Source organism: Desemzia sp. FAM 23990 (assembly GCF_045528485.1).
Lineage (GTDB): Bacteria > Bacillota > Bacilli > Lactobacillales > Carnobacteriaceae > Desemzia.
Window position 1 is genome coordinate 1 of sequence record NZ_JBGQQW010000031.1, and the last position, 45522, is coordinate 45522.

At 37.8% G+C, this 45522-nt stretch carries 39 protein-coding genes and 1 tRNA gene; 25 read left to right on the plus strand and 15 right to left on the minus strand.

The window, feature by feature from the left end:
- Positions 1-612: 612 nt before the first annotated feature.
- The 6 genes from gyrA to dnaA form a co-directional block, all read right to left on the minus strand.
- Positions 613-3180: a DNA gyrase subunit A gene (gene gyrA, locus ACEN4I_RS11575; RefSeq protein WP_407097265.1), complete on the minus strand. Its 2568-nt coding sequence runs from the start codon at positions 3178-3180 to the stop codon at positions 613-615.
- Between the two features lie 16 nt (positions 3181-3196).
- The gene (gene gyrB, locus ACEN4I_RS11580) at positions 3197-5122 is read right to left on the minus strand and encodes a DNA topoisomerase (ATP-hydrolyzing) subunit B (protein WP_407097298.1); all 1926 of its coding nucleotides are present in this window, start codon (positions 5120-5122) and stop codon (positions 3197-3199) included.
- 14 nt (positions 5123-5136) lie between these two features.
- A complete protein-coding gene (gene recF, locus ACEN4I_RS11585) occupies positions 5137-6258 on the minus strand; it encodes a DNA replication/repair protein RecF (protein WP_407103055.1) in 1122 nt (373 codons plus the stop codon).
- The gene (yaaA, locus tag ACEN4I_RS11590) at positions 6258-6506 is read right to left on the minus strand and encodes a S4 domain-containing protein YaaA (protein WP_407097267.1); all 249 of its coding nucleotides are present in this window, start codon (positions 6504-6506) and stop codon (positions 6258-6260) included. Before yaaA ends, recF begins: the two co-directional genes overlap by 1 nt.
- A 343-nt stretch (positions 6507-6849) precedes the next feature.
- Positions 6850-7992, minus strand: a complete 1143-nt coding sequence (dnaN, locus tag ACEN4I_RS11595; RefSeq protein ID WP_407097268.1) for a DNA polymerase III subunit beta — start codon at positions 7990-7992, stop codon at positions 6850-6852.
- Between the two features lie 190 nt (positions 7993-8182).
- On the minus strand, positions 8183-9520 hold the full coding sequence (gene dnaA / locus ACEN4I_RS11600) for a chromosomal replication initiator protein DnaA (RefSeq protein WP_407097269.1): 1338 nt from the start codon (positions 9518-9520) through the stop codon (positions 8183-8185).
- A gap of 1058 nt (positions 9521-10578) precedes the next feature.
- Here dnaA and rpmH point away from each other — a divergent pair.
- The 6 genes from rpmH to treC all read left to right on the plus strand — a co-directional run bounded on the left by rpmH (position 10579) and on the right by treC (position 16534).
- Positions 10579-10713, plus strand: a complete 135-nt coding sequence (gene rpmH, locus ACEN4I_RS11605; RefSeq protein WP_007725519.1) for a 50S ribosomal protein L34 — start codon at positions 10579-10581, stop codon at positions 10711-10713.
- Between the two features lie 125 nt (positions 10714-10838).
- A complete protein-coding gene (gene rnpA, locus ACEN4I_RS11610; protein ID WP_407103056.1) occupies positions 10839-11180 on the plus strand; it encodes a ribonuclease P protein component in 342 nt (113 codons plus the stop codon).
- A gap of 22 nt (positions 11181-11202) precedes the next feature.
- Positions 11203-12048, plus strand: coding sequence for a membrane protein insertase YidC (yidC, locus tag ACEN4I_RS11615; protein ID WP_407103057.1), 846 nt, complete (start codon positions 11203-11205; stop codon positions 12046-12048).
- 56 nt (positions 12049-12104) lie between these two features.
- The gene (jag, locus tag ACEN4I_RS11620; RefSeq protein ID WP_407097271.1) at positions 12105-12917 is read left to right on the plus strand and encodes an RNA-binding cell elongation regulator Jag/EloR; all 813 of its coding nucleotides are present in this window, start codon (positions 12105-12107) and stop codon (positions 12915-12917) included.
- 421 nt (positions 12918-13338) lie between these two features.
- The gene (gene treP / locus ACEN4I_RS11625) at positions 13339-14841 is read left to right on the plus strand and encodes a PTS system trehalose-specific EIIBC component (RefSeq protein ID WP_407097272.1); all 1503 of its coding nucleotides are present in this window, start codon (positions 13339-13341) and stop codon (positions 14839-14841) included.
- Positions 14842-14878: 37 nt separating this feature from the next.
- Positions 14879-16534, plus strand: coding sequence for an alpha,alpha-phosphotrehalase (gene treC, locus ACEN4I_RS11630; RefSeq protein ID WP_407103058.1), 1656 nt, complete (start codon positions 14879-14881; stop codon positions 16532-16534).
- Positions 16535-17063: 529 nt separating this feature from the next.
- Here treC and treR read toward each other — a convergent pair.
- Positions 17064-17777, minus strand: a complete 714-nt coding sequence (treR, locus tag ACEN4I_RS11635) for a trehalose operon repressor (protein WP_407097274.1) — start codon at positions 17775-17777, stop codon at positions 17064-17066.
- A gap of 343 nt (positions 17778-18120) precedes the next feature.
- On the opposite strand from treR, the gene mnmE reads away from it, so the two are divergent.
- The 3 genes from mnmE (at position 18121) to ACEN4I_RS11650 (ending at position 23364) form a co-directional block, all read left to right on the plus strand.
- Positions 18121-19509, plus strand: a complete 1389-nt coding sequence (gene mnmE, locus ACEN4I_RS11640; protein WP_407097275.1) for a tRNA uridine-5-carboxymethylaminomethyl(34) synthesis GTPase MnmE — start codon at positions 18121-18123, stop codon at positions 19507-19509.
- 33 nt (positions 19510-19542) lie between these two features.
- On the plus strand, positions 19543-21432 hold the full coding sequence (gene mnmG, locus ACEN4I_RS11645; RefSeq protein ID WP_407103059.1) for a tRNA uridine-5-carboxymethylaminomethyl(34) synthesis enzyme MnmG: 1890 nt from the start codon (positions 19543-19545) through the stop codon (positions 21430-21432).
- A gap of 555 nt (positions 21433-21987) precedes the next feature.
- Positions 21988-23364 (plus strand): Xaa-Pro aminopeptidase, encoded by a 1377-nt coding sequence (locus ACEN4I_RS11650; RefSeq protein WP_407103060.1) that lies wholly within the window; start codon positions 21988-21990, stop codon positions 23362-23364.
- A gap of 126 nt (positions 23365-23490) precedes the next feature.
- Here the strand turns inward: ACEN4I_RS11650 and ACEN4I_RS11655 are convergent, their stop codons facing one another.
- The 6 genes from ACEN4I_RS11655 to ACEN4I_RS11680 all read right to left on the minus strand — a co-directional run bounded on the left by ACEN4I_RS11655 (position 23491) and on the right by ACEN4I_RS11680 (position 29124).
- Positions 23491-24312 carry a ZIP family metal transporter gene (locus tag ACEN4I_RS11655; protein WP_407103061.1) on the minus strand — a complete coding sequence of 274 codons (822 nt, stop codon included), beginning with the start codon at positions 24310-24312 and terminating at the stop codon, positions 23491-23493.
- A gap of 296 nt (positions 24313-24608) precedes the next feature.
- On the minus strand, positions 24609-25865 hold the full coding sequence (locus ACEN4I_RS11660) for a cytochrome P450 (protein ID WP_407103062.1): 1257 nt from the start codon (positions 25863-25865) through the stop codon (positions 24609-24611).
- A 114-nt stretch (positions 25866-25979) separates the two neighbouring features.
- On the minus strand, positions 25980-27509 hold the full coding sequence (locus tag ACEN4I_RS11665) for a chloride channel protein (protein ID WP_407103063.1): 1530 nt from the start codon (positions 27507-27509) through the stop codon (positions 25980-25982).
- 174 nt (positions 27510-27683) lie between these two features.
- Entirely contained in the window at positions 27684-28181 is a 498-nt protein-coding gene (locus tag ACEN4I_RS11670) for an AI-2E family transporter (protein ID WP_407103064.1), read from the minus strand.
- Positions 28182-28332: 151 nt separating this feature from the next.
- Positions 28333-28866 carry a hypothetical protein gene (locus ACEN4I_RS11675; RefSeq protein WP_407103065.1) on the minus strand — a complete coding sequence of 178 codons (534 nt, stop codon included), beginning with the start codon at positions 28864-28866 and terminating at the stop codon, positions 28333-28335.
- A gap of 93 nt (positions 28867-28959) precedes the next feature.
- Positions 28960-29124, minus strand: a complete 165-nt coding sequence (locus tag ACEN4I_RS11680; protein WP_407097283.1) for a hypothetical protein — start codon at positions 29122-29124, stop codon at positions 28960-28962.
- Between the two features lie 271 nt (positions 29125-29395).
- Here ACEN4I_RS11680 and ACEN4I_RS11685 point away from each other — a divergent pair, with 271 nt between their 5' ends.
- Positions 29396-29878: a DUF5626 family protein gene (locus tag ACEN4I_RS11685; protein WP_407103066.1), complete on the plus strand. Its 483-nt coding sequence runs from the start codon at positions 29396-29398 to the stop codon at positions 29876-29878.
- 3 nt (positions 29879-29881) lie between these two features.
- Here ACEN4I_RS11685 and ACEN4I_RS11690 read toward each other — a convergent pair whose 3' ends face one another.
- Positions 29882-30397, minus strand: coding sequence for a helix-turn-helix domain-containing protein (locus tag ACEN4I_RS11690; protein WP_407103067.1), 516 nt, complete (start codon positions 30395-30397; stop codon positions 29882-29884).
- Between the two features lie 208 nt (positions 30398-30605).
- Here ACEN4I_RS11690 and ACEN4I_RS11695 point away from each other — a divergent pair.
- The 4 genes from ACEN4I_RS11695 (at position 30606) to ACEN4I_RS11710 (ending at position 32186) form a co-directional block, all read left to right on the plus strand.
- Positions 30606-30678 (plus strand) — tRNA-Val (locus ACEN4I_RS11695).
- Between the two features lie 98 nt (positions 30679-30776).
- On the plus strand, positions 30777-31187 hold the full coding sequence (locus ACEN4I_RS11700; protein WP_407103068.1) for a hypothetical protein: 411 nt from the start codon (positions 30777-30779) through the stop codon (positions 31185-31187).
- Positions 31188-31341: 154 nt separating this feature from the next.
- Entirely contained in the window at positions 31342-31623 is a 282-nt protein-coding gene (locus ACEN4I_RS11705; RefSeq protein ID WP_407103069.1) for a hypothetical protein, read from the plus strand.
- Positions 31624-31973: 350 nt separating this feature from the next.
- Positions 31974-32186 carry a hypothetical protein gene (locus ACEN4I_RS11710; RefSeq protein ID WP_079651025.1) on the plus strand — a complete coding sequence of 71 codons (213 nt, stop codon included), beginning with the start codon at positions 31974-31976 and terminating at the stop codon, positions 32184-32186.
- Positions 32187-32276: 90 nt separating this feature from the next.
- Here the strand turns inward: ACEN4I_RS11710 and ACEN4I_RS11715 are convergent, their stop codons facing one another.
- Positions 32277-33293 (minus strand): PTS transporter subunit IIC, encoded by a 1017-nt coding sequence (locus ACEN4I_RS11715; RefSeq protein ID WP_407126574.1) that lies wholly within the window; start codon positions 33291-33293, stop codon positions 32277-32279.
- A gap of 515 nt (positions 33294-33808) precedes the next feature.
- Here ACEN4I_RS11715 and rsmG point away from each other — a divergent pair.
- The 11 genes from rsmG to ACEN4I_RS11770 all read left to right on the plus strand — a co-directional run bounded on the left by rsmG (position 33809) and on the right by ACEN4I_RS11770 (position 45507).
- Positions 33809-34525 carry a 16S rRNA (guanine(527)-N(7))-methyltransferase RsmG gene (gene rsmG / locus ACEN4I_RS11720; protein WP_407103071.1) on the plus strand — a complete coding sequence of 239 codons (717 nt, stop codon included), beginning with the start codon at positions 33809-33811 and terminating at the stop codon, positions 34523-34525.
- Positions 34526-34659: 134 nt separating this feature from the next.
- Positions 34660-35532: a nucleoid occlusion protein gene (gene noc / locus ACEN4I_RS11725; RefSeq protein ID WP_407103072.1), complete on the plus strand. Its 873-nt coding sequence runs from the start codon at positions 34660-34662 to the stop codon at positions 35530-35532.
- A gap of 132 nt (positions 35533-35664) precedes the next feature.
- A complete protein-coding gene (locus ACEN4I_RS11730; RefSeq protein WP_407097289.1) occupies positions 35665-36426 on the plus strand; it encodes a ParA family protein in 762 nt (253 codons plus the stop codon).
- Positions 36419-37306, plus strand: coding sequence for a ParB/RepB/Spo0J family partition protein (locus ACEN4I_RS11735; RefSeq protein WP_407103073.1), 888 nt, complete (start codon positions 36419-36421; stop codon positions 37304-37306). The genes ACEN4I_RS11730 and ACEN4I_RS11735 overlap by 8 nt, the downstream gene beginning before the upstream one ends.
- Before the next feature lie 34 nt (positions 37307-37340).
- Positions 37341-37550: a DUF951 domain-containing protein gene (locus ACEN4I_RS11740; RefSeq protein ID WP_079650637.1), complete on the plus strand. Its 210-nt coding sequence runs from the start codon at positions 37341-37343 to the stop codon at positions 37548-37550.
- A 22-nt stretch (positions 37551-37572) separates the two neighbouring features.
- Entirely contained in the window at positions 37573-38673 is a 1101-nt protein-coding gene (gene ychF / locus ACEN4I_RS11745) for a redox-regulated ATPase YchF (protein ID WP_407103075.1), read from the plus strand.
- A 23-nt stretch (positions 38674-38696) separates the two neighbouring features.
- Positions 38697-39413: a DUF1129 domain-containing protein gene (locus tag ACEN4I_RS11750; RefSeq protein ID WP_407097292.1), complete on the plus strand. Its 717-nt coding sequence runs from the start codon at positions 38697-38699 to the stop codon at positions 39411-39413.
- A gap of 329 nt (positions 39414-39742) precedes the next feature.
- Positions 39743-41224 (plus strand): IMP dehydrogenase, encoded by a 1482-nt coding sequence (gene guaB / locus ACEN4I_RS11755; protein ID WP_407097300.1) that lies wholly within the window; start codon positions 39743-39745, stop codon positions 41222-41224.
- A gap of 840 nt (positions 41225-42064) precedes the next feature.
- A complete protein-coding gene (locus tag ACEN4I_RS11760) occupies positions 42065-42751 on the plus strand; it encodes a response regulator transcription factor (RefSeq protein WP_407103076.1) in 687 nt (228 codons plus the stop codon).
- A 62-nt stretch (positions 42752-42813) separates the two neighbouring features.
- On the plus strand, positions 42814-43938 hold the full coding sequence (locus tag ACEN4I_RS11765) for a sensor histidine kinase (RefSeq protein WP_407097294.1): 1125 nt from the start codon (positions 42814-42816) through the stop codon (positions 43936-43938).
- Positions 43939-44151: 213 nt separating this feature from the next.
- Positions 44152-45507, plus strand: coding sequence for a serine hydrolase (locus ACEN4I_RS11770; protein ID WP_407103077.1), 1356 nt, complete (start codon positions 44152-44154; stop codon positions 45505-45507).
- Positions 45508-45522: the final 15 nt, after the last annotated feature.

A 45522-nucleotide genomic window follows, 5' to 3' on the forward strand; every position in this document is an offset into this window, starting at 1 on the left:
CTAAATGTCGTGATACACGTTATACGCATGAAAAGTACTTTCTCCCAAAAAAATTAAGGTCTTCTTTTTAAACCGCTCTCTTAATGAGTAGGGGCGTCTCTATGAGGTGAAATTTCCTCCGGGATGGACGGGTTTGCTTGCGGAAAGCCATGGGACCGTCTGGAGCCTGTAGTCTCCAGACTTTCAAGCTTCAAACGGAATCGTAAGCGCTGAAGCGCCAACGCTCCGTAATTCACATTTCATCTTTTACATGGCTACAAGCAACCCCTATTCCTCCAGAAATATCACGGGTCTCAAACGAGTCACAGCTTAAAAAGCGTGTCTAAATATTTCGGGAAGTTCAAAGAAAGCAGGTCTATCTCATAATGAAGACCGAAGTCTTTCACTTCACTCAACAGATGGAAAATCTCGTTCATGTCGCCCGCCTCCGCATTTTTCTTTTAGCAGAGCCGAGAGCATTCGTAATCTTATTTTTTATTTAAATTTTTTTATACGTATGATGTGGTCGTGATACTTCATTGATTTAGTCCAGAATAGTGTTCCAATATAAACGGTAAAAAAAGAGGACTGAATTTCGATATTCAGCCCTCTTTCTTTCTATACATGATTAATCTATTCTTCTGTATCTGCGTCTTCAGATTCAATCTCTTCAGCCATTTCTTCTTCTGAAAGAATTTCGATTTCACCATCTGAACCATTGATTACTTCGCTGGTATTTTTAGTATCTGCTGACAACTCTTCCTCTTCTTCCGGTTCTACTTTCGCCATAGAAGAAACTATCACGCCATCTGCTAGGCGCATCAAACGAACGCCTAATGTTGCACGTCCAGTTTGAGAAATAGTTCCTACGCCAATACGGATAATAATACCGGAGTTGGTGATCAGCATGACGTCTTCTTTTCCGTTAACTGTAGTTAAACCCACTAATTTACCATTTTTCTCAGTAATATTAGCTGTTTTGACCCCTTTACCTCCGCGTCCGCGAATAGCATATTCGCTTGCAGCAGTACGTTTACCGTATCCTTTTTCAGTAATGATCAATACTTCAGAGTCTTCTTTCAGTAGATCCATACCGACTACGTAATCATCTTCTGCTACGCGAATACCACGAACTCCTCGGGCAGTACGTCCCATATTACGAACTTTGCTTTCATGGAAGCTTACTGCTAGTCCTTCATGAGTTCCAATAATGATGTTTTGGTTTCCATCAGTTACAGAAACTGTCATCAGTTCATCATCTTCATTTAGCGAGATAGCTTTCAAACCATTGCTGCGAATATTTGCAAATTCTGTTACAGCTGTCCGTTTAACCGTCCCTTTTCGAGTAGTAAAGAAAAGATATAACCCTTCTTCTGCTTCTCCTCGTACGTTGATGATAGCTTGGATGCTCTCTCCAGAATCAATGCCAAGTAAATTGATTGCTGGTATCCCTTTGGCAGTACGACCATACTCTGGAATCTCATACCCTTTAGACCGGTATACTTTTCCATTATTGGTAAAGAACAGCAATGTATCGTGAGTTGAACAAGATACTAAGGTTTCGATGAAATCATCATCGTGTACTCCCATACCCTGAACTCCGCGTCCGCCACGATTTTGGATTTTAAACTCAGAACTAGGAAGACGTTTAATATAACCATTGTTAGTTAATGTAATAACACTATTTTCTTCTTCGATTAAATCTTCATCTTCAATGCTCAACAATTCGCCTACTAGTAATTCAGTACGACGTTCATCTCCAAATTTAGCTTGAACCTCAGCCAATTCATCTTCAATGATCTTATGAATTCGTTCAGGTCTGGCTAGTATGTCAGCTAAATCGGCAATTAATGAAGACAACTCTAAATATTCGCCTTCAATTTTTTCACGTTCTAATCCAGTTAAACGGACCATACGCATATCTAAAATAGCTTGAGATTGTTTATCCGATAAATCGAAACGACTGATCAATGTTTGTTTAGCTAAATCAGCTGTTTGTGAACTGCGGATAATAGAAATAATTTCATCTATATGATCCAAAGCAATTCTTAAACCTTCTAAAATATGTGCTCTAGCTTCAGCTTTTTTCTTGTCAAAAGCTGTTCTTCTGCGAATAACGATTTCTTGGTGTTTTAAATATTCTTCAAGGATACTCTTCAAGCCAAGAACTTTTGGTTCACCATTCACAATAGCCAGCATGTTAAATCCAAAAGAAGTTTGCATAGAGGTCATCTTATACAAGTTATTTAATACTACACTCGCACTCACATCTCTTCGTACATCAATAACAATACGCATTCCATCACGGTCAGATTCATCCGCTAAGTCCGTGATTCCTTCTAACCGTTTCTCACGAGCTAATTCAGCGATGCGAGATACTAAGCGAGCTTTGTTGACCATATAAGGGATCTCAGAAACAATGATGCGTTCTCGTCCATTTTTTAATATTTCAATGTCCACTTTAGCCCGTAATGTAATTGAGCCTCTTCCAGTTTCGTAAGCTTTTCTGATTCCTGATTTTCCTATGACTAGACCGCCTGTTGGAAAGTCAGGACCAGGAACAGCTTCCATCAAGTCGGCTGTAGTAGCTTCTGGATTCTCCATCAAAATTTGCAAACCTGAAATGATTTCAGTTAAGTTATGCGGCGGGATATTTGTTGCCATCCCAACAGCAATACCTGTTGCTCCATTTACCAGTAAGTTTGGAAAGCGTGCAGGTAAAATCTCAGGCTCTCGTTCAGTACCGTCGTAGTTATCTATGAAGTCAATCGTATCTTTGTTGATATCTCTCAACATTTCCGTAGCTAATTTTGCCATACGTGCTTCAGTATAACGCATCGCCGCAGCGCCGTCACCATCGACGGAACCAAAGTTTCCATGTCCATCTACTAAAGGATAACGGTAACTAAAATCTTGTGACATCCGTACCATAGATTCATAGATCGCACTATCTCCATGAGGATGGTATTTCCCCATAACATCTCCTACAATACGTGCGGATTTTTTGTGTGCTTTATCTGGAGTTACTCCCAGCTCATTCATTCCATATAAAATACGACGGTGCACTGGTTTTAGTCCATCACGAACATCTGGTAATGCTCTAGCAACAATAACACTCATAGCATAATCAAGGAATGACGTACGCATTTCTTTTGACAAATTAATATCTTCTATTTTTCTATCGTAATTATTTTCTGTCATTTTTTCCCCTCCTTGATTAAATGTCTAAGTTCTGAACATATTTAGCATTGGTCTCAATAAAATCACGTCTGGGTTCTACTCGGTCACCCATCAACATATCTAAAACTTTATCTGCATCCGCTGCATCTTCTACCGTTACCCGCAACATTCTTCGGTGCTCAGGATTCATTGTTGTATCCCATAATTGTTCAGCATCCATCTCTCCAAGTCCTTTATAACGTTGGATAGAAGGTCGTGGACTAGCAGGAATCTCTTTCAAATAATTCTCTAGTTCTTCATCACTATCTAAATAGACTTCTTTTTTCCCTTGTTTTACTTGATACAAAGGTGGTTGAGCAATATAAACATAGCCCGCTTCTACGACTGGACGCATAAAACGATAGAATAAAGTTAAGAGTAATGTACGAATATGAGCGCCATCAACATCGGCATCGGTCATAATCACTAATTTATGGTAACGCGCTTTAGACACATCAAATTCTTCTCCAAAACCAGTCCCCATAGCTGTAAATAATGAACGAATCTCTTCATTCGCTAAAATACGATCTAATGAGGCTTTTTCAACGTTCAATATTTTACCACGAATCGGTAAAATGGCTTGGAAGATACGTGAACGGCCTTGTTTAGCAGAACCGCCCGCTGAATCCCCCTCAACGATGAATAATTCGCTGATTTCTGGATTTTTACTTGAACAGTCTGCTAATTTACCAGGTAAATTGCTGATCTCCAGTCCACTCTTCTTACGCGTCACTTCTCTTGCTCGTTTAGCAGCTAAACGAGCTTTTGCCGCCAGTAAACCTTTCTCAACGATTTTTTTAGCCGTTTGCGGATTTTCCATCAAAAAGCGGTCAAAATGTGTAGAAAATAGGCGATCTGTTATAGTACGAGCTTCAGAATTTCCTAATTTTGTTTTTGTTTGTCCTTCAAATTGAGGATCCGGATGTTTGATAGAGACTACTACTGTTAATCCTTCACGTACATCGTCCCCGCTCAAATTGTCTTCGTTATCTTTCATCAATTTGTTTTTACGAGCGTAATCATTTACAACACGTGTCAAAGCTGTTTTGAACCCTGACTCATGTGTTCCACCTTCATAGGTATGGATATTGTTCGCAAAACTCATTAAATTAGAATGGTACCCGTCTGTATGCTGCATAGCAACTTCAACCGCGATACCTTCTTGTTCGCCTTCCAAGAAAATCGGTTCTGGATAAATAACCTCTTTATTTTCATTTAAAAACTCAACGTAACTTTTAATTCCGCCTTCATAAAAGTAATCGTATTTTTCTTGATCTGGATTGCGTTTGTCTTCGATTGATATAGACAAACCTCGATTTAAAAAGGCTAATTCACGAACGCGAATAGCTAATTTATCAAAATCAAATGTAGTTGTTTCTGTAAAAATCGTTGGATCCGGCATAAAATGAACGGTTGTTCCATGGCGATCAGTGTCTCCAATGATTTCTAAATCATTCATTACTGCTCCGCGCTCAAAAGCTTGGTGGTATATTTTTCCATCTTTATGAATATAAACATCTAAAGCAGAAGATAACGCATTAACAACAGAGGAACCTACCCCATGTAGACCACCTGAAACTTTGTATCCTCCACCGCCGAACTTTCCTCCAGCATGCAAAATGGTAAATACTGTTTCAACTGCTGGACGACCGGTTTTTTCTTGAATATCTACTGGAATCCCACGTCCATTATCCACAACAGTGATACTGTCATCCGCTTCAATAGTAATATCAATTTCATCCGCAAATCCTGCTAGAGCTTCATCGATCGAATTATCTACGATCTCCCATACTAAATGGTGTAAACCTTCTTTACTTGTTGAACCAATATACATACCAGGGCGTTTACGTACAGCTTCTAATCCTTCTAATACTTGGATTTGGCTTGCATTATAGTCCTTTGCAAGATCAGCTCTGCTTCTCATTTCCTCTGCCACGCTTATTCACTCTCCATTTCTACTTGTCCTTGATCGATATTAAAAACTCTTGGAGCTTCGATAAGGTTTTTCTCAATGCCATCTAAACTAGTGGTTGTTAAAAAAGTTTGTACTTTATTTTGAATCGCTTTTAATAAATGAGTTTGTCTGCTGTCATCTAATTCAGACAACACATCATCTAACAACAATACAGGATACTCACCGGTCATTTCCTGCATCAAATTGATCTCCGCCAGTTTTACACTCAGTGCAGTCGTTCGTTGTTGTCCTTGTGATCCATACGTCTGGACATTTTTTCCGTTGACATAAAACTTTAAATCATCTCGATGTGGACCAGTAAGCGTTGTACGTTGTTCTAATTCTCTTGTTTGGTTTGCTTTATACGTATCCATCAGATGGATATAATTAGCATCCTTATCAGTTGGATTCTCTAAAGGAACACTGGAATGATAGTGTATTTCCAGCACTTCTTTTTGTTTAGAGATCTCTTGATGGATAGTTTGAGCCCAATTTTGCAATTGTTCGACAAATAAAAAGCGCTCCGCCAAAATCGAAGCTCCGTGGGCAGCCATTTGTTCAGTTAACACTTCTAAAAAGGTTAAATCTGAAGCTTGTTTCATACTCAACTGTTTTAAATACAGATTCCGCGACTTTAACAAGTGCTGGTACTCTACTAAATGGTGCAAATAAACGGGATTCATTTGTCCCAGTTCCATATCCACAAATTTACGCCGCACAGAAGGAGAACCTTTCACTAGAGACAAATCTTCCGGGGCAAATAAAATCACATTCAAATTTCCGATATAAGAGCTCAACTTTTTCTGCTCTAAATGGTTGAATCTCGCTTGCTTGCCTTTTTTGGACAAAACGATTTCCAAGGGAAAAGAAGAATTCTTTTTCTGGACTCTGCCGCTGATTTTAGCAAAATCTTTTTCCCATTGAATCAGTTCTTTATCACTTGAAGTCCGATGGCTTCTAGCCATCGCAAGAACATAGATAGCTTCCATCAAATTGGTCTTTCCTTGAGCATTTTCTCCCAAAAAAACATTGATTCCATTTGAAAAAGTTACCTCAGCATCTGCATAATTTCGATAATTCGTCAGTTTCATTTCATTGATATACATTAGCGCGATTCCTCAGAAAGTTCTTCTGAAGATTCATGTTGAATAAAATACGTTCCTTCACCTGGAATTTCTACGATCGATCCAGGAAAAATCTTCTTGCCTCTGCGATTTTCCAACTCATTGTCTAAAAAGACACTGTTTTCTGCTAAAAAATGTTTAGCCATGCCGCCGCTTGAAATAATATCGACATGTTTCAGCAATTGTCCTAATGTAATATATTCGCTGTCTATTAAGACCGTTTCTTTCATCTTGTCACCTGCTTTTCAATAAAATAAGCGTGGAACGTAAAAATCCACGCAAATCTCTTTTATGTCTTGGTTTTATTATACTCCTTTTTCGGCTATTTTACAAATTTATCTTAAAATAAACGTGTTTCTTTCGTTTTTACCTAAAAAACGTCTAAACTACCTAAATGGACCGAAAATAGCTAGAAACGAAAAATTTGCCTATATAAATCTATGCACATAAAAAAACACAGTCTGAGATAAAAAGTCTCGAACTGTGTTTTTTTTAATTATTTGATTGATAAATATGCAACAAAATCGGTTTGCTTTAAGTTTTGTGTGTTTATAACCGTCTTACGCAAAGCCCTTAAAATGTGCGTACTGGCGTAATCAGTTGAACAAATTCTTTTCCGTCTTCCGATGGCACGATGACAAATGGGCGGATTGGAGATGTAAATTTAATCAAAATATCTGATTGTCCAAATGTTCTTAGTGCATCTTTCATATAATCCGGATTAAATGATAGTTCGATTGCTTCCCCTTCAAATGATTGAAAGTTGATTTCTTCTTGGACATTTCCAATTTCAGGAGAATTTCCAGAAATTTCCACTCTATCTTTTGATACAGCTAGCTTAACGACATTGTTTTTTCCTTCATGAGAAAGAAGCGAAGCACGTTCAATAGACCCAAGTAAAGAATTCGCATTAAAAACAACACTTGTAGAAGATGTATCAGGAATCAAACGTTGTGTTTCAGGATAAATCCCTTCTAACAATCGTGTATAAAAATATAAATTCTCTGTTTTAAACAATACCTGATTTTCGGTGATCATCATTTCAGCAGTTTCGGCATCTTCTTCTAGAATTTTAGAAAGTTCCGTTAAACTTTTTCCAGGAATAATGATTTTGTATTTCTGTTGTGCTTGTTCTTCACTCATTGTCAAAGGGATGATCCGTTGACTTAAACGGTGGCTGTCTGTTGCTACAGCAGATAATGTTTGGTTTTCGATAACGATATTGACCCCTGTCAAAATTGGGCGGCTTTCATGAGTAGACGTTGCAATAACCGTTTGTGAGATCACTTGTTTGAATAAATTAACATTCAAAATAAAAGATTCATTGCTGTCAATAACTGGTAAATGTGGGTAATTATTTGGATCCAGTCCATTGATCGTAAATGAAGCTGATGCTGAAGTGATTTGTGTTTGGAAATGATCCAATACTTCAATAGTCATTTTGTCATCTGGTAATTTTCGAACGATTTCGTTGAAGAAACGGGCTTGAAGAATAATACCCCCTGTTTTTTCAATGTTCAATTGATTTTTGTCATCTTCAACAGGGATAAAAGCTTCAATTGAAATATCTGAATCGCTACCTGTTAAGGTAAGTCCTTCTTGGGAAGCAATGATTTTAACACCTGTAAGAATAGGGATCGTTGTTTTTGACGAAATAGCTCTTTGTACGTCAGCTAAGTTGTTTAAAAAAGCACTTCGATGAATTGTAAATTTCATAAATTAACCTCCGACTGTTTAGTTTTAATAGAGTAATTACTTTAGTAATAGTAGTAGGGCTTGTTGATACTGTGGATAACGCACATGAACCCAAACGACAGAGACTTTTACACATGTTGATAACTTGTGTAAAAGCTCGGGAAAACTCAACGAGTTATCCACATGTTAAAAAAGAGATTTATTTCCTTTATCAACTAAATGTTTTTTTCAATTCGCTGATTTCTTTTTTTAACTGATCATTTGTCGTCAAAGCTTGCGCAATTTTTTCATACGCATGAATAACGGTCGTATGATCTTTTCCTCCAAATTCAGCCCCAATCTTAGGCAATGAGCTGGAAGTCAATTCTCTAGATAAGTACATTGCGATCTGACGTGGCAAAACAATGGATTTCACTCGCTTTTTACCTTTCAAATCAACCATCGAAATTTGATAATATTTGCTGACAACAGATTGGATATCTTTGATCGTAATGGTTGTGGGTTTAGAAGATGGAAGCATGCTTTTTAGTGCATCAGCTGCTAAACTTGTCGTAATTTCTTGACTCACGATCGCGGCATAAGCTTGAACGCGTACTAAAGCTCCTTCGAGTTCGCGAATGTTTGAATCGATTTGTCCTGCAATGTAGCTTAACGTATCATCCGGAATCTCTAATCTTTCAGCATTAGCTTTTTTACGCAAAATAGCGATACGTGTTTCTAAATCTGGCGGTGTGATATCAACAGATAACCCCCATGCAAAGCGAGATACAAGACGTTCTTGTAATTTTGGTATTTCATTAGGCAGCCGATCACTTGTTAAAACGATTTGTTTGCGATCATCGTATAAAGCATTGAACGTATGGAAGAATTCTTCCTGCGTTCCTTCTTTATCTGCAAAAAATTGAATATCATCTACCAATAATAAGTCTACATTCCGGTACTCTTGACGAAATTTTTCTTGTGTTTTGTTTTGAATTGAATTAATGAAATCATTGGCAAAAGTTTCACTACTTACATATTTAATTTTTGCATCTGGATTCAATAATAACATTTGATGACCAATAGCATGCATCAAATGGGTTTTTCCTAAACCAACTCCTCCATAAAAGAACAATGGATTGTAAATAGTACCAGGTTCCTCAGCTACAACTAAAGCTGCGGCATGGGCCATTTGATTTCCTTTACCAATAACAAAAGTATCAAATGTGTATTTGTCATTTAACAAGGCATTCTTTTTGAATGGATTTTTTTGTTCTATAGATGTTGCAGAAGATTCTTTTTGTGCAGCAATAGCCTCTTCCTCATTTTTGATCACGAAAATTGGGGATAACTCTTGTCCGGAAAATTCATAAATATTTTCTACGATTCTCGTAGTCAGGTTGTTTTCCCAATATTCTTTGTGCAGCGACGAAGGAACTTCAACGATCACATGTTTGTCCGTCAAACGGATTGGGTTGGCAGATTCTATCCAAGTATCATAACTTACTTTAGAGAGTGAATCTTTAAATTTTTCTTTTAAATAGTTCCATAGAGAATGCAAGTCATCCAACAGAAAACCTCCTTTTAAAAATAAGAGCCAGAAAAGCTCCAGTACTTCATTAGTATTTTTGCTATTTTGTTTGTAAATAGGTTGAGAAAGAAATTACTTCCTGTTTAAAGTTCTCATTTCAATAAGTATGGCTCTAATTCATTTAGATCTATTCCTTATTGTTCCATGTATTTAAATATCAAAGAGAGCTTTTCCACACATTTTAAGGAAATGGTAAAACCAGCCACACTCCTAGATAATATCTTTTTCTATTCTAGCACGATAAATAAAAGTTTTCCACAAGTACTTTCCACCTGTTGAAAATATATCCAGACGAGGTGTATAAAGTTATCCACAAGGCAAAAAGAACAGGTGGATAACTTGGATTTTCTTTTTTTATCCCAGAAAAATTGTGGATAAAAATTCAGATTAAAAGCTTTTGTATCAATGGTTACGAGAGTTTTCCACAAATTTAACAAAAGAAAAGCGACAGCCTAGTAACAAGTTGTTGGTATGTGCATAAGTGCGGGAAAACATGGTGGAGAAGTTTATTAAATAAAAATGGCAAAAACAGAGTATGGGGATAGAAAAATAGGTGTGTGGATAACTATAGAGCAAGAAAAAGCACAGAGAAGGCCTGAAAAAATGTTCATTGTTTAACAATCGCTTATTAATTCGTGAGCAATCTCCTTCGGAAAAACTGGAATCAAAAAAGAAAAAAATTGAAAAAGGTCAAAATAAAAATATTTTTAGGAATTGCTAAAAAGAAGCGCTATAAAATGCAAATGAACTATTCTTCTATATATAAATAAAAAATAGCTGCAGTGTGCCTAGGACTGATCGATACTCATCGCATAATGGATTTTTTTAGACAAAAGGATAAAAAAAAGTGACAAATATGAGAAAATGCTAAAAAGTTGTTTTATGTTTATTTCATTTATGATATGATATCTTAGTGAATGATTGAAATTGGGTAGATGTCCTTGACAAGTCTAATTTTTATCATTAGAATGTTCAAGACTGTCTTTAAAAATCCTAATAATTTTAAGAAAGATAGTTTTTCAGGAGGTGTAACACGCATGAAAAGAACTTACCAACCTAAAAAGCGTAAACGTCAAAAAGTACATGGTTTCCGTAAACGTATGAGTACTAAAAATGGACGTAATGTATTGCAAAGTAGACGCCGTAAAGGCAGAAAAGTATTGTCTGCATAAGATCACTGACCGTCTCAGTGGTCTTTTTTTTCTATTTTTTATGCAAAGGGGCAGACTGTATCAAAAATTTGAATGAGTCACTAGGTCTCTATAAAAAAGATTTGTAAGATGAGGGAATGAACGTTATGAGGAAAGCTTATCGTGTAAAAAAAGAAACCGAATTTCAAAAAGTCTTTCATCACGGAAAATCCACAGCAAATCGTCAGTTTGTTGTTTATGTATTAAAGAAAGAAAATCAGCCTCATTTTAGAGTTGGACTTTCTGTTGGGAAAAAAATAGGCAATGCAGTTGTAAGAAATGCAGTAAAACGCAAAGTTCGGCAAAGTCTAACTGAACTGAAGCCGGAACTAAAAGCAGATAAAGATTTTATTGTTATTGCCCGTAAGCCGACAGCGACTATGTCGACGAGTGAAATCAAAAAAAGTTTGATTCACGTTCTGAAGTTAGCTAAAATGTTGGATAAATGAAGAGAAGTGGAGGAAATACAGCGTGAAAAAGCGTAAGCGATTACTTCTTTTATTAGGAATGTTGGGACTGACTGTAGTCTTAGCAGCATGTGGTACAAGTCCGATTACAAGTGACAGTACTGGTTTTTTTGATCGATATGTTATCTATAACTTTTCACAAGTTATTATTTGGTTGTCTAATTTATTTGGAGGAAATTATGGGATCGGTATTATTGCCTTTACCTTGATTATTCGAATCATTCTTTTGCCTCTTACTTATTACCAAACAAAGAGTAGTCGTAAGATGACAGATGTACAACCGCAATTAAAAGCTTTGCAAGAAAAATATTCTTCTAAAGATGCTGAAACAAAAGAAAAATTACAAGCCGAAACATCTAAGTTATATGAAGAAGCAGGAGTGAATCCTGTAGCAGGTTGTTTACCTCTATTGATTCAAATGCCTGTGTTGATTGCATTGTACCAATCAATTAATCGTACGGAAGTATTAAGTACAGGTGATTTCTTATGGGCAAACTTAGGAACACCGGATCCATACTTCATTTTACCAGTCTTGGCAGCTCTATTAACTTTAGCTACATCTAAGTTATCTAGTATGAGTCAAGCAGGTTCTAACCCGACAACGGCTATTATGACATACATGATGCCGATCATGATTTTATTCATCAGTATTTCATTACCAAGTGCTGTTTCATTGTACTTTGTAGTAAGTAATGGATTCTCTGTGGCTCAAACACTGTTGTTCAACAATCCATTTAAAATAAAAAAAGAGCGACAAGAAAAAGAAGACGCAGAAAGACAACGAGAAAAAGATCGTCAACGAGCGTTGAAATTAGCACAAAAAACAAAACGTAATGTGAAGAAAAAATAGTAGTTTAGGTTATAAAATCTTTATGATTATCTAACAGTTTTGAATGGAGGATAGATATGGATAAGTATACCGCAAAAGCCCCTACTGCTGAGGAAGCTGTTGACAAAGCTTTACGCACTTTAGGAATTAGTAAAGAGGAAGCTTCTATTGAGGTTATTGAAGAAGGGAAAAAAGGGTTTCTTGGATTCGGTCAAAAAGATGCGATCGTTACAGTCAGAAATAAATCTGCTGTTAGAGTAGAAAAGGATATTTTTACTGACACAGACGAAGCCGTACCAGAAAAGACTGAAGATAGTGAAGCTGAACTTCCCCATGTTACAATAACTGCTGAAGCTGAGAAGGGTCCTAATGAAGTAAATGATATGGAAGAATCCACTGACTTCAATGAAGATATCAATACTAGAAACGATAGCCAAGCTATTGAGACGGTATCTGATTATTTAGTAGATGTCGTTGCAAAACTTGGTGCTCCAGCGACCATTAGTGTTGAGCAAAAAGAAAAACAAGTCATTTTTCATTTAGATTCTCAAAAAGCAGGGGTCATCATTGGAAAGCATGGAAAAGTTTTGAATGCACTTCAATCTCTGGCACAAGTATTGCTGCACCGTCAAGCAAAAACGAAGATGGTTGCTGTAGTCAATGTGGGAGATTATCGAGAACGTCGGGAAGCTATTCTAAAACGTTTAGCAGAACGTACGGCATCAAAAGTGGAACAAACGAACCAACCAGTGTTCCTAGAACCTATGCCGGCTTTCGAAAGAAAGGTCATACATTATTATCTCAGTCAAAACGAATGGGTAACCACTCATTCAGAAGGCAGAGAGCCACATCGTTATTTGGTAGTAGAACCTTCGGATAAACAAATATAATCATTCAATCTTTAAACGCAGAAGTCTTCATCAAAGAATTCACTTTGATGAAGGCTTTTTTTTGCATAAATAAGGGAAGCGAGCTACATTAAAACTAAAGAAACGAAAGGAGCGTGAAAGGTATCTGTGACTGTTTTACGGTACCGTCATTCTTTTAAAGTCCCCATAGTAAACATCTCTTCGCTAACCAGACAAGTTCATCGTCCGAGCACTTAAGCCACTCTCTCATTTCAACAAACCAAGGAAAATAACAATCTAAAAATAGTGAATCTATCCCTTTATTGTAGAGGAAAGCTGAACAAAATCGAAACTTGTTTTTAAAACGCTTGCAATAATAATAAAAAACGTTATAATAAACTTGTATATACAAGTTAAATAATTTTTTTCAGCACTTATTACATTTTTTTAAGGAGGAAACAAGATGGCAGATTTTAAGCAAGATGCAAAACAGTTGCTTGAGGATATTGGTGGATCAGATAACATTTCAGCTGTTACTCATTGTGCGACACGTATGCGGTTTGTATTGAACGATCCGAGCAAGGCAGACAACAAAAAGATCGAAAAAATTCCAGCAGTAAAGGGTACCTTTACACAAGCAGGACAATATCAGGTTATTATTGGAAATGATGTAGCTACTTTTTACAATGAATTTGAAAAGGTTTCCGGAAAATCCGGCGTTTCAAAAGATGATGTGAAAAAAGCCAGTAAGCAAAACCAAAACCTATTGCAACGTGCAATGTCGGTATTGGCAGAAGTTTTCTCACCTATTATTCCAGCAATCGTTGTTGGGGGTCTTATTTTAGGGTTCCGTAATATTTTGGAAGCCATTCCAATGGAAACACTTGGACAAGCAATAGTAGATGGTGTACCACAAGTTAATGCAGCTGGAGACCCTATTTACAATACGATCGTTCAAGTATCTCAATTCTGGAATGGGGTTAACTCTTTCTTATGGCTGATTGGTGAAGCGATCTTCCACTTCTTGCCAGTAGGAATCACGTGGAGTATTGCTAAGAAAATGGGAACAACACAAATTCTTGGTATTGTACTTGGTATTACATTAGTATCTCCACAATTATTAAATGCTTATGGAGTAGCTGAAGCAACAGAGATTCCATTTTGGGACTTTGGGTTCTTCCAAATCGATATGATCGGTTACCAAGCTCAAGTTATTCCGGCGATGTTGGCTGGTTTCGTATTGGCTTACTTGGAACTGGGTTTACGTAAAATCATCCCGCAAGCCATCTCGATGATTTTTGTTCCGTTATTTGCATTAGTACCGACAGTATTGATTGCTCACACGGTTTTAGGACCAATTGGCTGGCAAATTGGAGACTGGATCTCAAATGTTGTCTACTCTGGTTTGACAGGTTCATTCAGTTGGTTGTTTGGTCTATTATTTGGAACATTCTACTCGCCACTGGTTATTACTGGATTGCACCATATGACAAATGCAATCGACTTGCAGTTAGTAGCTGACTTTGGCGGAACAAACTTATGGCCGATGATCGCTTTATCTAATATTGCTCAAGGTTCAGCAGTATTGGCGATTATCTTCATCAACCGCGACAACAAAGAAGAACGCGATATTTCAATCCCAGCAGCTATTTCTTGTTACTTGGGAGTTACTGAACCGGCGATGTTCGGTATCAATATTAAATATGCGTACCCGTTCTTTGCAGCGATGATTGGTTCAGGAATTGCCGGGTTGGTCGCATCTATCTTTAACGTAACAGCAAACTCAATTGGTGTTGGTGGACTTCCAGGTATCTTGTCTATCCAAAATCAATATTGGGTAATTTTCCTAGTTTGTATGGCTATCGCTATCGTAGTACCTTTTGTATTGACATTTGTATTCAGCAAAAACAAACGATTCAGCAAAATGGGAATCGATGATCTACCACAACCTAAATTAGGTTCGTAATCAAGAAATTAATCAACTATAAGAAGGCAGGGATTCTGTGAGTAACATGCATGAAAAAGTCGTTTATCAAATTTATCCAAAGTCATTTAATGATTCGGACGGAAATGGAGTAGGGGATCTAAGGGGGATCATTGAAAAAATTCCTTATTTAGCAAGACTAGGTGTAGACATGTTATGGCTTAATCCATTCTTTATTTCACCACAAAACGATAATGGCTATGATGTTGCACATTATACAGAAATAGACCCATTATTTGGAACAATGGCTGATTTTGATGAGTTGGTATCTAAAGCAAAAGAAAATGGTATGGGACTTATGCTGGATATGGTGCTGAACCATACTTCTACAGAACATGAATGGTTTCAAAAAGCTTTGGCTGGAGAGAAGAAATACCAAGATTACTATATTTTAAGAGAAGCGAAAGCGGACGGCAGTTTGCCTACAAACTGGGCTTCCAAATTCGGAGGTCCATCATGGTCAAAATTTGGAGATACTGATCAATATTATCTGCACCTTTACGATGTTACCCAAGCTGACTTAGATTGGCGTAATCCTGAAGTGCGCGAAGAGCTCTTTAGCATCGTGAACTTCTGGCTGGAAAAAGGCGTAAAAGGGTTTCGTTTTGATGTGATCAATGTTATCGGTAAAGATGAAGTACTGTTGGATGCAGAAGACGGTATAGGGAAAGCACGTTATACTGACAGACCAATCGCACATGAATTTCTGCGTGAATTGAACCAACGCACATTTGGCCGATATGAAGACATCATGACAGTTGGAGAAATGTCTTCTACGACAGTGCCGAATGGAGTTCAATACTCTAATCCAGAAAATGAAGAGCTGTCTATGATTTTTAGTTTCCATCATTTGAAAGTGGATTACGTTGAGGGCGAAAAATGGACTAAAATGGACTTTGATTTCATGGAATTAAAGAGAATATTGGATGAGTGGCAAGATGGGATGTCAAAAGGGAATGGATGGAATGCCTTGTTCTGGAACAACCATGACCAACCCAGATCAATCAGTCGCTTTGGGGATCCGGTAAATCATTTTGAAGCCTCGGCTAAACTTCATGCTCAAACCATTCATTTACTAAGAGGAACTCCTTATGTTTATCAAGGCGAAGAAATTGGGATGACCAATCCGAATTATTCCGATATTCAAGATTTTGCGGATGTTGAAACCCTCAATGCCTATAAAGAACTATCTGAAAAAGGTATGCAACATGAAGAAATTATGGAAATCATCAGAGATAAATCGAGAGACAACAGTCGCACACCGATGCAATGGACAAATGAATTGAATGCTGGTTTTACAACTGGGGAACCTTGGTTGAAAGTGACTGATAATTTTCATGAAATCAATGTTGAAAATGAATTAGCAAACGGTTCGATTATAGAATACTACAAACGATTGATTGCTTTAAGAAAAGAAATGAAAGTTATTTCTGAAGGCAGCTATCGTGGAATAATGATGGATCATCCCAACGTCTACGCTTATGTAAGAGAATATGAAGGGCAGCAGTTATTAGTGCTGAACCATTTCTATGCTGATCCGGTAGCGATCGATGTTCCTGAAGAATTTCAAAACCGTAGTAGTAAATTCCTTATTGGTAATGGAGAAGAACGATCATTAGGTTCTTCCATTACTTTGGGAGCTTATGAAACGGCAGCTTACTTGTTTGAAAAATAAGTGTTAGAACAAAACAAAATGAGAACACCCTAAAATGCGGACTCTATAGTCTCATTTTAGGGTGTTTTCTGTTAAATGAATGGGTATTTGCTTAGTGCAGGTATGAAGTTCTGGACAATAGCGTGGTAAAAGGCCGTTAGCTGACTTGTGAGAAATATTCTGGCACTCACAAGTCAGGTTTATCTCTTAAAGCTGACTTGTGCCTCAGATTTTCATCTCCACAAGTCAGATAAAGAAGAGTTACCTGACTTGTGGCAATGATTTTGAGATCGATAAGTCAGGTAAGAGAATGCAGCCCTCCTGATAGGCATAAAAAGCAGAGACAACGGCAGGGTTGTTAAACAAGTTGGCTTTGTCCGCTCGCTTAAGGTAAATAGACAACAAAACACACTCCCTGCTGAACAAAATCGTTCATAGTTTTGGGAGTGTGTTTTAGTTTGTGCTCTGTAGACGAGCTGGACAAGGCAACTTAAACGCCTTGTCCAGCTCTCTTCTTATAGCCAGTAGTCTAAGCGCTCTGCTCCAATCTCTAGGGTGTTTTTCTTCTGGCGAAGTCTACAAATCTGAATTTATCGAGTCTGTGGCGGGATTCGGTGTATTGGAAAAATCGAGTGTCTTCTAAATATACCGTACTCCTGACTACGACTACATGAGAATCGTTGTGTAAGTCCATCAATAGCTTGTCATCTTTAGTAATTGGCTCAACCGTAAATTCTTTTTGAGCGTATCCGATTGTTAGTCCTAATCCATCTTCGATATAACGGTATAAGGAATTTTCAGCTTCTTTATCAGGTATCTGTGGAATGATGGAGGTCATTAAGTAGTCTTTATCTAAAATCACGCATTCGCCATCTACTTGACGCTGACGTTCAATATAATGGACTTCTGTGTCCGCAGGCATACCGAGTTGTTGAATAACGTGTTTGGGCAGTAATTGACGCTGATTCGCTGTCAGAATCGTCTTACCAGTTATATGTTGTGTTTCTTGCAGTTCTTTATAGCTTGTTAAACCAGAGACTGGGAAATTAAATCTTTTAACATCTAAAACGATGGAGCCTTTTCCTTGCTGTTTTTGAATGTATCCGCTTTCTAACAATAAGACCAAAGCCTTTCGTATTGTTTCACGGGAAACATTGTAATTTACAGCTAGTTTGTTTTCGCTTGGCAAAAGTTCGCCTGGTTTGTAACGTTGATTTAATATATCTGCCTCAAGGTCTAAATAAATTTCATGGAATTTATTCATATCATTAACCTCGCAATCCTTTATTCATCAATAGTTTACCACATTTAGAGACTAAATTCTTTAACTAGGCGCGTGTTGTAAATGAATTTATGGCAAAAAAGATAAGATTGCTTCAAAATATGAAAAAAAGTCTTCGAATTTATTGACAAAAAGTTAGAGACCTTGTATTATGCTTAAGGATGTAGGATTTATAGTTCTCTACAAGAATGCTCACTAATTAAATAAATTTATCTAAAGGATAAAAAGTAGTCAAAGTGCTTTATCCATTTCTAATTTGAACAGTTCAAATCAAGGGGTGGAGTGGGCACTTTTTTCGTGCAAAAAAATAAAGGAGTGAACGAGTTTGTCATTAGAATTTGATACTATTGCAGCTATTTCAACACCGCCTGGAGAAGGGGCTATCGGGATCGTCCGTTTAAGTGGAGAAGACGCGATAACTATTGCAGACAGTGTTTATCAACTAGGTTCAAAACAATTAAAAGATCAAGACAGCCATACGATTCACTATGGCCACATCGCTAATCCCAAGACAAATAAGACAGTCGATGAAGTGATGGTAACCATCATGCGTGCGCCAAAAACATTTACCAGAGAAGATGTCGTTGAAATCAACTGTCACGGCGGGATATTAGCTGTCAATCAAGTATTGCAAACGGTATTGCATAATGGCGCTCGTTTAGCTGAACCTGGTGAATTTACGAAACGTGCTTTCTTGAATGGTCGAATCGATCTATCTCAAGCAGAAGCTGTGATGGACTTGATACGTGCTAAAACAGATAAAGCAATGAATGTAGCTTTGCAACAATTGGACGGAAACTTGTCTAATTTAATTCGCAATTTACGTTCAGAAATATTGGATACTTTGGCCCAAGTAGAAGTGAATATTGATTATCCTGAATATGATGATGTAGAAGAAATGACTTCTATCTTGCTGATCGAAAAAGCGAAGCAAGTCAAAGCACATATCCAGCAATTATTGGAAACAGCGAGTCAAGGGAAAATTTTAAGAGAGGGATTAGCTACAGCAATCATTGGTCGTCCAAATGTAGGGAAATCCAGCCTGTTGAACCATTTGCTGCGTGAAGAAAAAGCAATTGTAACCGAAATAGCGGGGACGACACGGGATGTTATTGAAGAGTACGTGAGTGTTAAAGGCGTTCCGTTACGATTGATCGATACGGCGGGAATCCGGGAAACAGAAGATATCATTGAACGAATCGGTGTTGAACGGAGTCGTAAAGCGTTAGTAGACGCAGATTTGATTTTATTGGTGTTCAACCAAAATGAACCGTTGACCGATGAAGACAAAGCGTTGATCGAAGTGACAAACCACAACAACCGAATTGTTATCTTAAACAAAATGGACTTGCCCAACAAATTAGATTTAGAACAATTAGAGTTCCTAGTAGGAGAAGACACAATCGTTAAAACGTCTGTCTTGACTCAAGTAGGAGTAGATGTACTGGAACAAAAAATAGCGGATCTGTTTTTCTCAGGAAACACGGGAGAAAAAGATGCGACTTACGTATCGAACGTACGCCACATTGCTTTATTGAATGAAGCGGAAGAAGCATTAGACAGCGTGATTGAAGGAGTAGAGGACGGCATGCCTGTCGACCTTGTCCAAATCGATATGACACGCTGTTGGGACTTATTAGGCGAAATTACCGGAGACAGTGTTCAAGACGAACTGTTAACTCAATTGTTCTCCCAATTCTGTTTAGGAAAATAAAAATGCTGTGGATGAAAAAGAGAGGATGTTTAGATGAACCAATACGAAGCAGGATATTATGATGTTATTGTTGTTGGAGCAGGTCATGCAGGATCAGAAGCTGCCTTAGCTGCAGCACGCATGGGCTCAAAAACGTTGTTGATTACTATCAATTTGGATATGGTTGCCTTTATGCCTTGTAATCCATCCATTGGAGGACCAGCTAAAGGTGTAGTAGTGCGTGAAATCGATGCATTAGGCGGAGAAATGGGCCGCAACATCGATAAAACGTACATTCAAATGCGGATGTTGAACACATCAAAAGGACCGGCTGTTAGAGCTTTACGTGCGCAAGCAGACAAATTTATGTATGCCAATGAAATGAAAAAAACGATTGAACAAGAAGAAAACTTGGATTTAAAACAAGGGATAGCTGAAGAATTAGTCATTGAAGATGGCGTTGCAAAAGGAATTATCACCAATACTGGTGCTGTTTATCGAGCTGGAGCAGTTATCTTAACTGCTGGGACATCTTCACGCGGAGAAATTATTATTGGAGAACTGAAATATTCTTCAGGTCCCAACAATTCTCAACCTTCAATCAAATTATCTGAAAGTTTATTGGAGCACGGCTTTGAATTGAACCGATTCAAAACAGGAACGCCACCGCGTGTAAATGCTTCAACAATCGATTACAGTGTCACAACTGAACAACCGGGTGATGAAGAAGCCAATCATTTTAGTTATGAAACGCCAAACAGTGCGTATTTGAAAGATCAGTTGTCTTGTTTCTTAACGTATACGAATGAAAGAACGCATGAGATTATTCAGAATAATTTGCACCGTGCACCGATGTTCACAGGAATCGTTGAAGGTGTAGGCGCACGTTACTGTCCATCGATCGAGGATAAAATTGTACGTTTCAGCGATAAACCACGTCATCAATTGTTCTTAGAACCAGAAGGCCGGAACACAGAGGAAGTTTATGTTCAAGGCTTATCTACGTCACTTCCTGAAGATGTTCAAGAAGAGATTTTACATTCCATTGCCGGTTTGGAAAATGCTCGTATGATGCGTACAGGATATGCGATTGAGTATGATGTAATCACTCCATACCAATTACGTCCATCTTTAGAAACGAAGAAAATTGAAAACTTATTTACAGCTGGTCAAATGAACGGAACATCTGGTTATGAAGAAGCAGCTGGACAAGGGATTATTGCTGGTATTAATGCGGCGTTGAAGGTTCAAGGAAAAGAACCGGTAATATTGAAACGCAGTGAAGGGTACATTGGCGTGATGATTGATGACTTGGTGACAAAAGGAACGAATGAGCCGTATCGTTTGTTAACGTCTCGCGCTGAATACCGTTTATTATTGCGTCATGACAATGCTGATTTACGTCTGACTCAATTAGGTTACGATATTGGTTTAGTCACACAAGAACGTTACGATACATTTTTAGTGAAAAAGGCTCAAATCGAAGGCGAAGTAGAACGATTAAGCAACATTCGGTTAAAACCTACAGCTGAGATCCAAGCTTTCTTAGCAGAAAAAGGAAAAGCACCGTTGAAAGATGGTATTTTAGCGATCGATTTCTTGCGTCGTCCAGAGATCAGCTTCAAAGATTTGATGTACTTTGCTGGAGATGATATTGAATTGCCTGAAGATGTGCAAGAACAAGTCTCTATTCAAGTGAAATATGAAGGTTACATTGCAAAAGCAGTTAATAAAGTGGATAAACTGAAACGCATGGAAAATAAACGTATTCCTGAAAATATTGATTACCGTGCCATCAATGGTTTAGCTACAGAAGCGAAAGAAAAATTGATTAAGATTCAACCTGAAACGATTGCTCAAGCAAGCCGGATCAGTGGTGTAAATCCTTCTGATATTTCGATATTGATGGTTTATGTAGAACAAGGAAAAATCGCAAAAGTGTAAGAAAATTTAGTCTCTTCATCTTCTAACGTTGGTAAAGAAATTTCCTCCGGCCTATGGGGTCGCTTATAGAACGCCATGGGAATCCCTTGATCCGAAAACCGCGTCTCAAGACTTGCAAGCTTTGCCGAAGCCGTTGGAGCGCTAGCGACGTACGGATATGGTATGCGCAGCGCAGCGGAGAACAAACCCCGTGTAAAAGCTGAAGCTTAACTCGGGGTAATTCTCATTGCATCCTTTTCATGGCTATAAGCAACCCCATATTCCTCCAGAAATTTCTAGAACTGAGTTTCTAATAGATTTAGAGTTAGAAAGAAGTGTATTTTCTACTTACCAACGTCAAATGTTGTAGAATCAAAATTCAACCGTGAGTTATGGCGAAAATCAAACAGGTGCCACTAAGAAAACAATTTTTCTTAGTGGGGCCTGTTTTTTCGCTCTAAATAAGAAGGCTGACGCAGCTAAAAGGTAACTTTCAGGAATGAGGGCAAAATAATGGTCGAATATGATATAATGTAGGTTAAGTTAGCGTTCTCAAAGAAAGGAAGAGAAAGAAGAATGAAAATCGATGTTATGAAAGTGAAAGCACCTATTTTGGATCATTCAGGTATTCCTGTTATGTTGACGGATGAAACGATTGAAGAGCGGAAGCAAAAAGTGAGACAATTGATGAAAGATTTTGGCTATAGTTCTTTGATTATTTATGCAGATAAAGAACATGGGAGCAACTTTGAGTATTTAGTTGGTTTTATTCCTCGCTTTGAAGAAGCTTTATTGGTTTTTAATGCAGACGGGAGCGCTCATTTGATTTTAGGAAATGAGAACTCTAATAAAGTTTCCTATTCGCGTATTAAAGCAGAAGGGCAGAAATGCTCATTATTTTCTCTGCCTAATCAGCCAATGGGAGACAGTAGTGAATTAACAGAATGTTTAAAAAAGGTTTCGTTAGATAAAAGCGAAAAAGTAGGACTGGTAGGCTGGAAACTGATGCCGGACACTTTAGGCAAGTCATTTGATCTACCGTATTTTGTTCTTGAAGCTGTTCGATCGATTGTAACAGATGATAAGTTACACAACGCTACCGGCTTATTTATCGGTCCTGTAGATGGAGCACGTACCACAAACAATGCAAATGAGATAGCTCATTATGAATTTGGAGCTTCCTTAGCTTCAGACGGTGTACTAGAAAGTATGAACAAGCTGCAAGTTGGAGTCGTGGAAACAGAAATAGGGAACTATTTGAATCGCGCTGGGCAATACAATAACGTTGTCACCATTTCAGCATTTGGTCCTCGTTTTGTGAAGGGGAATTTATACCCTACCGATAATAAACTAGAAAAAGGCGAAAAAGTTGCCTTAACAGTAGGATATAGAGGTGGTTTGTCTAGCCGATCAGGTTACGCTGTATCCAATAGAGATGAATTGGAAGCTGTAGACAAAAATTATTTTGATGAAGTAGTAAAACCTTATTTTTCGGCCTATCACTTCTGGCTTCAAAATATTGAGATCGGAAAAAATGGTGGGGATTTTTACCAAGAATTTGAAAAGTTTTATCCTCAAGCAACATACGGTTGGGAATTGTGTCCAGGACATCTAACAGCTGATGAAGAATGGTTGTCCTCGCCCTTTTATGCTGGTTCAAAAGCAACTATTCAAAGCGGAATGATATTTCAAGTTGATTTTATCCCTTCACAAGAAGGACACAATGGCATTTCAGCAGAAAGCACCGTTGCTTTAGCGGATGAGCAATTAAGAAAAGAGATTGCATCTAATTATCCGAAATTGTGGAAGCGTATTGAGGCAAGAAGGAACTATTTAGCCGAAGAGTTGAATATTCAATTAGACGCATCAGTTCTTCCTCTAGCGAGTACATTAGGGTACTATCGTCCGTTCTTACTCAATAAGGATTTCGCGTTAGGGATAAAAGAAAACTAAATGGACTATTACTAAAAAATACTGAACTTGTTTCAACCAAAAACCTTTTATCTAAAGAAACGCACAAACTGCCCCCTATAAGAAACAGCTTGTTAAAAGCTTGTTCATTATAGGGAGCAGTTTTTTTTAACCTAAAGCAACGTCTAGAACCATCATCACAGCAAATCCAATCATTAAGGACAGGGTAGCAATATCATTGTTCCCATTTGTTTGAGATTCAGGAATCAATTGTTCTACTACTACGAAGATCATAGCTCCTGCAGCAAATGCTAAGGCATAAGGTAAGATAGCTGCCATGGAGATAACTGCTACAGCACCAATAACAGCAGCAATCGGTTCTACGATAGCGGATAATTGACCCAGATTAAAGGCTTTCCAACGGCTGTTTCCAGCAGCACGAATCGGCATGGACAAAGCGGAGCCTTCTGGTATATTTTGAATCCCGATTCCTAAAGCAAGTCCAATCGCGCTTAAGAAAGCATCTCCATTAGCTGCTCCTGCAACAGTTGCTCCAAAAGCAACCCCTACAGACAACCCTTCAGGAATGTTGTGAATCGTAACGGCTAAAAAGAGCAATAAATTTTTGGAAGCTTTTGTTTTTGGACCTTCACTATGTTCGATAGGTTCTTCCAAATGCAGATGGGGAATGACCACATCGATCAATCTTAAAAAGAATCCTCCCACTAAAAACCCAACTGCTGCTGGAACCCAAGACCAAGTGCCGTAACCATTTTGTTCTGCATAAGAAATAGAGGGGGCTAGTAATGACCAAAATGATGCAGCAATCATGACACCAGCTGCAAAACCATTCATAGAATCAAGAAATTTGCGATTGATATCCTTAAATAAAAAGACAAAAGCTGAACCAAATATTGTACAACCCCATGTAAATAATCCTGCTATAAGTGCTTGTAGTACAGGGTGAAACGATGAAAATGTTTCAAGCATATTCTTTCCTCCTTGATAAACACCATTTTTATTAGATTAAAGATAAAGCGTGCCTAAAAATTTAAATGGAATCCATATAATGGATTCGATTTAAGAAATTAAATTCAGAATAATTTCATTTTATTATTAGTTTAGGCTTGCCTAAAATTTATATTAAACGTACTTGTCGGATTTTGCAAGAAATATATTAAAGATGCTTTACTTCCAATTGACTCAATTTGAAGCGAAGCACCTTCAATTAGCTGATTAAGCAACGATATTCTGGAATTTTGAAGCGCCCTGAAAACGATAAACAATTACTTGAAATGTATGTTGGAGAGAATAATTTTACTATTTGGGATAGTAGGAAATTCTGACAGATTAAAATTTAAGTCTTGTTCAGGAACAGAAAACTGCAGCTGATTGACCAAGTGGTCTAAAAATACATTCATCACTTTGATCGTGATCCATTCTCCGGCACACCGATGTCCGCCTAAGTGGTCTCCACCGCCTTGAGGAATAAAAGAGAAGGGACTTTCTTTCCAATCTTTAAATCGTTCAGGTAGAAATTCGTGAGCTTCTTTCCAAATTTTTGGATCGTGATTGGTTCCATAAATATCCAGAATGGTTAAGGTGTCTTTTTTAAATTCGTATCCATTCCAAGAGAAATCTTTTTTGGTTAAAGCACCTTGAAAAGGGAAGAAGGGATAAAAACGGCGCACCTCTTGGACAAAGTGCTGGTAGTCTGCAGGATTTTGTGAGTTCAATGTTTCTGCTGCAGTGGGAAACTGAATCAAGGCCAAAGCTGTAAAAGCTGCATAGATCGAAATAGCAACGATTGGACGAATAATATTTAATATTTCGACTGCTGCAACATCTTCATCTAGTAACTTTCCAGTAGTGTCTCTATGCCAAGCAAAGACATAAAGAGCAGTATTCTCTTCAACGGATAAGTTTTGATGACGAACTTGTTGGACAAGGTCTTTAATCCACTTTTCAGATTTTGTCCTAGAATGTCTGCCTTTTAAATAAGCGGGACTGACAGAAGCGGTCGTTTCAAATAAATTCGCGACGTCTTTTGTACGACCGGCCACCTCTTCTTCAGATAATGGCACACCAGCCCATTCACATGCTGTGTGGAAAAGAATCTCTTTGACTTCTTTATAAAAGACTACTTGATCCATTGATTTCCATTTAGAGGCATACTGATTCCAGTAGCTGTTTAAAATAGCAGTTAATCGGTCCAATTCTTTAGGCGACATCAAGGACATAAACATTTTTTTACGATTCTCGTGTTCTTCTCCATCCAGTGACTGCACTCCATGTTCGCCAGTAAGTACTTTTTGGATAGGTTTCGGCATGGCATTTTCTCTTTTAAATTTAGAAGTATCATAAAACAGTTCAGCACCTGCTTCTCCACCTAGACAATACGTTTTTTGTCCCAATACAGTCGTTTCAAATACATCCGTATCAAGTTTTTTACGTCTTTCCAGAAAATAAGCATAACCTTCTTTCAATACATCCAATGAATGATCCAATCCTTCTTCTTTAGGTATCTCTTGAGTATGAGTCATATTAAATTCCTCCCTTAATTCAAAGCATATTTTTTTCTAGGAATGGAGTCAACTAAATAGCTTGAAAAAGAGAGATACAGTTGGAGAACTGTATCTCTCATGTGAAAATTAGAGCTAGTATTCGTTTAATGTTTGTTGGACCATACCTGCTGACTTCAAATCGCAAGCAATGACCAAGTGATCTCCAACATGAATCAAAGTTTCTCCATGAGGAACATGGTATTCGCTCCCTCTACGCAAGGATGTGATCACCATTTCTTTAGGCCAAGCGACTTCTTTGATCGATTTGCCAGCTAAAGAACTATCAGGCTCAACAGAATGAACAAAAGAGTAGGGTTTATGGAGAGTGACATTCGTGCTGGAAGGAATCAATTTTTCCAATAAACTTTCATAAATGGGTTTAGACCCTAAAAAGTCAGCTGTTACATAAGCGATTAAGGCAACGACCGCTAATGGCATCAATTGATTCAATCCACCTACCATCTCTGTTACCAATAAAATAGCTGTTAATGGAGCTTTACCAATAGCGGTAAAGTAACCTGCCATAGCAAATAAAATAAAATGCGTCACAAACAGAGGTTCCATTTGAAAATAAAGGACCAATAGTTGGGCGAACAACGCTCCAATAATGGCACCTAAAGATAAAATAGGCAAGAAAATACCACCTGGAACATGAGCACCATAAGAGGCCATTGAAAAAATAAATCTAAAAATAAATAAGCTAAATAAGATGGCTAATGATAGATTCCATTCAGGTAGGTTCACAACGATCCCGCTTCCTCCGCCAACCAGTTCAGGCAAATAAAAGGTGATCGGAATCAAGAATAAAAGAGGAATCACTGAATTAAAATAGACAGGTATAAATGAAAAAAGCTGATAAAATTTAGGCAGTACATCTAGTAAGACTTTGTTGTAAAACCAACCACAAAAGCCTAACACGATCCCTAATATCGGCAAATAGATGTAGTATTCTAACGGCAGCGAAAGTACAGGACCAATGTCCAACACCGGGGTTAAACCAAAAATAGTCAAAGATACAAAATTAGCGACTATAGCTGAAGTAAAGGTGGTGATCGCGACCACAGGGGAGAAGTTGTGGTGTACTTCTTCCAATACAAACATCAATCCTGCGATGGGAGCGTTGAATGCGGCCGCTAAACCCGCTCCAGCGCCACTAGATAAGAGGACATTTTCCTCTGTCTCATCCCCATGTGTCAACTGGCTAACTCCTAAGCCCACAGATGCTCCCAATTGGATTGAAGGACCTTCTCTTCCAAGAAACAGACCTGATCCAATCGCTAGTAGTCCGCTGATAAATTTTTTCCACAAAATAGGCCACCACTTGACCTGAATTACACCTTGGACTTGGCCTTCTACTTGCGGAATACCACTCCCTTTGATATGAGGTTCACTTTTAACAAATAAACCAATAATGATTGCTGTAACGATTGAAACCAGCACCCAAGGAATCAACCATAATGGTTGTTCATGGAAAAATGAATACAAATTAAGAATATGTTCAAGAATAAGTTCTACTCCTAAACGAAATAAACTGACAACTATACCTGCAAAAATACCTACCACAATCCCTTTAGTGATGTATCGGATACGGCGGTCAGCAAGTGCAGAAAATAATTTTTTCACGATAACGAGGTCCTTTCTCTATAAAACTGACTTTTAGACTCTACTTTCTATACTACTACTTTTCATTCAGCTAAAACAGGGCGTTTTCTTGAACAGTCAATAAAAAAAGGCTCAAAACTGGATATTCCTCCAGTGTTGAGCCTTTTTTAGCGGCTGTCGCTTGTGTACGTCAAATTATTTGTAATCTGTTTCTTCTATCACCTGATGCATATCGCGGACGCTAAAGATCGCTTTGATGATAATCGCTACGACTGCCCCTAAAAGCGCTCCAATCGGTCCAAAAATCAACACACAGACGATGGTAGACAGGAATGTGTACAGCGGACGAACCCCAATTTGTTTTCCAGTCAGATACGGTTCTGCGAATTGGCGTACCAGCAAAATGACGACGTAAAGCACGGCAATTTTCCAAGCGACATCTCCATCGCCCATTAAAGCTCGAATGATGGCCCAAGGAAGCATGATGATTCCACTGCCTAAAATTGGAATCATATCTACAATAGCGATACCTAGAGCTTTTAATCCCCACCAGTCAATTCCGATAACTACAAATCCGATACACAGTAAAACAAACGTTAATACAGAAAGTTTTAGTTGGGCAATCAGGAAACCTTTGATTCCTTTCCCAGTAGCATACAAAATTTCTCTTAAATAATAAGCCCATTTATCCATTTTCAAATCCCTCTCTTGATGAATTAGTAGGTGTAGTATAACACGAAGCTTTCCTATTTTACTCAGTCTAAGGTTTGAGCATTGAATTTTGCAGGATTATTTCCTGGGAAATAAAAATGAATCTCTATCTTGTATGAAATAAATAGAAAAATCACAACAAACCTGACCAGACAAAACTTGCGGCATTATGGATAGTAAAACTATCCTCAGGAATAGAAAGTTCTTGTGCTATCAGTTCTCTAAATTTTTCTTCAGATAGAGAAGTCGCTATTCTATAACTATTTTTCCCATAATTTTCCCAAATGCCCAGTATTTCTAACAGAGGCTGTTCCTCTATTAAAGGTTTAGGTATAGTGGTAAAGGTTAGAATGTAATCAAGTTTAGTCGTATTATTTTGAAAAAAAATCACTTTAAACTGGTCTTTAGGAATGTTTAATTCTGTATAAATCAATTGGACAAGATCTGATTTGGGAATGGTGATATTTCCTTTAAATGACAGTTGGCCGCTTTTTTCCCACTTAGCAACCTTCCTAAATAATTCGTAACTTCTAATATCTGCATAATAGTCCTCTTGAAAAGCAACTACCGTATTAAACTGAGTTCCTAACAGTGAGGACTCATCACCTTGTTTAGCAGAATAAACAAATATTCCAATGACGACAAGTAGTATCAAAAGACCAAACATATCTTATCCCTCCAGTACAGAATCCGCTTTCTTTTGGTTTATTATAACACATGTAGACACTAAAAATTTAAACAATGATTGGTTTTATAGGAGTTAATTCTTTTTATCGATATATTGGCAAGCTAGTTGAAAGATAACCAATATTAAAATGATCGAAATAAGGAAGGTTACTAAATTACTTCCAATACATACTTCAAAAAGAATATAAGATCCTCCTAAAATGATCGAAACACACGTAAGAAAAATGACTTCTTTCATAATTTATTTCTCCTCTTTCGCTCTTTTAACTATCATACTGAAAGTAATCAGCAATGACTATAAGCCATCAGTTGCTTTTTAGCACTCAATGGTTGCTGAAGTGTCAAAAGAAAAGAAATTTAATTTTAAGAGGGATTTTTTTACTTATTGTAAGTTTTATTCGAAGTGGGAAGTTAATAATTGTTCACTTAAATTAAAATAAGTAGTTATTAATGCGAACTTATCTGTTATATTTTATATGTTATTATAAAATATATTTGGAGGGATTTAGTTGAAAAAAATAGTTTTTCTTTTAAATTGTGTTACTTTTTTTAGTTTGGTCACTACAACGAAGGTGCACGCTGAAGAGACTTTTCCATCACCCTATAACAGTGTTTTTTATGATATAAACCAAGGCGGGATGCAACAATTTGAAGTTGAAGGCGATCTAGGGGAGACGTATATCATTAGTGTTGAAGAAGAGCCGCAATTTTTTATGAGGGCAAGCAACGTCAAGAATGGTACCTATAAAATTACTAAAGAAAGACCCTTACAGTGGAAGGCAAGCTATAAAATTGACATAAGCAATCAGAAAATTACAAGAGCACATTCTGCTTCGGCAACAGCTTTAATTGGAAGTTTTAAAAGCTTGCAACTAAAAGTAGATAGTCCTACACAAGCCACTTATTATTTAAAGAGAACGGTGCTGCTTGTAGAATCTTCTATAAATTTGAGAGCTAAATTATCTGGCAGTAATATTGTCATCACGTACTAGTTATTAATCGCCAAGATATTCAACAGTTGTTGTGCCCCAGCCCATATAGTCGCCGACAGCACTATACACAACAAATACATTAACGAATAAACAACAAGCACATGCTAAGTACACCAACTTATAGAGTGTGTTTGTTTTTTTGTTGCGCTTGATGAGGAATGGAGCCACAATAAACCCTAAAGGTGCAATTAAACAACCTATAAAAGCAAGGATTAACAGCATAAGACCTTCATCTTTGCCAGAATTTCCACGAATGAAATCCAATTTTTGGTAATTTTCCTCAATTTTAACTTCATTTTCTGCTATTTTCTTTTTAAATTCTTGATTCTCTTTTAGTAATTCATCGATGGAAACTTCGTAGTAGTTGCTTAACTTTACTAAATTATCTAAATCAGGGTAACTATTGCCATTTTCCCATTTTGAGATGGATTGTCTTGAAATATGTAAGAGTTCTGCTACATCACCTTGAGAATATCCTTTGTTGACTCTGCTTTCCTTTAATCTTTCACCTAAGGCCATTTTCTTCCTCCTTGTATCTTATTCATGTTTATCATACCGAAATTAAAGCTTAATGACTATCATTTATTAGTTGCACTTTAGCACTTGTTGGGTGCTGCAAATAATAGAGCATGTAACACCACATAAATTATTTTTATACTGTAGTATTTACGAACGATTATTTTTAGGGTATACTGATTAAGGATTGTGTAACAATGAACAAAAAATTGGTTCCTTAGCTCAGTTGGGAGAGCATCACCTCGACAAGGTGGGGGTCGCTGGTTCGAGCCCAGTAGGGACCATCAATTATAAAACAGCAATGGTTTTTTCTCTTAAAAGTCGTTGCTGTTTTTTGTTTTATTTTTTTGAAGATTCTGAGCTGAGAACAGGAGTGTATTTAATGAGTAAAATAATGAATAGGCTTACATTGAAAAAGATAATTTGTTGGATAGTGGTTATTTTTGGCGTGTTAATCCTGTTAGCTGCTTGCAGTTCGCCTGCTGTCGGTATCAGCGAAATGAAAAAGATTCCTAATGAGGTACAAGAAATCGCCAATCCTGATCATAGGCTGCAATTGATTTCTTTTGATGAGGATGCTTATTATGTTGTCTTTCATTCTGTAGGGACAGTGACGGCGGATACTGAAACCAATGAAGATACTTTAAATATTTTATTAGAAGTAGCAGATCAACAAGATGAAGAGCTGAAGCAGCATGTATACAAATTGATCTTGGCACCTGAACATGAAGTTATTGATGTTCAGATAAATGGACTATCGGTATATTTTGATGAAGTTACGGGAATCAATTAAATCAAAATAAGTGAGTTTTCTGTACTAGCAACTAATGGTTGCGTGTATGTAAACTGTTAGGTGCTTACTGTTTTTAAGAAATTAAACTACAGGATAAAAGAGTTCACCGATTTAATATTTTTTTTAATCATATCATTTATAAGGAGATGGTTAAATGAATAAAATGTACATACTAAAAGTATTGTTTTTGATTATAATGATTCCTGGAATAGTGTATTATTTTTTAAAAACACCTGTATCTGAAGTAACGATAGTTTCATTTTTTATACTGTTTTTTACAGCGATGCAAGTGCATGAAGAAGTCTCTTTAACTCGCCAACCTTCAGATAAAAGAACTAACTATCAAGTAGGTATAGATCGCACTGTGATTTTGCTTCTTATCATTATTTCAATTGATATTATAGCATCGGTTTGGGGCAACGGGATTTCTCTGTGACGTCGAACAACTTAATTTTTTTGCTTGTATTTTTTAAAAAACTGTCCGATTATCCATATCCCTACTAGTATTACTGGCAGTGTTTTTAGTAAATATTCCATTGTTCCTTTTGGAATATTGGTATAAATAGCCCAAAAAATACCAACATTAACCAAGTAAAGATGGCAAGACCTTCGAATACTTTGATTTTCATAATTTACTCCTTTGAATGGCCCTATATCTATCCAAGCACTAGTGAGAAATTACTCTCTTATGTGCGTTTTTTTTAATTATCTGCTGATTTGTTAAAGATAGCCATTATATTCTATATTTTCTCATCTTATAAGTAAGAAATGGAAAGGAATTTAGTTATGAAAAAGTATCAAACTATTTTAGGATGGGCTTTTATTGTAGTAGCTGTCATAATATTAGTTAATTTAACCGGCATGGTCTATCCAACGATTGGCGAAGATGGAATAGATACCAATCAATATTTTCTAGAAGTAATATTAAATGCAATAAGGTATATCGTACTTTCCATGTTCTCTTTCATTTTAGGGATGAAGTTTTTATTTCAGAATTAGTCAGATAATATTTATTAAAAAAATTTACGCTTCCTTTGCTGAACTCAGCAGAGGGAGCGTAAGTTTTATAAACTATTCAAAACAAATACTCTATTTAACCACTAAAGCCATATCACCTTTACGCACATACTCAAATTTGTTCATCGCAAATGAGATAAAGAACGTCACTGCAAATGGAACAACTACACCAGCCACCATATAATTAAGGAAGCTGCTCAAACCTTGGTTACCAAGAATAGTAATGGGAGCGATAAAAGAACAGAATCCCAGTCCGCCTAATGCACTTGCAGTAGTCAAACCAAGGACTGATGTTGCAATGGGTGCAGCAATTGCACAGGCAATTGTTGGAGCCACAAGAATCATGGGGTTTTTAATGATATTTGGCAATTGTACTTTTGGAGTACAAACAAATTGTGCCAAAAATCCGCCAAGGTCATTTTCACGTAACGATACAAATGAGAAAGCAACATACATACTAGTCGTTCCAATCAGCATAGCTGCACTGGATACTGGATCTAAGTTTAAGGCAATAGCAATTGCAGCGGAAGAAGCTGGCGACATCAATACAAGCCCTCCGACAACAGCAATGACAGCAGAACCGATAACTAGATACCCAGCTACAGAAGCAGAAATAAATGCACTAATCGTATTCAATAAAGGCGAAATCACAAAATTCAAATAATACCCGCTGATACCACCAACCAAAACAGCTGCTAAAGGAATAGCCATCATATCTAATGGAGTTTTTCCAGAAATCCGTTTTCCGACAAACGTAGCGATAGTAGCTGCGATTAAACACCCAATCGGTTCTCCTGAAGCAATGGAAATTATCCCATCAGCAGTTGTTTGAACAGCACCTGCACCTACCGTCCCAGCGGCCATAGCACTGAAGAGGGTCAAGTTGTTCCCGCCTAGCATAATAGCGATCCCTGCACCAATTGCTGGTGCCATCAGCATTTTCGTTGCTACGCCAATAGTCACTAAAACAGAGAGACCAGTCATGTTGCCAATAGTTTCTAACAATAAGCCGATACCGATGGTGACGAAAATAGCATTGGCTATTCCTGATGATGCCTTGTACATGCGATCTACTAAATATTTTTTCATACTTGTTGCCCTCCATTTTTAGTGATAGTTTTGGTCTTTTATGTCATCTAGGTAAAAAACGAAATAAAAAAAGAAGCAAGCCCCAAATCGTTCAGGCTTGCTTCATTACTAAAGCTAAGCCCGTGTACGCGAACAAGGACTCAACTAAATGAATAGTTCGAATCCTAGCTAAAGTAATAAAATGACAATGACGACAAAAGAGCTGCTGAAAATACGAGAAACAGGTCTCGCTAGATGTGTTTTTAGATTCATCATTTTTCAACAACTCCTTTGTCTGCACTGTATTTTTTTGACCATTGAAGATAGTTTAACGACCTTCTATGAGAACGTCAATAAATAAAATCATTTAATTTTAATCTTTCTAATCTAATTGTTATCCAAAGAGAGAATAGACAGAAATTTTTCGTAAAAATTCTTCTAAAAGCATTGAAGTTCAAAGGGATTTGTTATACAGTTAAACAAGTAATCCGTGAAACAAATTGTGTTTCACATTTGGAAAACAAGGAGTTGGAATGATGAACCCAGAAGAGTTTAAAAAAGCCCTTCAAGAGAAAGGGATTCCGCTTACAGAAAAGAAAATGGAACAGTTTGAGCAATATTTAAAACTGTTGCAAGAGTGGAACGAAAAAATCAACTTAACCGCAATTACTCAACGTGAAGAAGTTTATCTGAAACATTTTTATGATTCGATTACAGCTGGATTGTATGTGGATTTTACTAAAGGGGTCCAAAGCCTGTGTGATGTAGGTGCTGGTGCAGGATTTCCAAGCATCCCCCTAAAAATCGTTTTTCCAGAGTTGGAAGTAACGATTGTTGATTCACTAAATAAGCGAATTCAATTTTTGAAATTACTAGTTGAGACATTAGGATTAGAAAATGTTCATTTGTACCATGATCGTGCAGAAACATTTGGTCAAAATAAGCAATTCAGAGAAACTTTTGACTATGTTACAGCCAGAGCTGTAGCCAGAATGAGTGTATTGTCGGAATTGTGTTTGCCTTTGGTTAAAAAGGGCGGAGCATTTATAGCTATGAAAGCAGCCAGCAGCGAAACAGAAATGCAAGACAGTAAAAAAGCCATTGCTACTTTAGGCGGTAAGTTTCGCGAGGAATTCTCTTTTGAGTTGCCGAATGAAGCTGGGGAACGTCATATCTTAGTGATCGATAAGAAAAAAGAGACCCCAAATAAATACCCTAGAAAACCAGGTACACCAAATAAAAATCCTTTATAACGAACCAATTGCATGAGCATTTGAACAAGGATTGTCTTTTTGTGGCAGTACCTATGTTTTAAGAATGGCATTTGTTATAATAGAAGAGTATTTGGAGTTGTACAGAGTAGAAATTAAGGGGAGTTTAGCGAATTATGGCTTTGTCTGATTTGTTTGGTTCAGGAAAATCCAAGAAAAAAACAGAGAAAATGGAAGAAATATTTGCGGAGGAACTCAGTGATTCATCAAAAGTGCAACAGATTCCGGTAAAAAATATTCGTCCCAACCAGTTCCAGCCTAGAAAAATCTTTAATGATGAAAAGCTGCAGGAACTTTCGCGTACTATAGAAGAGCATGGATTGATCCAACCGATCATTTTGCGTAAAACAGAAGAAGATCATTATGAGATAATTGCTGGGGAACGTCGCTTTCGAGCTGTTCAACTATTAGAATGGACAGAAGTTACAGCGATCGTTACGGAAATGACGGATAAAGAAACCGCGTCGGTAGCGTTGATCGAGAATTTGCAGCGTGAAGAGTTGACTTCTATTGAAGAAGCGCAAGCGTATCGAGACTTGATGCACATGAATAAAATCACCCAAGAGACATTAGCTGGACGTATTGGGAAAAGCCAATCTTTTGTAGCCAATAAACTGAGGTTGCTGAAGTTGTCTGAACCCGTCAGAACGGCTTTATTGCAAAACGAGATCACTGAACGTCATGGACGTAGTTTGTTGGCAGTGGATACGGAAAAACAACAGGCATACCTTGGCCGGATCAAAGCAGAAAAATTAACGGTCAAAGAAGTAGAACAACTGATCAAAAATGAAACTGCAGAGTTGACAAAAGAAGTTCCAAAAAAAGCTAGACGAAAAAGCGTCTCTAAAGATGTTCGTTTGGCGATGAATACGATCAAAAAAACAGTCTCTATGGTAAAAGAGACCGGTATGAAGATCAAAGCAACCGAAGAAAACTTAGAGGATGTTTATCGGATCACGATTGAGATCCCTAAAGACAAAAAAGAATAAAGAGCGGCAAATGAAAAATCATTTGGAAAAGATGCGTATAAGGAGAGATGCGTGTCGTATCTCTCTTTTTGTTTGGTGTTGGAAAAGAAGAATTGTTCAGCTTTAGCGAGTTTATAATATGGAGGAAATGAAATGGCCCGAGTGATATCAGTAGCAAATCAAAAAGGCGGCGTTGGAAAAACAACCACAACGGTAAATCTAGGCGCTGCATTAGCGCATCAAGGAAAGAAGATTTTATTGATTGATATTGATGCACAAGGAAATGCGACAAGTGGTTTAGGAGTACGTAAGGTAGATGTTGAAAAAGACATTTATGATGTGTTGGTAAATGAAACCCCGATAGCAGAAGTTGTCATGCCATCCTCTAGAGAAAATCTATGGGTAGTGCCGGCAACCATTCAGTTGGCTGGGGCAGAAATTGAATTAACGACGCAAATGGCTCGAGAATCTCGTCTAAAAAGTGCTTTACGTGACTTGCAGGATGAGTACGATTATATTTTGATTGATTGTCCGCCTTCATTAGGGCATTTAACCATCAATGCTTTTACAGCTAGTGATTCCATTCTTATCCCAGTACAATGTGAGTACTATGCTCTTGAAGGGTTAAGCCAATTGCTGAATACAGTCCGGCTGGTTCAAAAACACTTTAACCCTGATCTAAGAATCGAAGGGGTATTGCTGACGATGTTAGATGCGCGAACAAATCTCGGTTATGAAGTAGTGGATGAAGTGAAAAAATATTTCCGTGAAAAAGTTTATAAAACGATTATTCCACGCAATATCCGTTTATCTGAAGCACCAAGCCATGGTTTATCTATTATTGATTACGATCCACGTTCCAGAGGTGCAGAAGTTTATGTTGAACTAGCAAAGGAAGTGTTAGCAGTTGGTTAATAAAAACAGTAAAGGTCTCGGCCGCGGAATCGATGCGTTGTTTACGGAATTTGCAGAATTTGATAAAGTGGACGCTAATGACGAACGGGTACAAGAGATTCAGTTGATCGAGATTCGTCCGAATCCTTATCAACCGCGCCGTACTTTTGACGAAGAAGCGTTGAATGAGTTAGCAGCTTCAATCAAACAGTCTGGTGTATTTCAGCCGATTATTTTACGAGAGTCTGCTGCAAAAGGGTTTGAAATCATTGCTGGAGAGCGCCGATTTAGAGCTTCTAAACTAGCTGGTAAAGATACGATTCCGGCTATTGTCAGAGAATTTGACGAAGAAACGATGATGCAAGTCGCTGTATTAGAAAACTTGCAACGAGAAGACTTATCACCTCTTGAAGAAGCAGAAGCTTACAACATGTTAATGAAAAATTTGAAATTGACTCAAGAAGAAGTGGCTCAACGATTAGGAAAAAGCCGTCCGTACATCGCCAATTATTTAAGACTGTTGGGATTGCCAGAGGAAGTCAAAAAAATGTTGCAAACGAATACTATTTCAATGGGACAAGCCCGCACTCTATTGGGTTTAAAAGATAAAAAACAAATCGTCCGAGTGGCCAAAAAAGTGATCAAAGATAATCTGACCGTTCGACAAATCGAGCAGTTGGTATCACAGATGAATGAAAGCAAACAAAAACCACAGTCTAAAGAACCTGTGAAAAAGCCTTATTATATTCGTGAAAGCGAAGAGCGTTTGATGGATAAATTTGGCACAAATGTCTCAATCAATGACAAGAAAAGCAAAGGAAAGATTGAAATTGAGTATCTTTCTACAGAGGATTTAACTCGGATCTTGGATATTCTTGAGATCCAATTTGATGAGGAATGAGTCCGGGCATAACTAAAGAATGGAAGTGGCTTTGATGTATGATTTAAACGATATTGTAGAAATGAAAAAACCGCATCCTTGTGGCGCAAATCGCTGGCAAATCATCCGTATGGGAATGGATATTCGCATCAAGTGCACAAAGTGCGGTCATATGGTCATGATGCCGAGAAGAGATTTTGAACGGAAAATGAAAAAAGTTCTTGAAACTGCAGAGAAGAAAAGTGAATCGAGCAGTAAATTTTAATCATAGAAAGTGAGCAGATAGTATGCCATTAACAGCAGGAATAGTAGGATTGCCAAATGTGGGGAAATCAACATTGTTTAACGCCATCACCAAAGCAGGAGCAGAAGCAGCAAATTACCCGTTTGCAACGATCGACCCTAACGTAGGAGTAGTAGAAGTACCGGATTACCGTTTGAATCGATTGACTGAACTAGTTGAACCGAAACGAACTGTTCCCACAACTTTTGAGTTTACAGATATTGCTGGAATCGTTAAAGGGGCTAGTAAAGGAGAAGGACTGGGAAATAAATTCTTGGCTAATATCCGTGAAGTAGATGCGATTTGTCAAGTCGTGCGTTGTTTTGATGATGACAATATCACGCATGTTAGCGGAAAAGTAGATCCGATCGATGATATCGAAACAATCAACTTAGAGTTGGTATTGGCGGATTTAGAGTCTGTTGATAAACGTCAAAAACGTGTAGCTAAAATGGCTAAAACTAAAGACAAGGAAGCTATGGCTGAATTAGCGGTTTTAAATAAAATCAAGCCGGCTTTAGAAGCTGGGCAACCCGCTCGTTCAGTAGACTTTACCGACGATGAAATGCCGACAGTAAAAAGCTTTTTCTTGTTAACAACAAAACCTGTTTTATATGTAGCTAACGTTGCAGAAGACGATATTACGAATGCTGATAAAAACGAATATGTAAAACAAGTGCGCGAGTATGCGGCTAAAGAAAATGCAGAAGTGATCGTGATTTGTGCACGTGCGGAAGAAGAAATTGCTGAACTGGATGATGATGAAAAAGCCATGTTCTTAGAAGACTTGGGAATTGAAGAAGCTGGTTTAGACAAATTGATTCGTTCTGCTTACAATCTACTAGGCTTGGGCACTTATTTCACAGCTGGTGTACAAGAAGTACGAGCTTGGACATTTAAAAAAGGCATGAAAGCTCCTCAAGCAGCCGGAGTAATCCATACAGATTTTGAACGAGGCTTTATTCGCGCTGAAACCATCGCTTATGAAGACTTTGATCAACTGGGCAGTGAAAAAGCAGCGAAAGAAGCAGGTAAAATGCGTTCAGAAGGTAAAGAGTATGTAGTTCAAGACGGCGACATTATGCTCTTTAGATTTAATGTATAGACTAAATAGGGGGCTTTAAATCGGTGAAGAAGAATGAAGAGAAAAAAGTAAACGCTGAACAAGCAGTAGATAATTTGGTAGCGTTGAAAGAAGAAAATACTACTTTATATGCACAATTGACTAACAAAAATGAAGATTACATGGCTAAACTGGACAAACGTTTGATAGAAGCTAATTACCCAGATGATGACAAAACAAGAGTGTTTAACGACATGTTAAAGAATATCATTTCTCAACAAGCTTCTGGAATAACAGCCCGTAAATTATATGGTACGGTTACCGAGCGTTCTATTGAAATCGTTGAAGGTCCTCAACAAGCGGTTGACGGGAAAGCAGAACGTTCCGAAGATTGGAAGCTGTACGTAGATGGAGCACTGATGTTGGGTGGAATGTTTGCTTTGATTACAGGATTGTCCGCTTTGTTGGGAGATGGGGCTAATTCTACGGGTATGGGAATCATCACTCTTCTATTGAACTTCATAGTGGGGGGATTTGTTATTTTGGCGATCACTAAGAATGCACCTACTCAAGGCGTCAAAGGAAGTTTATTGCGCTACATTTTAGTTTCCGTTGTAGCGATGTTTGCTTGGATTATCGTCATGACCGGATCAATGGCTCTTCTCCCAACTTCAATCAACGTCGTGTTGCCAGGCATCGTTAATCTGATTATCGGAGCACTTGCCTTTGCAGGGAAATGGTACTTCAAACGCAAATACCACGTAAAAGGGACCTTATTTTAAGAGCGTGGAGCAACCCATTTTGATTTCCAAAACACGTTATACTTACTGAACGACTTGCGACTGTGACAGTGGGAGGTTCTTTCCGAACAGTTGCGATTATGCAATGTTCATACAAAATAACTTAAGCTGCTGATTCCATTCGAGATTTATTTTCGAATCGAATCAGCAGTTTTTTATTTTGCTATTTGGAATGAGGAACAAATGAGAAAAGGAGGCAAATCTTGAAAGAAATGGGAAAACGGCTTGACGCAAGGGGGTTATTTTGATAGGTTAGATAGTAAAAAATCTGACAAAAGTTCAGTATATTTGAGAAGGAGTGCTTGATGGAAATGTCTAACTGGGAAACGAAATTTGCTAAAAAAGGGTTTACGTTTGATGATGTTTTATTAATGCCGGCGGAAAGCCATGTATTGCCGAATGATGTAGATTTGAGTGTTCAATTGACTAAAAAGATTAAATTGAATATTCCAATTATGAGTGCAAGTATGGATACTGTAACAGATGCAAATATGGCGATTGCTATGGCGCGTCAAGGCGGGTTAGGTGTTATTCATAAAAATATGAGTATTGAAGCGCAAGCTGATGAAGTACGTAAAGTAAAACGTTCAGAAAGCGGCGTTATTATTGATCCATTTTATTTGACTCCTGATCATCTTGTTTCAGATGCAGAAGCATTGATGTCCCGTTACCGTATCAGCGGTGTTCCAGTTGTCAACACAATGGAAGAACGCACATTAGTAGGAATTTTAACGAATCGTGATATGCGTTTCATCACAGATTACTCTCAAAAAATCAATGATGTCATGACGAAAGATAAACTTGTTACGGCTCCAGAAGGTACTTCTCTCAAAGAAGCAGAACAGTTATTGCATCAACACAAAATTGAAAAATTACCCTTAGTAGATAAAGAGGGTCGTTTGAGTGGGTTGATCACAATCAAAGATATTGAAAAGATCATCCAATTCCCTAATGGCGCTAAAGACAAACATGGTCGTTTATTAGTTGCTGCAGCAGTAGGAGTAACAAGTGATACGTTTGAACGTGCTCAAGCGTTAATTGACGCAGGTGTGGATGCTATTATTGTGGATACAGCCCATGGACATAGTGCCGGCGTTATCCGTAAAATCAAAGAAATTCGTGAAGAATTCCCAAATATTGATTTAATTGCTGGTAACGTGGCAACAGGCGCAGCAACTAGAGCGTTGTTCGATGTTGGAGTTGACGTTGTAAAAGTTGGTATTGGACCAGGTTCTATTTGTACGACACGTGTTGTTGCGGGTGTTGGTGTTCCTCAAATCACAGCGATTTACGATGCAGCTACAGCTGCTAAAGAGTATGGCAAATCTATTATTGCTGATGGCGGAATCAAGTATTCTGGAGACATTGTTAAAGCGATGGCTGCTGGAGGACACGCAGTAATGCTGGGCAGCATGTTAGCTGGTACAGATGAATCTCCAGGTGAATTCGAGATTTTCCAAGGACGCCGTTTCAAGACTTATCGTGGAATGGGCAGCTTAGGCGCAATGAAAGCTGGTTCCAGTGATCGTTACTTCCAAAAAGCAACCAATGAAGCGAATAAGCTAGTTCCTGAAGGTATCGAAGGACGTGTAGCTTATAAAGGAAGCGTCCAAGATATTATTTTCCAAATGCTTGGCGGAATCCGTTCAGGTATGGGATATGTTGGAGCAGGAAATTTAAAAGAGCTTCGTGAAGATGCTCAATTTGTTCAAATGAGTGGTGCAGGTTTACGCGAATCTCACCCACACGATGTACAAATTACAAAAGAATCACCAAACTACTCTATTCAGTAAGATAAGAGCGTGACGCAAGCCGTTTAGACTCTCGTAGAGTTCATCTCCTCCTTTTAATTGGGTGCTTTTCCCAAACAAAAGGAGGAGTGAAATCATAGAGAGTCTGGCTTGCATAACGCGTCTAGTAAGAGCGTGACGCAAGCCGTTTAGACTAAAAGATTGTCTCAGTTGAGGCAGTCTTTTTTTGTAAATTAAAATTTAGATATTTTAAGATTTCGTTTGGCTTGAAGAAAAGAGAAAAAATTCTTCCAAAATCGTGATTGCTGGGTGAAAGCCATGGGACCGCTTTGAGTCGAAAAGTGTCTCAAAGCTTTCAAACCTCAAAGTCCAAATAAATGCTGAAGCGTTAACTCGGACTAATTCGCATTTCATCTTGAACATAGCTACCAGCAATCACGATTTCTCCAGAATTTTTTTGTGTGTGAAAGTTAAGAGAGTTTATTTTTGAAACTATTTTTGCTTATTAAGAGAAATATATTGGAAGTAATAAAAGCTGTCTTAGAAGAACTTAAGTAGCGTAAATGACTAATCGTTGTACTATATTCTAAAAAAGCATAGGCGCTGGACTTCGCTACGCATACCGAATCCGTACTTCGCTAACGCTCCAACGGTTTCGGCAAAGCGTTCCTATGGATCTCACCAAGCACACTCGATTCTGGAGGAGATTTTACTAAGCAGCTGAATCATTTTCTGCGCATCTGTCTATTGAGATTTTCTTATAGCCAGTAGTCTAAACACTCTTCTCCACTCTCTTAAAACTTAATCATTATTTTACCTTTAGAGCGGCTATTTTTTGTTATGATGAAGGTGACTATATTCTAAGAAAAACGAGGGATTGTTATGAAAATATTGGTCGTTGATGATGATAAAGAAATTGTTGAATTATTAGGGATATATATTCAAAATGAGGGCTTCGATTTAGAGAAAGCCTATAATGGAAAAGATGCATTGAGCAAATTGAACACGCAAGAGATCGATTTAGTCGTTTTAGACGTCATGATGCCCGAAATGGACGGGTACGAGATCATTAAAGAAATTCGAAAAGACTCGCAACTGCCTATTTTAATGTTGAGCGCTAAGACAACAGATGTGGATAAGATAAAAGGTTTAATGACGGGAGCCGATGATTATGTGGTCAAACCATTTAATCCGTTAGAAGTGATGGCCCGTATCAAATCATTGCTTCGCAGGAGTAAGTATATGGGAGTTCCTGAACAACCAGATAAATTGGAGATTGGGCCGCTGATTATTGAAAAAGAATCGCACGAAGTTTCAACAATTACTGGCACAAAAATTGTCCTTACGGTGTTGGAATTCGGTATTTTGTATTTATTGGCCAGTCATCCCAACCGTGTTTTCAGCGCAGAAGAAATTTTTGAACGTGTGTGGCAGCAAGAAAGTATTGTTTCTGCGAAAACCGTTATGGTTCACGTAAGTCATTTGCGCGATAAGATTGAAGAAGCTACTGGTGGAGAGAAAGTCATTCAAACAGTATGGGGAGTAGGGTATAAAATCGAAGATCGTTAAGGTGCGGTTTTATTTGCTGTCGCTAACAGTTCTTTCTACTATATATAAGGAGTTTTTTCCTCATGAAATTGTCCAGAAAAGAAAAAAGTAAAATGATTATAGAAGCTTTTATCACTGCAGGATTAATGTGCTTATCTTACTATGCTGTGCACATGATTTTTAGACGTGTAGTGCTGGCTTTTCCTGAATCATTCAAATCTATTTGGGTAATCGGTGACGTGATCATCAACCTTGAAGACGGCCAAGTGTTTACTTCTACACCACCATTTCTTATTTTATTACTGATATCCGTCGTAATAGTGACGTACTGGCGATTAAAAAGACGTTACCGTCAATACCAGCTGAACCACATTATCAGTGAACTGCATTACATTGCAGAAGGCCATTATGAACATCGAATTTCACATGATTACCGAGGAGATATGTCTGAAGTAGTGGATAGTATCCATGTGCTGGTAGACAGTACCGTGAGAGCCATGGAAGAGGAACGGATGATCGAACAATCAAAAGATGAGTTGATTACCAATGTCAGTCACGATATACGTACTCCTCTAACGTCCATTATCGGTTACTTAGGCTTGATTGAAGAAGGACGCTACCAAAGTAATGAAGAATTGTTGAAGTACACCAGAACTGCGTACACTAAAGCCAAGCAAATGAAAGTTCTGGTAGATGATCTGTTTGAATACACCAGAGTACGTCAAAAAACGACTCCTTTGACGCCGACTTCTTTTGATATGATCCAAATGCTGGAGCAAATTGCTGCTGATTTTGAGTTAGAAGCGAGCAAACGTGAAATGGAAATTGAAGTAGTGTCTCATTTAACTCATTTGCAGATGGAAGCGGACACTGAAAAGTTAGTGCGGGTATTCAATAATTTGTTATCAAATGCTTTGAAATACGGGAAAGACGGCAAACACATCTTAATTGAAGTGGAACAGGAAGCACAGGAAGCAGTGATCACCATCAAAAATGATGGGAAGAAAATTTCTTCCAAAGCTTTAGCGCATCTTTTTGATCGTTTTTACCGAGCGGATGAATCCCGTTCTCAAGAGACTGCTGGAACTGGTTTAGGTCTAGCGATTGCTCAAAGTATTGTAGAATTGCATCACGGGACGATCAGTGCAGTATCAGATAAAAACTGGACGCGTTTTATTATCCGACTTCCGCTAAATTCTCTAGAGTGAAATGCTTGATTGTTTCACGTGAATCATTTTAAAAAAGTGTGAACACAAAACAGCCGTCATTCTTTCTTTAACGGGAAAGAGGGTTGTTTTTTTATACCTTCTTCGTTAATATAGAAAAAGCGAGAAAATTACTTATTTATCTCTATTACTTAATGAATTTAAAAGAAAAACTAAAAAACAAATCATCATATGATTGAGGAGAACATAAAACCCATGAAAAAACTTAAAAAATTCGGAGCTATCCTTGCTACTACAATCTTAGTTGGGACAGCAGCGCCTACTTTTCAAATTGCTGGAACAGAATTTAACGTCACGACAGAAGCTGTAGCAGCTTCACAAGCACCTGAAATCAATGCAAATGCTGCCTTTGCTATAGAAGCAGGAACAGGAAAAGTGTTGTTGAACCAAAATGGAGACACTCCACTAGGAATTGCTTCGATGACGAAAATGATTGTAGAATATATTTTATTTGAAGCTATTGAGGCTGGCGAAGTGAGCTGGGATCAACAAGTTTCTATTAGTGATTATGCATTTAAGATCAGTCATGATACAAGACTGTCAAATGTTCATTTGCGTCAAGACGAAACTTATTCTATCGAAGAATTGTACCAGTCACTAGCAATCTATTCAGCAAATGGCTCAACGATCGCAATTGCTGAAGCTATTGCAGGATCAGAACCAGCTTTTGTTGACTTAATGAGAGAACAACTGGACGAGTGGGGTATCACAGAATACCAAATCTATAATGCTACAGGTTTAAATAATTCTGATTTACAAGGAAATGTTTATCCAGGTAGTTCAGAGACAGATGAAAACACTATGACTGCAAGAGGAATTGCTGAAGTAGCGATGCATTTGGTCAATGATTATCCAGAGGTATTGGAAACAACGAGTATTCCTAAAATGACTTTTAGAGAAGGAACTTCCGACGCTATTGATATGTCGAACTGGAACTGGATGCTGGAAGGTTTGTTATTTGAACGTGAAAACGTGGATGGTCTTAAAACAGGAACGACTGATTTTGCTGGAGCTTCAATAGCTGGTACGGCAAAAGAAGATGACATGCGTATTATCACTATCGTAATGAATGCAGAAAACGGTGAGACAGACAAAGGGGCTCGTTTCAAAGAAACCGATAAAATCATGGATTGGGTATTTGCCAACTGGGACTTCTTAGATGTTTATAAAGAAGGAGACGTTGTATCTGAAGCTGGAACGGTAGCTGTTGATAAAGGAAAAGCTGATTCTGCAGAGGTCTCAGCGGGTTCTGATGTAACGATTGTCGTCCCACAAGGAACAGACGCAGAATCTGTAACAGCTGACTTTGTTGCTGATCCAGAGTTGCTAAATGCGGAAGACCAAGTAACAGCTCCGCTTAAAAAAGGACAAGAGATGGGTAAAGTCCAAGTATCTGTTGAAGGTGAAGATCTAGGATACATTGATGGAAATGATGGGCAAGAAGTATCGGCTGTTGCAACAGAAGCCATTGAAACGGCAAATGTATTTGTACTTTCAGGTCGTTGGGTTGGTAACTTCTTCTCAGATTTATTCGCTGATATCTTCAAGTAAGCCAAGTTTTAGTTT

What these genes read in the sequence shown, in the direction of transcription:
- rsmG (WP_407103071.1), top strand. Translation starts at nt 33,809, where the DNA reads ATGAACCCAGAAGAGTTTAAAAAAGCCCTTCAAGAGAAAGGGATTCCG.
- noc (WP_407103072.1), top strand. Translation starts at nt 34,660, where the DNA reads ATGGCTTTGTCTGATTTGTTTGGTTCAGGAAAATCCAAGAAAAAAACA.
- ACEN4I_RS11675 (WP_407103065.1), bottom strand. Translation starts at nt 28,866, where the DNA reads ATGTTTGGTCTTTTGATACTACTTGTCGTCATTGGAATATTTGTTTAT.
- mnmG (WP_407103059.1), top strand. Translation starts at nt 19,543, where the DNA reads ATGAACCAATACGAAGCAGGATATTATGATGTTATTGTTGTTGGAGCA.
- treR (WP_407097274.1), bottom strand. Translation starts at nt 17,777, where the DNA reads ATGAATAAATTCCATGAAATTTATTTAGACCTTGAGGCAGATATATTA.
- ACEN4I_RS11660 (WP_407103062.1), bottom strand. Translation starts at nt 25,865, where the DNA reads ATGACTCATACTCAAGAGATACCTAAAGAAGAAGGATTGGATCATTCA.
- ychF (WP_407103075.1), top strand. Translation starts at nt 37,573, where the DNA reads ATGCCATTAACAGCAGGAATAGTAGGATTGCCAAATGTGGGGAAATCA.
- ACEN4I_RS11655 (WP_407103061.1), bottom strand. Translation starts at nt 24,312, where the DNA reads ATGCTTGAAACATTTTCATCGTTTCACCCTGTACTACAAGCACTTATA.
- ACEN4I_RS11670 (WP_407103064.1), bottom strand. Translation starts at nt 28,181, where the DNA reads ATGGATAAATGGGCTTATTATTTAAGAGAAATTTTGTATGCTACTGGG.
- ACEN4I_RS11740 (WP_079650637.1), top strand. Translation starts at nt 37,341, where the DNA reads ATGTATGATTTAAACGATATTGTAGAAATGAAAAAACCGCATCCTTGT.
- ACEN4I_RS11680 (WP_407097283.1), bottom strand. Translation starts at nt 29,124, where the DNA reads ATGAAAGAAGTCATTTTTCTTACGTGTGTTTCGATCATTTTAGGAGGA.
- jag (WP_407097271.1), top strand. Translation starts at nt 12,105, where the DNA reads ATGGATAAGTATACCGCAAAAGCCCCTACTGCTGAGGAAGCTGTTGAC.
- ACEN4I_RS11690 (WP_407103067.1), bottom strand. Translation starts at nt 30,397, where the DNA reads ATGGCCTTAGGTGAAAGATTAAAGGAAAGCAGAGTCAACAAAGGATAT.
- gyrB (WP_407097298.1), bottom strand. Translation starts at nt 5,122, where the DNA reads ATGAGAAGCAGAGCTGATCTTGCAAAGGACTATAATGCAAGCCAAATC.
- ACEN4I_RS11710 (WP_079651025.1), top strand. Translation starts at nt 31,974, where the DNA reads ATGAAAAAGTATCAAACTATTTTAGGATGGGCTTTTATTGTAGTAGCT.
- ACEN4I_RS11715 (WP_407126574.1), bottom strand. Translation starts at nt 33,293, where the DNA reads ATGAAAAAATATTTAGTAGATCGCATGTACAAGGCATCATCAGGAATA.
- recF (WP_407103055.1), bottom strand. Translation starts at nt 6,258, where the DNA reads ATGTATATCAATGAAATGAAACTGACGAATTATCGAAATTATGCAGAT.
- ACEN4I_RS11765 (WP_407097294.1), top strand. Translation starts at nt 42,814, where the DNA reads ATGAAATTGTCCAGAAAAGAAAAAAGTAAAATGATTATAGAAGCTTTT.
- rnpA (WP_407103056.1), top strand. Translation starts at nt 10,839, where the DNA reads ATGAGGAAAGCTTATCGTGTAAAAAAAGAAACCGAATTTCAAAAAGTC.
- ACEN4I_RS11760 (WP_407103076.1), top strand. Translation starts at nt 42,065, where the DNA reads ATGAAAATATTGGTCGTTGATGATGATAAAGAAATTGTTGAATTATTA.
- yaaA (WP_407097267.1), bottom strand. Translation starts at nt 6,506, where the DNA reads ATGAAAGAAACGGTCTTAATAGACAGCGAATATATTACATTAGGACAA.
- ACEN4I_RS11730 (WP_407097289.1), top strand. Translation starts at nt 35,665, where the DNA reads ATGGCCCGAGTGATATCAGTAGCAAATCAAAAAGGCGGCGTTGGAAAA.
- ACEN4I_RS11650 (WP_407103060.1), top strand. Translation starts at nt 21,988, where the DNA reads ATGAAAATCGATGTTATGAAAGTGAAAGCACCTATTTTGGATCATTCA.
- ACEN4I_RS11700 (WP_407103068.1), top strand. Translation starts at nt 30,777, where the DNA reads ATGAGTAAAATAATGAATAGGCTTACATTGAAAAAGATAATTTGTTGG.
- guaB (WP_407097300.1), top strand. Translation starts at nt 39,743, where the DNA reads ATGTCTAACTGGGAAACGAAATTTGCTAAAAAAGGGTTTACGTTTGAT.
- ACEN4I_RS11705 (WP_407103069.1), top strand. Translation starts at nt 31,342, where the DNA reads ATGAATAAAATGTACATACTAAAAGTATTGTTTTTGATTATAATGATT.
- rpmH (WP_007725519.1), top strand. Translation starts at nt 10,579, where the DNA reads ATGAAAAGAACTTACCAACCTAAAAAGCGTAAACGTCAAAAAGTACAT.
- treP (WP_407097272.1), top strand. Translation starts at nt 13,339, where the DNA reads ATGGCAGATTTTAAGCAAGATGCAAAACAGTTGCTTGAGGATATTGGT.
- ACEN4I_RS11770 (WP_407103077.1), top strand. Translation starts at nt 44,152, where the DNA reads ATGAAAAAACTTAAAAAATTCGGAGCTATCCTTGCTACTACAATCTTA.
- gyrA (WP_407097265.1), bottom strand. Translation starts at nt 3,180, where the DNA reads ATGACAGAAAATAATTACGATAGAAAAATAGAAGATATTAATTTGTCA.
- dnaN (WP_407097268.1), bottom strand. Translation starts at nt 7,992, where the DNA reads ATGAAATTTACAATTCATCGAAGTGCTTTTTTAAACAACTTAGCTGAC.